Origin of the sequence: Algoriphagus yeomjeoni, assembly GCF_049821175.1 — a bacterium.
GTDB lineage: Bacteria > Bacteroidota > Bacteroidia > Cytophagales > Cyclobacteriaceae > Algoriphagus > Algoriphagus yeomjeoni_A.
The window spans coordinates 2,652,886-2,710,556 of record NZ_CP187512.1; the positions used below are offsets into that span (position 1 = coordinate 2,652,886).

The following is a 57,671-nucleotide window of genomic DNA, read 5'->3' on the forward strand; positions in this document are numbered from 1 at the left end:
CTGCATAAGTAGACTTGGTCAAGCTATTGGTAATCATCTCGTAATACCCCTGACCTGTTAAAATCTCAGTCAAGCGATATTGCAACTTATTCAAATCCTTCACAGGATGCTCAGCCAGATAGTCAGTCTTTAGATTTTCGGAAAGCTCCACATTGTGGAAACCGTAAATTCTCAAGATCTCCTCGATAATATCAGCTTCACGAGTTACGTCTACGCGGTATGGCTTGGCAGTAGCTGTAAAGCCTTCTGCAGTTTCATTTTCCACTTTGATCTCCAGACTTTCCAAAATAGACTTTACCTGAGAAGGTTCAATCTTTTTACCTATCAGGCGATTGATATGGCCATAATTCACTTCAATCACGAAATCCTGGATCGGCTCAGGGTATATATCAATCAGCTCAGAACTTACTTTTCCACCTGCGATTTCCTGAAGTAGTTTAACTGCCATTTTTAGCGCATAAACAGGCATATTTGGATCAGTTCCTCTTTCGAATCGGAAGGAAGCATCTGTTTTCAAGCCATGAAACTGACTTCCTTTTCTGACTATATCAGGGGAAAAATAAGCCGATTCCAAGAAAATAGAAGTCGTACTATCAGAAACTCCAGAATCTTCACCACCAAAAACTCCAGCGATGCACAACCCTCCTGTAGGATCCTTGATCATCAATTCTTCTCCAGAAAGTTTTCTTTCCTTCTCATCCAAAGTCTTGAAAATCGTGTCCTTAGGAAGCTTACCTACTATGATTTTTCCTTCGGAAATTTTAGCAGCATCAAACGCGTGCAATGGCTGACCCAAATCATGTAAAATGAAATTGGTGATATCCACGACGTTATTGATTGGCTCCAAATCCAGGGCTTTCAGGAAATTCTGAAGCCAAGCTGGAGAAGGTCCAACTTTCAAATCTGTAATTACCACACCTGCATAGCGCGGGCAGTCAGCACTATTTTCTACTTCTACCTGAATAGCAGGGCCGGCAGCCTCCACTTTAAATTCCGGAGCAGAATCAATTTCTAAATCCCTACCCAAAAGTGCCTTTAAGTCTCTAGCAACGCCCAAATGGGATGCTGCATCAGCACGGTTGGGAGTCAAACCTATTTCCAGGACCTGATCCTGCCCTATTTCAATGTATTCAGAAGCTGGAGTACCATTTGGCAAATCCGTGTCTAGGACCATAATTCCAGCATGGCTGGATCCAAGTCCAAGTTCATCCTCTGCGCAAATCATTCCTTCAGAAACTTCGCCTCTAATTTTAGCTTTTTTGATCTGGAAAGAACCTCCTTCAGAAGGAAAAAGTGTAGCCCCAACCGTTGCAACCAATACTTTTTGACCTTTGGCGACATTTGGCGCTCCGCAAACAATAGGAGAAATTCCAGTACCAATATCAACTGTAGTGATACTCAACTTATCAGCATTGGGATGCTTATCGCAGGTCAACACCTCTCCAATCACTATTCCTTCAAGACCTCCTTTGACGGAGACAAATTCTTCAAGTCCCTCTACTTCCAATCCAGATTGGGTCAGCAGGGCTCCGATTTCCTGAGCAGATTCAGTATGGGGAATATATTTTTTTAATCGATTTATAGAAATCTTCATCAGTAAAACTTAAAGTGCAAATCAAAATTGACCTGCGTGATAAACAAAAGGGGTTCGAAAACCCCGTTTTATTCAATTATGCATACAAATTTAAGAGATTTGAGCTAGGCAGAAAGGCTATTTCCCGTAATTTTTCTCGCCAACTGGAATTGGAATCTCCAGCAAATTTTCTTTGGGAGGAAGAGGACATCCAAAATCTGGATTATAAGCACAATAAGGGTTGTATGCCAGATTAAAATCAATAGTGATGCTGTTTTTCCCATCTTGGCGAGCATTGATATATCTACCTCCTCCATAAGTCTCCGCTGCACTGGTTTCATCTGCGAAGGCCAAAAAGAAGTTACGCTTATCCGGCTCATTTATCGCCTGCAGAAGCAAGAGCTTTTCTTGCTTCCCATTGAGCTCAAATTCAGCCCAGGAATGCTCAATGTATTTTTCTTTTGTGCCATCGGTGAGAGGAACTTCTCTTACTTTCCTGTCTTCTATGTTCACCATTCTCGCCTTTACCTTATAGCTTGGGTCAATGGGATAGAAATTCAATTCCTTAAATGAGGCCTTTTGCTCATCTGTCAAAGGTGACTCAAAGTTATAGCGGATGAATTTGAACTGTCTTTCGCGCTCAGCTTCGATTCTTTCAATGTAATCTTCTGGGCTTTCTGTGCCTGTTAAAGTATAAACAACAGCAGCCAAAACCACCACAGAAATAATGAGAAGTATAATCGTATTGTTTTTCATTAGCTTATTTACTATTCAAAGGAACATGGCTCAACGTAAATCAGAGTGTTCCGTCATCGGCGAAGCTAAAGTAGCCACTATCTGTAAAAATCACATGATCAAGTACGGTCAAATCCAATTCTCGACCGATATTAACCAAACGACGGGTGAGTCGCTTGTCTTGATCAGAGGGACTGATATTGCCACTGGGGTGATTATGTACCAAAATAATAGACTGCGCAAGATGTTCCAGAGCAATCTTGAAAACAACCTTGGGATCGACTACTGTCCCAGCAGTTCCGCCTTGGGAAATGAGCTGCTTTTTCATCACCTGATTACTTCGGGTGAGCAAGATTAGGTAAAAGTACTCCACTGGCGCATCAAGTAATTCCGGACGCATCAAATCATAAATATCCTGAGAACAGGTGATCTTGGGCTTTAGCACTGGTTCTGAATCTTTCCTTCTCCTCCCCAATTCCATAGCTGCAATAATCGATATGGCTTTAGCTTCGCCTATACCCTTAAACTTCTTCAAATCCTGAATCGACAGTCTTGCAAGTGCGCGAAGATCATAATTCACATCAGCTAAAATATGCTTCGAAAGATCCACAGCACTGACAGAGGGCGTACCTGAGCCAATCAGGATAGCAATAAGTTCTGCATCGGTTAAGGCTGATCTGCCTTTAAGTAGGAGTTTTTCCCGAGGTCGATCTTCTTCGGCAAGCTGGGAAATTTTGATAGAGGAGTAAGTATCCATAGCAATCCATTAAAAAGTGAGCTATGAATTTAGATACTTCAAGGCATAAAAAAAACCCTGGCCAGCAGGGTTTTAGAGAATTAAAATCTTATAGAATTAACCTAGTGCAGAAACGAACCTAGCCAATCTTGATTTTTTGTTACTTGCGTTGTTCTTGTGAATCACATTCTTCTTAGCCAACTTGTCCAACATAGAAGAAACTTTTTTGTAAAGCTCAGAAGCTTCTACTTTGTCAGTAGTTGCTTTCAATCTTTTGATAAAAGTTCTAGTTGTTTTAGCCTGATATCTGTTTCTCAAACGCTTAGCTTCGTTAGCACGAATTCTCTTCAGAGCTGATTTGTGATTTGCCATATCTTAATTATAATTGAATTTCTTTACGTGTCCCTATTCCGAATCGGAGTGCAAAGTTATTGTAATTTATTAAATCTGCCAAAGGAATTTTAAACATTCCCTTTGAAAGCAGTCAATTATAAACTCAATAAATTGGCAAAACCCTCGTTTACGGTGCAAATATACCGATTATCTATTCATATATCTGACAAAGATTTTGATTATTTTTAGGTATGAGAATTTTTCTAAGCTTGATATTTACCGCTTTTTTAATTTTTGGGACAGCTTTCACTTGGGGATTTTATGCACATTCTCTGATAAATAGGCTTGCAGTCTTTTCTCTACCTGAGGAAATGATCGGTTTTTACAAACCTCAGATCCAGTACATTACTGAGAATGCCGTAAATCCTGATCGCAGAAGATATGCTGTTGAGGGTGAAGCTGAAAAGCATTACATAGATTTGGATTATTACGGAGATTCAGCTTTGCAAATACTTCCAAAATATTGGAATGCAGCAGTAGAAAAATTTTCGGAAGATAGCCTGAGAGCTAATGGAATCGGACCTTGGTCTGCCTATTTCACTTTTCTAAATCTCACAAAAGCCTTCGAAACCAAAAACTCAGCAGCCATCTTAAGACTATCTGCAGACTTGGGCCATTACATAGGAGATTTAAATGTCCCACTTCACACGACCGTGAATTACAATGGACAGATAACCGATCAAGTCGGGATTCATGGTTTCTGGGAAAGCCGGGTACCAGAACTACAAGCCAAAGATTATCCACTTTGGGTTGGTCAGGCGGAGTATGTAGAAAAACCACAATTAGCGCTTTGGGACGCTGTCGCCTCTGCACATGCGCAAGTTGACAGTGTCTTGGCTATAGAAAGGGAACTGACGAAAAGCTTCTCTCCCGATCAAAAGTTTAGCTACGAAGAGCGAAACAATTTAACCGTCCGCGTTTATTCAAGAGAATTCACTGAAGCTTATGCACTTGCATTAGATAGTCAGATCGAGCGACAAATGAAAAAGTCCATCAAAATGATTGCTGATTTTTGGTTTACCGCCTGGGTTAATGCTGGGCAACCGGATTTGACTACTTTTTCAATGGAAGCAATTGAGGAAGAGGATATTGTTCCTGATGCAAGGATAAAAGTGAGAGATCATTGAAAATGTGAAAGTACCCTCCGAGGGCTTTAGACCCTCGGAGGGTTACCAATAATTATTCAGTTAAATAACTTTTACTATGCCAAGACCTACAACACCATTTGAACGAGGTGGATATTACCATGTATGGACTCATGCAAATGGAATAGAAAACATTTTTAGAGAGGACGAAAATTACTGTTTTTTCCTATCGAAGTATTCTTTCTATTTGTCCCCTGCAGTAAAGACTTTCGCTTATTGCCTCATGCCAAATCATTTCCACTTTTTAATTCAGGTAAATGAAGATCCAGCACTATCCACAAGCAAAGCATTTTCAAATCTTCTGAATTCATATTGTCAAGCTTACAATAAGAAATACCATAGAAAAGGGAGTTTATTCATGTCTAATTTGAAAAGGAAAAAGATAAATAATGACTCTTATTTCACAAGGTGCATCACCTATATCCATCAAAACCCTGCTCATCATGGATTTGTAAAAGACTTTACAAAGTGGAAACATAGCTCTTGGAAGGCTTTCTTCTCTGAGAAGCAAACTCTTCTAGAAAGAGAAAAAGTCTTAGAATGGTTTGGAGGAAAAGGGGCGATGATTTCTGCTCACAAAACATCAATTGAATTAAATTTTGATACGTCAGAAGAATAAATGGAAATTCTAGCCGCGAAACTCTCCGAGGGTTTTAGAACCCTCGGAGAGTTCATTTCACTACTTCAAATAACTCTCAATCGCTTTCCCCAGTCTCCTAAACGTATTTTTAAACACCTCTTCGTTTTCCTCCAAAAGCGTAACTCGGAAACCTCTTAAATCTGAGCAAAAAGATGATATAGGCACCACACAAATCTGCTCAGCCGCCAAAAGATTATAAACGAATCGCTTATCCATTGGCATATTTTTCTCTTCCAACCATGAGGCCAGCAAACTTTGTAATCTCTTGTCTTCAATTGGCAGAAACTGATCTTCCTTCAATACTCCTTCATCAAATACGATTGTATTGTAAAAGGCTCCTTGAGTTGGATTAAACTTGATCCCTGGGATATCTCCTAAGATCTCACGCATCCAATCGCTCCTCTTACCTATCTGTGCATTTGCCTCTTCTCTATACTTGAAGTAAGCCGGATGCTTCATAATTTTTGGAATGGCTAACTGAGGCAAAATGGTAGAGCAAACTTCTATCATCTTTGCATTTTCCAGTGTCTGGCAAAGTTTTGAGAATTCTTTGGAAGACTCACGATTATAAAACTCCATCCAGCCACAGCGTGATCCAGGCCAAGGGAATTCTTTGGAGATCCCTTTCAAGGATATTGCAGGTCGATCTCCGATAACTTCAGCGAGAGGAACAGCTGTGATTCCGTTGTAGGTAATATTTTGGTAAATCTCATCGGTGATCAAGAGCAGGTTAAACTCCTCTGCAATTTTCACAAAAGCCTCCAAAACCTCCCTTGGATACACCATTCCCGTTGGATTATCCGGATTGATAATCAAGATTCCGACAATGGAAGGATTATATCGAACCTTCAAGTACAGGTCTTCCATATCTGGAAGCCATTGGTTGTCTGGATCAAGTTTGTATGTAATTGGAGCAGCATTGGCATGAGCGGCCTCGGCAGAACTATGTGTGCTATACGCTGGCGAAGGGCCAATAATTCGTGCCGTCGGGATCAAAAACTGATACAGCTTTGCGATAGCATCCCCCAGCCCATTAAAGAACAAAATATCTTCTGCTGTGATCTGAGTTCCACCTCTTTCGTTATTCAGATCCGCAAGAAACTTACGCGTTTCCAACATCCCTTTGGAATCCGCATAACCATAAGTCTTGTCGTCTTTCATCAGGTCAGCGATGATTTCCTTCATCCAATCAGGCACATGATTGCTCTTTTGGATGGGATCACCGATATTTTCCCAAGTCATAGCATACCCCAAAGCTTCGACTTGACGGGCTTTTTTTACGATTCCACGGATCTCATACGTCAATTCTTCCGCTCCGGGTCTGAGGAGTAGCTGTCTCATAGGTTTGTTAGGCTGAATGCAAAATAATTCGGGCGTAAAGAAACGAAAAAGGGGAATGAAAATTGCCTAAATGGATAAAAGTTGAAATAGTTGATATCAAAAAAGAAATCCAACTGTCAGGATTTGTAAAACAGATCTAATGATGAAGATTGCAAATCTTCTGATCAGGCTTCGAGATTACAAATCCTGAAGAGCGAGAAAGCTCCACTTCTTTGATGGACAAAGTCTTTAGCCTATTTCAACCATCTAGGCATTTTTTTGCGTACAAGATTTATTCTATTTTGCTTTACCCTGTCAAGTCATCCTATTTCCTTATTTAAAAACCTTTATCTATTGGTTCGCATTGCAATCCTCCTAGTCATCGTATTCCTTATCGACTGGTATTCTTATCAGGCTTTCAAAACGGTATTTCCAGAGCAAAGCTGGATTAAAATAGGGTTCTGGATTTTTTCTATTTCACTGTACCTTTTTGTCGCCTATGGTTTTCTGACCTTCAGCAGAAGTAATCTGAGCCCCAACTTTGGAAGACTTATCTCCCTGCTGGTGTTATCGTTGATTCCTAAGCTCATTGTCCTAGGCTTTATGTTTGGGGAAGACATCTTACGCTTTTTAACCGGGATATTTTATTCGGTCGCTGGCCATCAGGAAGGGGATTTTCTAGCAGATAGAAGAAAATTTGTAAGCCAAACTGCATTGATAATTTCCGCCATTCCTTTTTTAGGAATATTGCATGGCGTATTAATAGGAAAATACCGTTATCGGGTAGTGAATCATACGCTGGAATTCGATGACTTGCCGGAAGAATTTAACGGATTTACTATCACCCAGATTTCAGATATACATTCCGGAAGTTTTGACAATAAAAAGAAACTGGAATATGGCATTGAGCTGATCAACCAGCAAGAATCGGATGTTATCCTTTTTACTGGCGACTTGGTCAATAACCAAGCGGAGGAAATGGAACCTTGGATCGACACATTCAAAAAGCTGAAAGCTCCCATGGGCAAGTATTCCATCTTAGGAAATCATGACTATGGGGATTATGTGTCTTGGCCGAGCAAGGCAGCCAAAGAAGCCAATATGCAGCGTCTGTACGAAATCCAAAAAGAATTGGGTTTCACACTTTTGCGCAATGAAAATATCAATCTTAAAAAAGGAGATGCAAGTGTAGATCTAATCGGTGTGGAGAACTGGGGAAAGGGATTTGGACAATACGGAGACCTAAAGAAAGCTGCAGCAAACCTGAGCGATAAAAGTTTTAAAATACTCATGAGCCACGATCCTTCTCACTTTGACGAGCAGGTGAAAAATTTCTCCCAATTTATCCATTTGACCTTAAGCGGTCATACCCATGGGATGCAGTTTGGGATCGAGATCCCTGGATGGATCAAATGGAGTCCGGCTTCCCTTCGCTATCCGAAGTGGGCTGGATTGTATGAGGAACTTGGCCGCTACTTGCATGTCAACCGTGGATTTGGATTTTTAGCCTTTCCGGGAAGAGTTGGGATTTGGCCGGAGATTACGGTGATTAAGTTAAAGAGGAAGTAAATTATTTGAAAAACTATTACTTTAAGGATTGAGCCCTTAGGAGGGGGGCAGGAAAAATGCTTGCAATTTTATCTGAGAATTATAAAGCTCCAACACAAGTCTATTTACACCCTACTCCACTTCCCTCAACTCATAGATATAATAGCACTGATAGTCTTTTTCATACTCATGGATTTCTGCCTGGTCTCCGTATTGTAAATATCGATTTTTGCCCACATTTAACTTCAGCGAACCCGGCAAATCCCATAAAATCGGACTACCTATTTGTCGCCCTTCTTTAATAAAATAATAATAGCGTTTTTTAGAAGCATCCATCATTTTCCGTTGATCAGCTGTCTGATTTTCAAATACCAAATTAGGGTCGGCACCAGTTCGGTAACCAACTAAAACCTCATCGCCATTTCCCATCATTTCATTAAAAGCAGCACCTAACATCACATTCTCAGCTCTATACTCTTTTACCGAGGTAAATGATGCTTCTTCCATTGGAATGTCTTTGATCAAGTCGGGTTGGATTCGAGTAAAGTTGATTTTGTTGACAACTTTGAAATTTTGATTTGGGTCCAATTGATACAAAGTCGAATCTCCGTACAAAATGGTGGAAATATAGCTGGACTGCTCATCCGAAAAATAAACCGGCTTATCCATAAATGGAAAAAATCTACCGGAACGGAATTTTCCATTTTCTTCCATCTTTCCTCCTTTTGAAACAGTACCTGTGCGAACTTCCAACAGATGAACCATATTTAGTGTATCATAATAATCCTCTGGATAAGGTTGCAAATAGCCATCATTTAGATTTGCTATCGCACTTAAATTGCCATTTGAGGATTTAAAGGTGCTAAGATTGTCCAAGGAAAAATGAACCAACTTCACTCTAGGGTTTTGTTCAAAAGGAAACTTCCTCAGTTGCTTCAGGTTTAGATCGTAGACAAAAGCCACTCCATCTGAGACAAACATAATTTCATCTCCCACAAATCCTGCTCTCAAGAGCACCATCCCAAATGCATCTGGGCCTTCGGATAGTTTATTTTCAGCCAGAATTTCGCCCTTTTTATCTATGACCATATAGTGACCTTCCATGCTGGCTTGCTTTACGATCAGGTACTGTTCTTTTTCCTTATGATAATCTAAAATATGTACTGTCTCCAAAATATCTAACACCAAAGAATCTACTTTCACAAATTCAAATTCTAGGCTTTTATTGGTTTCAGTAGTCTTTTGATTACAGGAAAATATCAAACAAATAAGACCAACTAAAAGGTGGTGAAATTTCATATACTTGTATTTTTAGCTAATCTATTAAATTTTCGTATCAGCACAAGCCTGCTTATCAAAATTGAACTAATGGAAGCGTTTTTTTTAGTAAAACTATTTCAGATTGTGTACTTGAGTCTATTTAAACATATTGCTACCAACTTCATTTTTCCGCTTTTACAATTTGCTCCTATAGATTTCAATAGGTCCCTCCTAAACTTATATCTACCCTTTTTTTTTAATACTATATCTTCAAAGCATTTCCAATTTGTTCTCCTATTGGCCAAACTGACAACTCTAAAAGCAAATCATTTGAGCTTTATCTGGAAATCCACGGTTTCCAAATAGATTTTATCCGAGAAATAAATGACGTGGGAGAATAGGAGATTAACACCTACACCAAGGAAATTTCTTGCCGCTTTATAAACAGTGTGAAACCGACTTTTAGACAATCCATAAGACAGCAAATCAAAAAAAGTTAACCTCTTTTCTATGTCAGTTGTGCTTGAAGTCTATTTTCCAGGTATGAAAATGATGCTGTTGGTTCTCATTTAATTTGAATACCCAGGCTTCACTTGACATGTCAAAAAAGTCACACCATTTTTAAATGACAAAATATTCTTTGGCGTTAAGAGATTTTCACATATATTTAATCATATTTCATATGCATCAATATGTATTTGAATTATTAATTGTTGGAATGATCGCCCTTGCTCATTTAATCAATTTATAACCAAATATCATTTTAAACGATGAAACACATGTACAAGAAAAGACTAATAGGACTAGTATTCCTTTTAGTCTTACCATTTTTTGCCTTTAGCCAAACAAGGGGAAGCACCTCGTCAGTCCAACAAAATCTCCGTTTTGAAGAACAGTTTAATGGGGTAAATTTAGACCCAAACCCCAATGTCGGCAGCGGATCAAGGGTAGAGTTTACACATCGCTTTCAGAACGGGACCAATCCAAATATTGGAGGAACTATTGCCCGAAATATTCTGGCTGATCAAGGGATAGATATTCCAGGTTGGCTGGTCGACTTGACTTCTGGTGCCAGTTTCTTTTGCTCTTCTATCCAGCCCACTTTCCAAGCAAACGCTTCTGTGGATGCGGGAGGGTATTACCAAATTCATAGCATTGGAACTTCGGATATAGGGATTGATTACCCCGTTTTAGTTCATGTAGAATACCCTGAAGCCAATACGTTTGCCTGCGGGGAAACTGTCAGAATTAACACATCATATGAGATCCTTGAGCCTAATCTCCAAAAACTTCAAGTAAGTCCTCCGTTTTTCAATCAAGAACTTGGCCCCTTGATAGATAATCTTTCTTTGAGTGCGGCAATCGGGATAAACGCAGAGGTAGGGTTTGGGGTCACTGTTTACTACCCATGTGCATCAGGAATTTGCTCTAGCGAAATCTGTTCAGATAAATTATATTTTAATGAAAGTGCTGATTTAAAATTAAGTCAATCTCTTCCATCACTGCCCTCGCTGGTAAATATTTGTGACCGAGCTTTTGGTCCAAACGCAACCCAAGCAGAGATACTAGCTTGCAAATGGTCGTCAGGACTTCCCCTATTCAATCTTGGAGAGCAAGCTCTCAATGCATACAATAACCAGGAAGGAACCAGTTATTCTTTAGCTACTTTCCCAGATCAAAACACCGTTTTAGTAACTCCTCCAGATCTTCCTCCTAATGGCCCCACTCTACCAGAGTTTGAGGCAACTTTTAAAAATTCCAGTAGCACAGAATTAAACTATGTGGCTCTAAACGGTGGTAGAACTTTAAAAGTCTCCGGAAATAAGTCCTCCATTACCAACATGAATTACGACTTGGTATCCCTACTTGACTATGCTGGGTACACGACTTCTTATAGCTTAGGCAACAACTTAGGAAGTATAGACGCAGGCGATATCTCTCCAACTTTGAACATTGATCAAAACATGAATTTCGAATTTGACCCTAAAGTCAATTTGACGATCAGTCTTGGTCAAGTGATGAATTACACGGTATTTAAAGAAGATGGAACGGTCTCGTATTCTTCTGCTGGCAATACGGTAAACTTATTGGCCGGTCAGTACATTGAAGCTCAATTTCCTCAGGCAGTTAGCACCCCTATTGCAGTGGGTGGGCAGTCCTATATCGACGGCGAATTTAAAAGCAATTCAAGCCAAAGCATTTTTGAAAGTACCCAATTAAGATTTGCGGAAATCAAGTTCCCTGGTGTTATAGACCTCACTTTAATCGACGAAGAGACTCCTCGTGAAAAAGTCGGTGAAAAAAAGATAATTGACCATGCCTTCAATCTCGAAGGAACCACCAGATTAGACCTTCCAAACTTTCTTTTAGACCCCGAAAACCCCATCATCGAGGTGACTGATGTCATCACAAAAGACATCCTGAATATAGGTGCCGGACAACGGCAGGTGGTGTATGAAATCGGGTTGAGAAATGGCGGAGATGTACTATTGAGCGATGTACAATCTACTTTTGACTTAGCCCAATCCTTTTCAAACGCTAATAATTTTACAGTAAACTGTATTAGTAGTGAAGGACTTATAGTCAACCCTGAATTTGACGGAAAAGGAGATAAAAATCTTCTGGCTGCTGAGAACCAAATAGGAATTGGCGAATCCTTTACCATTGAAGTTTTGGTAATTGTCACGCCTGAAATCTCCGCAATCTCAGAATCAGGTTGCTTCGAAACTGTAGAATACGATGTTTTTGCTAAAGCAACAGGAGTTAGTCCTATTGGAACCTTCGTAGAAAACAACTTCAACCAGTGTACTCAGGAAATCACTGGCCTCGATATTATTAACACAGTTGATTTAGGCGCTGCAGTTATAGATGAGTTAGCAGACTTTACGATCTATGGATTTGAAGAGCTATACTTTAGCAAAAACTTTGAAACATCTCAGGGTTCAATTGGCACCTCAGGAAATCTAATCTTTGAAAATGTCTCTTTGCAAGGAGCTCCACCAGTAACCATAGTAGGAGATATGTATGCCGGCAATGAATTGATTTTAAGAGGAGAGTCCAAAGTTATATTTGATTATCTACAACTGAGAAAGGATGTAAAAAGCCAGAAAAAATCTAGCTTATTGCCAACAGGGGCGATTAGCAATGACTCGGAATGTGTAGTTACTTTTGACCGACCTGAGCTCAATTTTCCACCTATCTCTTCCAAGGAGCGAATCCAACTGAAAAAAGGAGAATCACTTGATCTCGAGCCTGGTATTTATAATGCCGTAGATATGCTGGAAAACACCACCTTAAATTTAGTAAGTGGGGTTTACACCCTTGATAGCTGGAAAATCTCTGGTAAAAATGCACATGTCAACTTCGATGTAACTAATGGCCCAATTTTAATACAGGTCAATAAATGGCTACCACACGCAGATCAGCAATACTTAGCAGGAACGGATGGTGCACAAGCCTTGGTAACTATTCATTACTCTGGCAATCAACCTATTCGATTCAAAAACACCTTCTTCCAAGGTAATATACTGGCTCCTTTTGCCTCTGTAGACTTTGCTGAGAACGCTGTACTGGAAGGAACTCTGTACGCAAACAAGGTGCAATTTACAGATGGGTCCACTTTCAAAGGACCAAAATATTTAGTGCCACTGAATGCCAGTCCTGAGTGTCAGCCTAGTAATGAAGGTGCTAGAACACTCGAAGAAGAAAAGAAAGAAAAAATCCAGGAATTGGACAAGAAAACTGAGCAGATCCGGGTGTATCCAAACCCAACGTCAAACCTGTTGACCATTGATGGAATCCAACCTGAAATACTACCTGCACAAGTTTACATCTATGACACTAACTTCAGGCTAGTGAAATCACTGGTGGTCACAAGCACTGATATACAATTTGCTATACAGGACTTGAGTAATGGTCTATACTTCATTCGTGTAGGAAACTTTGGCAGCCTGCATCGAGTAATTAAAAACTAATACCTGATTAAACCTAAAACAACAAAGCCGGAAAATCCGGCTTTGTTTTTATATCCCTTTTCATGAGGAGAAAAGAATGCTTCTAATTGGAGATAAAAGCAATTCATTTTAATTATTCTAAAAGTCTAAAAACTGAAACAAACCTATTCCATAGCAACTTCTAGTTTCAATCAAGATCAATCTCCTCTTTGAAACGATAGATAAACAGCACGGGATTGTCATCTCGCTTAATATCCTTTTCCCTTAAAAAATCAAGGTATGAATTAGCCATGCCTTGAGAATTCTTCAGCACCTCATCCACAACAGCCGCAGGTATGATTCTCACATAAAACTCTGGCTTGGAAGATTCCTCACCAGCAAATGCATTGCCTGAAGGAAAACCTGTAAGATCATCATCAATTTCATTTACATAAATGCTTCTTCCGGTTTCCTTATTATAGATAGCCGTACGAACAGCAATGCCTTCAATCACAGGCAAAAACAATAAATCACCTCCCTCAAAAAGAGCATTCCCGAAATAAAACAGATTATCCCGTGATGCTATATTGTAAAAAGACCTATCCGTCCCGTTGTCGATATCACTATAATCCAACTCCCTACCTGAGAATCTGACATGATATGCTTTCTGTAACGTATCTCCGCCATACTCCAAAAAATAAGGAGACACCACATCTGAAAAATAAAAACCATTTCCGGAGGATTTGGGATATATAAAACTATACTTCGTTGATCTATAATGATATGCTTTATCCCTAGAAAGAAATTTTTCAGGAATTAGTATCTCTTTGAAATCCTGAAATCCTACATCAGAAACCAACAGTGACTCATTCTTACCATATGCATTCGCCCGTAGGAAATAAAATTTCCTGTCAAAGAACTTAAAGTCAAACAAACTAGTAATTGAATCAAGAAAAACATCTTTGGTCTTATCTGTATTTTGGTCGACGAAAAGCAACTTATGAGTCCCTGCGCTGTAAATCACTACCTCTTTCTCATCAATCAACTGTGCATCACTAGGCCACTTAAATTCACCGGGACCCTCTCCTCCATTAGCCAGAAACTTGATAAACTCACCCTGCCAATTGTACAAGTAAGCTTTCAGCATTTTCTTTTTATCCAAAACCAGAAGTTGCTCTTCATCAAAGTCCACCTCACTCACAACTCCGACTAATTCTCTATTATCTAAAGGAACAATAAAACAGGTATCAAAAAGCTGTGACATTTTCAAAGACTTGGGATCTCCTATGTCAATTTGGACATCTTGGATTTGGACATCATTGTTTTCTGAATCATTAGTATCGCAAGCGAAAAAAAACAGAAGAAAACCGAATGGCACTAAAAATAAAAATCGTCTCATCGAACTAAACTTATAAAAAAATAAAAACCTCTTCCAATCTTAGCTGTCAAGACTGAAAGAGGTTTTATAATATTTAACAAAACCTCCGAAGTCTTTCCTGCTCCGGAGGTTGCATTTTAGACTGCGTCACTGCCTCGCCCTCCTGCCGCCGGACAGGCAGTGACGCAGGATATGTAAACTGAAAACTGCGACTGAATACTGATCACTGCCACTGCCTACTTACTTCAAATTCTTATACCTAATCCGCTTCGGCTCCACATCACCTAGGCGCTTTTTCTTATTCTCTTCATAGTCGGAGAAGTTACCCTCGAACCAAACCACTTGAGAATCTCCTTCGAAAGCCAGGATATGCGTACAGATTCTATCCAGGAACCATCTATCGTGAGAAATTACCACGGCACAACCACCGAAGTTCTCCAAGGCTTCTTCCAGTGCTCGAAGCGTGTTCACATCCAAGTCGTTGGTAGGTTCATCGAGCAATAGTAAGTTTCCACCTTCTTTTAGCGTCAGTGCCAAGTGAACTCGGTTTCGTTCTCCACCTGAAAGTATTCCTACTTTCTTCTCCTGATCTCCTCCTCCGAAGTTGAATTTGGAAACATATGCTCTTGAATTCACTTCTTTATTTCCTAGTTTCATCAGTTCATTTCCTTCCGAAATCGTCTGATAAACTGTTTTATTTGGGTCCAAAATATCATGTCCCTGATCGACATAGGCCAGTTGAACCGTTTCTCCAACTTCAAAATTACCAGCATCCGGTTTTTCTTGTCCCGTAATCAATTTGAAAAGCGTGGATTTACCAGCACCATTTGGCCCGATCACGCCGACAATTCCACCTTGAGGCAAGGCAAAAGTCAAGTTTTCGAACAATAGTTTGTCTCCATAAGCTTTAGAAACGCCATTCACCTCAATAACCTTCGCTCCTAAGCGTGGTCCTGGAGGAATAAACAATTCAAGCTTCGCTTCTTTTTCTTTGGATTCCTCTCCAACTAACTTATCATAAGAATTTAGACGAGCTTTACCTTTTGCCTGACGGGCTTTAGGAGACATTCTAATCCACTCCAACTCCCTTTCTAAGGTCTTCTGACGCTTGGACTCTGTTTTTTCTTCCTGCTTCAAGCGGTTTTGTTTTTGATCCAGCCAAGAAGAATAATTTCCTTTCCATGGAATCCCTTCGCCACGATCCAATTCAAGAATCCATCCGGCTACATTATCCAAGAAATACCTATCGTGAGTTACCGCAATGACGGTTCCCTTATAATTCTGCAAGTGTTGCTCCAGCCAATGCACGGATTCCGCATCGAGGTGGTTGGTAGGCTCATCAAGAAGGAGAACATCTGGTTCCTGCAGAAGTAGACGGCAAAGTGCCACTCTACGCTTTTCCCCTCCAGATAGATTAGCCACGTTGGCATCACTAGGCGGCAGTCGAAGCGCGTCCATGGCTTTCTCCAACATCGTGTCCAATTCCCATGCGTTGGCAGCATCTAACTTCGTCTGCACTTCACCTTGCTTTTCGATCAAGTCATTCATCGCGTCTGGATCTTCCATCAAGGCCGGATCCATGAATTTCTCATTGATAGCCTCAAATTCTTTTAGCAAAGCCACCGTCTCAGAAACCGCTTCTTCAACTACTTCTTTCACTGTTTTGGTCGGATCAAGTTTTGGCTCCTGCTCCAGCATTCCTACTGTGTAGCCCGGAGACCAAACCACTTCGCCTTGGAATTCTTTATCCATTCCGGCGATGATTTTTAGTAGGGAGGATTTACCCGAACCGTTCAAACCTAGAACCCCGATTTTGGCTCCATAAAAAAATGAGAGATAGATATCTTTGAGGACTTTTTTCTGTGGCGGATAAATTTTTGAAACTCCTGCCATGGAAAAGATGATTTTTTCTGAACTCATGCGTTATATTTTTACTTAGAAATTGCACTTAAGAATCAAAGATGGCAAAAAAACCGCTTTCTTAGGATAAGTGCTTTTGAATTAATTAATTTGCGGAAATTCGAAAACCGCCACCTAACCTACTGTAGAGCAATGGAGCATCCGTATGGATATATCAAAAACGACAAAGTTTATTTGAAGGGTTTTTTGGGGCAGGAAGATAGGATAATCGGTGAAGTAAAAGAAGATGAAGCTTCTACGCTTAAGTATTTTGAGGATCGATTTGAGCAGCTCAAGGAAAAAGTAGAGAAGCTCAAAAATGACATTCAAGAAAACCAGAACAAAGGTTCTTTCTTGATGAAACTCATTCACCTTAGAGAATCGCTTATGCAATCTGATGCATTGGGGGATTTTGAACCACTGATCAAGGACCTAAGCCAACAAGAGGAGTACTTGAATGAAATCATACAGGTAAACCGTACCAAAAACCTTGAAGTAAAAAAAGGGCTAATTCTAGAAGCCGAGGAGAAAAAAGACGATACTGACTGGAAAGAAACTACCGAGTTTTACAAGGAACTAAAACTTCGCTGGATCAAGACTGGCCCTGTAGATAAAGAACATCAAGAAGAAATCGAAGGCACTTTCAATGATATTGTTCAGCATTTCTTCGAAAACAGAAGACATTTCTTTGAAGGCTTAGCCCTTCAGGCGGAGGAAAACATCAAAGTGTACGAGGCATTGGTCGTGCAGGCTCGAGAGGCACATGATTTTCCAGATGCTAAGATTGCCTTTGATATTTCCAAAAAAATCCAACGTCAATGGAAAGAGGCTGGAAAAGTGCCTGCAGAAAAACGTCAGCCTCTTTGGGATGAGTTTTCTAAACTGAATAACCGAATTTTCTCTCGCTATAAAAGAACGCTTCAAACTGGTCCTCAAATGAACCCTCGGGAACTAATGAGGAAAGTAGAAACCTTAACAGAGGAGATCAAGGCCCTTTCAGGAAAACCAACTTCTTATGAACTGATAGGTAGAGCCAAGGCTATACAGGAAGAGTGGAGAAAGTTACCTCCGCGCAAGCCGAGAGAAGCGAATTTGATCGTTAGATCATTCCAATTCTTCTCCGACATCGTATTTGAGAAAGCTTTCTTGGAAAAATTGGTTCATGGTAAATACCAAGACTTCGACGAAAAACCTGAAGCGGAACAAATTCAGATAAAAACGGCTTTACTAAAAGATTTATTGAAAAGAGATCAAACTGAGCTGGAAGCGGCACAAAACAATACGGAGAATTTCCGCGTTCAGTCAGCTGATTTTGACATCATGATGAAGAAAAAACTATTTGCTGTAAAGCGGAAGGTTGACGTTAAAAATTATATTTTAAAACAACTTTCTTTTAAATAGTAAATACACAATTGAATATTTCAAAAAAAGAATAATTTTGCAACCCTTAAACTCCGGAACTCCTTTAAAATAAACATTATGTACTGGACACTCGAATTAGCATCCTATCTAGAGGACGCCCCCTGGCCAGCCACCAAGGATGAATTAATTGATTATGCCATCCGATCCGGCGCACCAATGGAAGTAGTAGAAAACCTTCAAGAATTAGAAGATGATGGTGAACCTTATGAGACCATCGAAGAAATTTGGCCTGATTATCCGACCAAAGACGACTTCTTCTTCAACGAAGACGAATATTAAATTCAAACAGCCCTGAGTGATCGGGGCTGTTTCTTTTTACTGCACAGGCTACTATAGATCTTCATACTTGGGCCCACGATAATGAAGTCTAAATCTGGTTTAAGTCTATTGACTTGGACCTACAGCAATGAAGTCTCCTGACTTCCTATCCCAATTTCACAACTTAGCAGTCTGAAGACTGCATTAAGTAAGGCACAAGTCGTGAGACTTGCGCCAATCAAGCTGGATTTATCAACACCATCATTGCGAGGAGCGAAGTATGAGCGACAAAGCAATCTCACAAGTGGTGCATATTAATCAAAATAGATCGCTTAGTTGCTAGTCTCTCACTACTCGCAATGAGGCATGACCAACTAAACAAAAAGTACCGCAACTCTTCGGGAATCTCGTAAATCGTACCCCGATAGCTATCGGGGCGTAAGTCGTAAATAAAAACAGATTGCTTCGTCGTACCTCACTCCTTCCAATGACAGATTGGTTTAAGTGCACTATAAGCGCGTCAGTCCGAGCGGAGTCGAGGACCTTTCGACTTCGCTCAAGGTGACTAAGCTTAATGTTCCAAAACAAATTACTGTCATTCTCTTTTTGTAAGTTCAAAGAATATTTAAGACTACAATGACGAATACTGAACACTTAGACTGAACACTATATTTTTCAATCCGCCACGGCAGACAAGTTATTTCATTTTCAAATTTTTCAATCTAACTCTCAATTCCGTACCTTTGCAGCTTACCAGCCAAAGGACATGATTTTCTTCTTTGAATCCCCTCTAAAAACCGTTTACGCTGTACATTCTCCACAACCTTTCGCGCCCGAAGACTTAGAAAAGCTGACCTGGCTTTTCGGCGGAGCAACAGCAATCAATACACCAGCACTTTCCGGCAAATACTCAGGACCTCGCAAGGAAATGATTACTCCATGGTCAACCAACGCGGTGGAAATCACTGCAAACATGGGAATCCCTGGTGTAATCCGTATCGAGGAATTTTTCCCGCTAAACGAAGGAGATCAAATAGACCCCATGCTTCAGCATGCTTTTGACGGGTTGGATCAGGAGATTTTTGACATCCACTTGCAGCCGGAAGCAATCGTAGAGATCCACGATATCGCTGCATATAATACCGAGAACGGATTGGCACTAAGTCAGGTAGAAGTAGATTACCTGGACAATGTTTCCAAGCAATTGGAGCGTCCACTGACAGATTCTGAAGTTTTCGGATTTTCGCAAGTGAACTCAGAACATTGCCGTCACAAGATTTTCAACGGTACTTTTATCATAGACGGAGTAGAAAAGCCACAGACGCTTTTCCAACTCATCAAAGAAACTGCAAAAGCGCATCCTAACCGGATCGCTTCAGCTTACAAAGACAACGTAGCTTTTGTAGGTGGACCAAAAGCACAGCAATTTGCTCCGAAAACCGCACATCAGGCAGACTTCTTCGAAACCCGTGAGATCGAGACAGTTATTTCCCTAAAAGCTGAAACACACAACTTCCCAACTACGGTGGAGCCTTTCAACGGCGCGGCAACTGGAGCTGGAGGAGAAATCAGAGATCGTATGGCTGGCGGAACTGCCTCCATTCCTTTGGCAGGTACGGCAGTTTACATGACTTCGTATCCTCGTTCCGAGAAAGGAAGATCTTGGGAAAGCAAGCTTGCCGAGCGTCCCTGGCTATACCAAACGCCTATGGATATTCTGATCAAAGCTTCCAACGGAGCTTCTGATTTCGGAAATAAATTTGGTCAACCGCTTATCTCCGGATCCCTTTTGACTTTCGAGCATGAGGAGGACGGCAAGCACCACGGTTTTGACAAAGTAATCATGTTAGCTGGTGGCGTGGGCTTCACCAATGCTAACTACACTAAAAAAGACGCACCAAAAGCCGGTGATCAGATTGTGATCATGGGCGGCGACAACTATAGAATTGGAATGGGCGGTTCGGCGGTTTCTTCCCTGAATACAGGAGAACTTTCTAATGCAATCGAGCTAAATGCAATTCAGCGATCCAATCCTGAGATGCAAAAGCGTGTATCCAATGTGATCCGCGCCATGGCTGAGAGCGAAAACAACCCAATCATATCTATCCACGATCACGGAGCTGGCGGACATTTGAACTGCCTTTCTGAATTGGTGGAAGATGCCGGAGGAACTATCCACATCGATAAATTGCCGGTGGGTGACCCTACCCTTTCCGCTAAGGAAATCATCGGAAACGAATCTCAGGAGCGTATGGGATTGGTGATTGGCAAAAAAGACGTAGATACTTTACATCAGATCTCCGACCGTGAGCGCGCGCCATTCTATGTGGTGGGCGAGACAACTGGAGATATGCATTTCAAATTTGAAAATGGCAAAACCGGAGAGAAACCGGTGGACTGGAATCTGAGCTATATGTTCGGTTCTTCTCCTAAAACCATTTTGGAAGACGATACGACCAACGCAACTTTTGCGGAAGCAAACTACGAAGCTGACCTGATCCAAGCCTATGTACGCGAAGTACTTCAACTGGAAGCGGTGGCTTGTAAGGATTGGTTGACAAATAAAGTAGATAGGTCCGTGACGGGTCGTGTGGCGACGCAGCAGACCGTCGGTGAAATCCAACTTCCGCTGAATGACGTGGCTGTAATGGCACTTGATTTCACTGGAAACAAAGGTATCGCAACTTCCATCGGTCATGCGCCAGTGGCAGCTTTGGCAGATCCGGAAGCAGGTAGCCGATTGGCAATTGCTGAGGCGATGACCAATTTGATCTTCGCTCATATTCAGGACGGCTTGCAGGGAATTTCCCTTTCTGCCAACTGGATGTGGCCAGCCAAAAACAAAGGCGAAAACGATAGACTATATAGAGCTGTTGAGGCAGTTTCTGAATTTGCGATTGAGCTGGGTGTGAATATCCCTACTGGAAAAGACTCACTTTCCATGACTCAGAAATATCCTGACGGAAAAACGGTATACTCTCCGGGAACAGTGATTATATCCACTGTGGGTGAATGTAGCAACGTTCAGAAAACAGTGAAAACTGCGTTGAAGCCTATCAAAGGAAGTAGAATCCTGTACATAGATTTCGCTAAGGATGATTTCAAACTGGCTGGTTCCAGCTTCTATCAGGCGTTGAACAAGGTCGGAACAGAAACTCCAGACGTCAAAAACCCAAGGTATTTTGCGAAAGCATTTACTGCCATTCAGGATCTGATCGATCAGACTTGGATCCTTGCAGGACACGACATCTCTTCAGGTGGTTTGGTAACAGCCCTTTTGGAAATGTGTTTCCCTGTGCAGAATGTAGGCTTGAAAGTGAAACTGGATCGTCTGCATGAGCCGGATGTAGTGAAAGCCTTATTCGCTGAGAATCCTGGTATCCTGATTCAGGTAGCTGATGATCATGCGGTGGAAGCCTTATTGGTGGAAGCTGACATCGATTATGTGGAGCTCGCGAAAGTGACTGATTCCGGAAACATTGAATTTGCAGGAAAAGACCTGACACTGGATATCAAAGAACTACGTGATGTATGGTTCAGATCTTCTTATTTATTGGACAGAAAGCAAAGCGGAGCAGAGCTTGCGAAAGACCGCTTTGACAATTATAAAAATCAGCCGCTGGCATACGAGTTTGCAGAAGGCTGGAAAGGCAGTTTCGAAACTGCAGGACTCGATCCATTCAGAATTACGAAAGGCAAGGCTAAAGCAGCGATCATCCGAGAAAAAGGTGTGAATGGCGATCGTGAGATGGCTTACTCACTTTGGTTGGCAGGATTTGAAGTGAAGGACATTCATATGACCGATCTGATTGCAGGTCGTGAAAACCTGGAAGATGTACAGATGATCGTCTTCGTGGGTGGATTCTCCAACTCAGATGTACTGGGTTCGGCCAAAGGCTGGGCAGGTGCATTCCTCTACAATCCTAAGGCTAAGCAGGCGCTGGACAACTTCTACGCAAGACCTGACACCTTGAGTTTGGGCGTATGTAACGGTTGTCAACTGATGGTAGAACTTGGCTTGGTGACTCCTGATCATGCAGATAAACCAAAGATGCTCCACAATGCATCCCATAAGTTTGAATCTACTTTCGTGAATGTAACAATCCCACAAAACGAATCTGTGATGCTAGGCTCACTTAGCGGACAGAGACTAGGCGTATGGGTAGCACACGGAGAAGGTAAATTCGCACTTCCACAAGCAGCAAGCGACTACAACTTCGCGATGAAATACAGCTACGAAGCCTATCCAGGCAATCCAAACGGTTCCGATCACGCTACGGCAGGTATCGCCTCAGCAGACGGTCGTCACCTGGCTATTATGCCACATATCGAGCGAAGCTTGAAGCCTTGGAACTGGGCGCACTACCCAGCAGATCGCAAGGATGACTTTACTCCTTGGATGGAGGCTTTTGTGAATGCGAGGGTTTGGGTGGAAACTCATACTTCTTAAACTTCGATACCTGCCTGCCGTAGGTAGGTTCTTCATTCGACGTTCGACGTTCAGCATTCGATATTAAAAATTTGAGATTAGAAATTAGGAGAATAGAGATTGCGTGACCACAAGCGTTTCGGTTCTACTTCAATATTCAGAACCTCAAACAACAAAAAATCCCTTGGAGAAATCTGAGGGATTTTTTTATCTCTTGCCAAAGTTGGTATTTTAAGAGATTCGATATCTTGGAAAAAGAAAGAGAGCATTCAAAACACATTTAAACTTTTGAATCAGCAATAAACCTCTCTGTCATTCACAGGCCTTTAGCAGGACTCATTTATGACTGTTCCATTATAATTACTTCGTTTTCCGAACACAAAAGCATTTGTAAATAAAGTTTTCTTCTTTGATATGCTTCCCTTCATACGGTACATGTTCCCACTCCTGCTTTTCTTTTGGCAACATGGCATTACGTCGAAATAATCGGCACTCACAGACAGCATCTCCTACCCTCTCGCAACCATCGTCTTTTATCTCGCACCACACAAGCTCAATTGGATATCTCTTACCTGTTTTTGTTTCACAGTTTTTTTGCTGATAACATTTCTTCCAGCCCCCTTGAAATTTAAATTCATTGATATCGGCCTCAGCCACTTTTTCCCCTTCCATTTTATATTATTATTAAGTTGAAGAAATAAGACAAGTGTTCGGTAGAATAAAGATTATGACATCAGGATTTTACCGCTTTTCTGTTTTTAAAGAACTCCTCAGATTCGTTATATATTGAAAATCAATTAATTATAATCTAAACAAAGATATTTGAAAAGCAAAAGGAAATAAGAAAAATATCGTATAGTTAATACAGTCCCGCACCTTCGACTGGGGAGCGCAATCCAAAGCTGAGTTATCATTCACTTTAAGAGTAGTTAATAAAACGCTTAAACATCCTATTCAATTTGAAACTAATAAACAATAAAGAATTCTCAGCGGAATAGCAGATGGGAAGCAAATGAATAGCCCCCCCTCTCAGCGTAGTCTGATCACCCCGTCTGAGTGTAGTCAGATCCTCGGTCTAAGCGTAGTTTGTAACTACGCATTCATATTCTATTCAATTTGAAATTAATCATGATATTTGGGTGAAGTTGCAAATTCACCCAGTGACTGTCACTAGCCCCCTATTCCACAGGACATGTATCTAGATCAAAGAGTAGCAGAACGAAAGGAGAAGATTAAAAGGCGGGGCAGCAGAGTCATCATGTTTTCTCTTTTAGGGATCTTCATTTTTATCATGGTCCTATTTTTAACCGGAACTCCTCTCCAACGAGATACGCAAATTAAAGGAAGAGTCTTATTCAATATATATAATCACGGAGACTATTTGATCGTTTTGACGAATCAGATAATTTCGGCTTCATCTATGGGGGATGAACTCCAAGGGAACTTTATTATTGGGGATGAACTTCAAAAAAACTCCGGTTCTGACACTTTAACTGTTAACTGCAAAAAACATATTTTGCTGAACTTTCTAACATTGGAAAAATGAATAGCAATCCCGACCTAGGAGTAGAATGCTAGCCTAAGCGTTGTCTGCGACAATTGTCGCGAACTACATCCAGTCACCAAAATCTTGTGGCTAAATTAGGAGGAGGAATTACGGCCATCAGGGTTTGTTGATGAGATAAAAATCATAGCTCACCACAAAACCCTCAGTAATTCCAGGAATAGTAATAGCCTTACCTTGCCTTTCACTTTCTGTATAAATCACATAGTGGGTCCAATGATCATTTTCGACTGTTAAAATATACTTTTTACCTGATTCATTATCCTTCAAAACATTAACTTCTTCTACATCTCCTTCCCAAAGTACTTCGCCAGAATCTTTAAATGTCAGAATTAGTTCTCTATCTGCAAATTTTATCTCTATAGGGCTGATATCATTAATTTTTTTGTCCCATTCTTTACCTATTTGCAATTTGTAAAAGCTATCTGCGGTAAATTCAAATTCCTGAGCCTGACAGAAAAAAGTTGAGAAAACTAAGATGAATATTATCAATAGGTTTTTCATGATTTACGTTAGTTTTTTGAATAAAACGAAACGAATCGACACTCGATCTTTATTTACAATTTACAATATATATAGGTAACAGTCAATGATTCAGGATAGAATGCCCCGTCTGGGTGTAGTCAGATCGTTCGTCTAAGCGTAGTTTGTAACTACGCTTTCATATCAAATAAAATTTGTAGGTAATTCATAATCCTTTTAACTTACTGAAATACAAACCTATAGAAAACCATTAGGTTGAATTATTCTAATCTTCGAACTAACTTTTTCAAATATGGCTAATGTTTCAGAAATAGAAAGTCTACACGTTCCAGCTGGCAAAAGGACATACTTCCTGGATATCAAACAATCAAGAGAAGGTCTCAGATTTCTTAAAATCACTGAGAGTAAGCGTCTTGAAAACAGAGAATACGAAAGACACTCCATTATGATCTTTGAGGAGAATATTAACCAAATCGCCGAGGCTCTCCAAAAGTTATTACACCACTTCCCATCCTTAAACAAACTAGAGGATAAAAGTAAAATGGAGCAGACAAAAGCAAAGTTTGCAAATGCTTATAAAGCATGGTCAGATGAGGAAGATTTTAAATTAACCGAACTTTTTTGCTTAGGTAAAAAACCTGCTGAAATTTCAAAAATCCTTCAGCGGAACCCAGGAGCAATTACATCAAGAATAGATAAACTTGATTTAAAAGGAAAGTATGGGTAATAAATATCATTTAGACATACCTAGGGTGTAGTCCATTATCTAAGCGTAGCCCCGTCTCGCTGTAGTCAGATCGTTCGTCTAAGCGTAGCCGACTTTCGGTGTTGTCAGAACGCTCGCCTATGCGTACTTTGTAACTACCCTTTCATATTCAATAAAATTTATACTTCTCTATAGCTCAGAAAGGCCAATATTAATTAGCCTAAAAATTTTACTTACTCAGCAACTTCTCCAATCTTTCCATCATTTCATCCTTTTCTTTTAGCATCCGCTCGTACAGAGCGATTTTTTCATTGTGGATTTTAATGATTTGATCCACAGGATTAATAGAAGAGTTGTAGAAAATAGAGGCAGGTTGGTTACAATTTTCAAAGGAGTTAGAAATGATATTTATCGCCTTTTCTTCATCAAAACTCTTAATCGCTTCCGCCGGAACCTTTAAAATCTCAGCCACCTGACGTAATAGCTCCTCCTCCACTTCTTCCTTTTGCTCCAGCAGGCTGATTTTCTTCTGGGACCAGTCAGGCCCGAGTTCGAAGGCCAGTGACTCCTGCTTGATGCCCATCATCTCACGAAAACGCTTGATATTCCTGCCGTGGTGGATTTTTTCGTTCATAGTCTGAAGTATTAGAAAGGGAAATTAACAAAATCTACCCAAAATGTTTAGACTAATTTATTCATTAGGGAGGACACCAGCAAGGAAATCGAGGTATTGGATGATAAATCCAGACAAAATGTGTCGGGGATGGGTGGTTTATGATTGAACTTTCGGCTACCGATGGCGCAGGAATTACTAGATTGTTTGTTGTGGATTTTTAATATCGGCCATGCCTACGGCATTTTTAGACCCATGGGTTTATCATTTTACCAGCCATTAAAATGGCTGGCTAGAGAATCGGTCATGCCTACGGCATTGATTCTACAAATCACCAATTAATCAGTCCCAGCGGGACGACCGATTTTCTAGCCAGAGGTTTTAACCTCTGGAATATTTGAATGGTAATGAACCGTTCAAAAGCCCCATAGGGGCGAACGATATCTATTTGCCACCCTTCATGATTTTAATTACAGAATTTCAATTAATCTACAATTTGGTTCATAACACAATATCGGCCATGCCTACGGTATTTTTAGACCCATGGGTTTATCATTTTACCAGCCACCAGCCATTAAAATGGCTGGCTAGATAATCGGTCATGCCTACGGCATTGATTCTACAAATCACCAATTAATCAGTCCCACCGGGACGACCGATTTTCTAGCCAGAGGTTTTAACCTCTGGAATATTTGAATGGCAATGCACCGTTCAAAAGCCCCATAGGGGCGAACGATATCTATTTGCCACCCTTCATGATTTTAATTACAGAATTTCAATTAATCTACAATTTGGTTCATAACACAATATCGGCCATGCCTACGGCATTTTAAAAAACGTAGAACTACCATTTAACAGCCATTGAAATGGCTGGCTAGATAATCGGTCATGCCTGCGGCATTATTTGAGAAAAATTCCTTATCAGTCCCAGAGGGACGATCCATCTTATAGCCAGAGGTTTCAACCTCTGGATTATTTGAGAATCATGTGCTCTGGCAATGTCCCATAGGGACGGACGATATCTATTCCAATTCCCTAAAAAGGTATTCTGGCAAAAATTCTATTTTATGAGCCTTAAGCATCTCCAGATATTCCTCTCTAAAGGTCATCTTTTCATGATGCTTTTCCTGATTTTTCACATAATCAAAAATAGATGAGATCTCCCTTTCACTATAGGTAAAGGAACCAAAGGCAGCCTGCCATTCAAACCTATGCTCAAGAAGCTTTGATTCATTTAACCACTTGGAAGATTTTGCTTTAGCACTTTTCATGATTTCAGAGACTGCCTGCTTGGGATAGAACTGGAACAGGCAATGAACATGGTCAAAATGACCGTTAACAATTAGGGTCTTCGCACCAGTCTCATTGATCAGGTTTCCTATCACTCCGTATAGCTCGCTCTTAAAAACATCCTGAATGACTGCTTTCCTGTATTTGACCGCAAAAACTGCCTGACAATACATCTTTGAATAGGTGTTTGGCATAATAGATCATATTAATTACTCAAACTAATTTAATCAATATCGGCCATGCCTACGGCATTATCATGAAAACCGCATTCCTTTTTTTCCAGCCATTGAAATGGCTGGCTATAGAATCGGTCATGCCTACGGCATTCATCCCACAAAATCATTAATGAGTCCCATAGGGACGACCGATTTTCTTGCCAGAGGTTTCAACCTCTGGAATTTGAATGACAACATAGCCCGCAAAGTCCCAGAGGGACGGACGATATTATATCTCCCAATACAAATTCTATTGCTTCCCCAAGCTGAATAAAATATCCCTTCCAGAAATACCATATACCTGAACACTTATGCAATTTCATAACCTTACTAAACAAGCTCCTGATGAAAAAGAAAAAGACAAAAACCACCCTCATGGATTCCTATAAACAATATGCTGAAATAGGTGACATGTATACTTCCAGATGGCGCAAGTTGGATCTACTTATCCCAAGTAATTTCCGTATGCTCTGTGCTATCCTGAATGTAAAACCAGAACGAATATTGATAGATTTTATGTGGAAGCTAAGCTACTCGGTCATTCATGGAGCCACAGAAAAGCAGAGAAAAGCCGGAATGAAGTTCTTTATAGCATGCGATTTTGGACAGCCTGCATACGCAAAGGAAGACATTAAAAAGATGTTTAGCGAGCTGAAATCCATCCGAGAACTCACTGATACCACGCAAGATATGGAGGATGGAAATAAGGAGCTATTCTGGAAAAACAACCATATGTATGTAGAATTCTGGTATAAGCGCTGGTTTGAAAAAAATACTCGACAAGATGATCTGTCAGTGCTTGAAGAATATTAATGATCTGATCATTCCTATACTCTACATGCGCTTAACAAGCCAGATTCCCCGTTGATCTTACACACAAGTAATCAGGATTATAGTGGTATCATTACTTGTTAAACCATACCATGACCAATACAAAAACAATATAGAATCAATCATTAAACATCATATGATTGGTCTTTTAATAATCTTAAACTGCTTTTTATAAATTTTTACTACAATTTATTATGTAGTTTTCCCGCACTTAATCTATATTAATCTGTAAATCAAACGGTAAGCATATGGCAAGGATCACTAACTCAATACTAGAGGGGCTATCTGGAAGCGTGGGAGAATTGGTTTTCTACAAAGTGGGTGGGAAAACTTATTCCCGCAGGAAACCCGGAAAGCAAAGTAAAACTACCAAAGCGAAAACCTCTACAAGAAAGCGCAACTCCCAATCGGTGAGTACCCAGACCCAAAAATTCCTGAAAAACATCACACATATCTTACGCTTTGGCTATCAAAACCACGAGAATGGTGCAAGCAGACCTTACCATGCGGCGGTGTCTTATACCATGAAAAACTCCTTCAAATTCGAAGGCACTACTGCATCAAAAGTGCTGGATATCAGTTTGGTGAAAGTCAGTCGGGGAAGTCTTCTGGGACCTCAAGACCCTAAAGTAGAACGGGTTGCTGAAGGAATAAAATTCACTTGGAAAGACAATTCCTGGCAGTCAGCTGCAACTCCCTATGATAATGTCTTTGTCTTCCTGCTTTCGTCTGAAGGAAACGGCACAGAATGGGAGTTTTTGGGCAATACAAGAGACAAGGAAAATCACGTGCTTACCGTATCTCCTATACTAAAGGATACAAAATGGCATGCCTGGATTGCCTTCAGCCAGGAAAATCCTTGGAATAAAAAAAGGGCACTTTCCGATTCCGTATATCTGGGCGTAGTATAGTAGCGATGACGATGATTAGTCGCCTGAGCATAGGATAATCTTTGCCCCGTCTAGGCGTAATATAATCGCTCTTGAGACTGGGTGTAGTTTGTAACTAAACCCTAATACCCAAACCGATTTAAAATCGAAAACAAATTCATCCTAGCGTCCTGTGATGAAATCGAATTACAAATTCCTTTGGATAGGAAGGCAGGATTGAGCTAAAAAAAGCTTCAGTGAAGCTTTTTTTAGCGAAAGGTCAGCTTGCAGAGTGGGAAAACTACGTCTAGCGTCGGAAATATGAGGGATTTTTATTGTTCAGAATTTAGGAAATATTGAACTAGGATATCGGCCATGCCTACGGCATTATTTGAGAAAAATTCCTTATCAGTCCCAGAGGGACGATCCATCTTATAGCCAGAGGTTTTAACCTCTGGAATATTTGAGAATCATGTGCTCTGGCAAAGTCCCATAGGGACGGACGATATCTATTCCAATTCCCTAAAAAGGTATTCTGGCAAAAATTCTATTTTATGAGCCTTAAGCATCTCCAGATATTCCTCTCTAAAGGTCATCTTTTCATGATGCTTTTCCTGATTTTTCACATAATCAAAAATAGATGAGATCTCCCTTTCACTATAGGTAAAGGAACCAAAGGCAGCCTGCCATTCAAACCTATGCTCAAGAAGCTTTGATTCATTTAACCACTTGGAAGATTTTGCTTTAGCACTTTTCATGATTTCAGAGACTGCCTGCTTGGGATAGAACTGGAACAGGCAATGAATATGGTCAAAATGACCTTTAACAATTAGGGTCTTCGCTCCCGTCTCATTGATCAGGTTTCCTATCACTCCGTATAGCTCGCTCTTAAAATTATCCTGAATAACTGCTTTTCTGTATTTGACCGCAAAAACTGCCTGACAATACATTTTTGAATAGGTGTTTGGCATAGTAGATCATATTAATTATTCAAACTAATTTAATCAATATCGGCCATGCCTACGGCATTTTATGATCCCATTATCCATCTTAAATTCCAGCCATTGAAATGGCTGGCTAGTTGATCGGTCATGCCTACGGCATTGATTGGAATGGAAATCCTCATTATTATCTGATCATATTCACTCGGCTAACTAAATTATAGTCCATATCTAATTACAATATCACAAGATCTATTTCTTATCAGTCCCAGAGGAACGAACCATCTTATAGCCAGAGGTTTCAACCTCTGGGATTTGAATGAACACATAACCAAGCAAAGTCCCAGAGGGACGGACGATATGAATTAAACAATAAATTTGTTTTGAGGAAGTCAGTGGTCAATGCATTACCTGTTAAAGTGATCGTCAGCACCCACATTCACACAATTAAATTTTGATTAAGATATTAGCAAAAAATTAAACTCTTCAGCAAGTCCCACCCATGCACCTCGAACAAACCATACACCAACTTGGCGAGCTCTACGCACCTTTATCCAGAGCATGCCAGCAGGACCTTATTGCCAATTCCAAACTCAGCACATTTAAAAGAGGTGAGGTTGTAGTCCGGGAAGGGCAGTATTCTGAAAAAGCGTATTTGATCGTGGAAGGTTGCGCCAGAGCATATTATTTAAAAGAGGGAAAGGATATTTCAGATTGGTTTACTTTCGAAAACCAATTTATGGCTCCTATCGTCAGTTTTTTCAGTGCCAAACCTAGCCCGCATTATGTAGAGTTTGTGGAAGATTCAGTGGCTTATGAGTTCTCAAAAGCCACTTTTGACAGCCTTTCCCAGAAACATCATGACTTTGAGCACTTCGTGAGCAAAGTGGTCACAGAAACCATGCTGGGGCTATGCGAAAGGCTTTACACCATACAATTCAACAGAGCCGAGGATAGATTTAAACATCTGATCAGCATCTATCCGGATATCACCAATAGAATCCCGCTTACCCATATTGCCTCCTATTTGGGAATCACACTCGAGACCCTGAGTAGAATTAGAAACAAAAAATCCACCACTTGATCTAGATCAAATGATCACGCTTCCATTTAGCTAATCTTTGTCAAAAGGATCAAAAAATGGAAGAAAAGAAGCAACCCACATCGATTTGGGGGAAATATTGGGAGCCTGTCCGAAAGTGGTTTTATCCCGGCTGGCTCGCTTATGAAGTCACCGTTCGATTTTACGACTACTCGAAAGCTGTTTATCAATTTTTTACACAGCAGCATGATTTTATTGCAGTCTATATTGGCAAACTTGGCAGCCAAACCCTAGCTATTTTTAGTAGCCTAGCCACTTTTGCTATTTGTACTGCATACTTAACCATCCCGGCTTGTTTTGCCCTTTACCAATTTTTCAAAAAAGAAAATTTGACAGGAGCTGCCTTTGAAACAAAGTTTAAACCCTGGTTCTAATCACTATGCAAAAAATACTAATCATCAACGGCCACCCGGATGCGGAAAGCTACAATTATGCGGTTTCTGATGCCTATAAAAAAGGCGCTGCTAAAGCTGGGGCTGAAATCCAACAAATCAATATCAGAGAGTTGGATTTCAATCCAAACCTACAATTCGGATATAGGAAAAGGACTGAACTGGAACCGGATTTATTGGAAGCGCAAGAAAAATTGAAATGGGCTGAGCACCTCGTCTGGATTTATCCGGTTTGGTGGGGTTCTGTACCGGCGATGATGAAGGGCTTCCTGGATAGGGTCATGCTTCCTGGCTTTGCATTTCAAAAAAGAGAGAATTCCCTATGGTGGGACAAGTGCCTTACTGGCAAAACCGCACGAATCATCTGCACCTTAGACCAACCGGAATGGTATTACCGATTGGTTTACCGAAGCCCAAGCCATCATGCCATGAAAAGGGTGACCTTGAATTACATCGGGGTTAAAAAAGTACGGATAACAGCCATCGGCCCCATTCGGCTTTCCAAAAAGGAGCTTAAAGAAAAATGGCTGAAGAAAGTCGAAAAGCTGGGAGAAATGCTGAAGTAAACTGAGACTGTGGATTCTTAGAGTTATTAGGTGAAGTTCTGAAAAAGAAAACATCCAACCCTATTCGATAAAAATCCGTAATTATTGCAGCCTTTTTTGATGGCTTATGCACACATGGGGAAAATCACTAATATTGCAGCGTGATTCTTAGCTTAAGAAATAGCGCAGTTGCAAAACTTTTATGGGTACTGATGGGGCTGTATATTCTCAACCTCAGTGCTGATACTGCAGACCCGGCGTCTCCGCATATTGCTGAAGATCTCACAATAAATGACCAGGAAAGTATGGTCGAAGTACTAGTTGAAACTATTCTGGGTTTTGAAGACACTTTTGAGGAATTCGATGATCCTGACGGGGAAGATCAGAGTAATAACAGCTTCAAGAAGGTAGTTATGTCTCTTCATAACCCTGCTGAGCAAGAGCATCTTTTCAATTCATCTACTCCAGCTGATATCTATTTTTCAGATCCTAGAACTGCTCTGAGCCTAGGATATTATCGACTTGATTCCCCACCACCCAACCGTTGATTGATATTTCCAAAAATACCATTCAACTTCTATCCAGGGTAATTCTCCCTTGGCAATAATCTATTGCTTCAGCAGAAAGTGATTGCAAAAATTTTAGAGTGGTCCTGATAGTAAGACTAACTCCCAATAGCAATTTCACCTTTCTTTGAATTGACCGGTTTGTTATCCGGTAGGTAGTTGAATGATAAATTCTATATCAATCAATAAAATCGATCACGCTGTGAACATCAAATATATTCTAACCATCGTAATCCTGTGGGTTACTTTATGCAATTCCTTTGCGCAAACTACCAATACAGAAAAAGACAGTCTTTATATCCATCAGATAGAGGAATTAAAAGAACCTGACAAGGTACTCCATGCCGAGCCACTTTACATAGACTTGATCCGCGATCTGGGTGCACGGAAAGGGGAAAAAGAATGGAATGTAGGATTAGGACTGACTGACAACCTGAGTTTTGACTCTTATGAAGCTCTTGTAGAATATGAATGGGCGCCAATCAACAGACTTGGTCTGGAAGTGGAACTGCCATTTACATTCTATGCACCTATGAATGGTACAGAGAGAGATTCAGTGCCTTCCAATCAATTAAACAGTCTAAAGCTTGCTGCTCAATGGACTTTCTTTGTGAACGCTGCTCATGCTACTTCGATGGCTGTGGGATACATCAACGAGTTTGAACTTGCTGATTTCAGAAGCATTGGTAATCCTATCATCAAAGGAAATGTGTACAATCCGTTTCTGGTAGTCGCTAAGCGTTGGGGCAATAATTACCATTCGCTAATCTACACCGGTCCAATGTTTCATCAGGACTTTAACCATAAGCAAATGCACATGACCTATGACATCAATACTAGTTTTCACTATATGATTACTGGTACGAGAAACTTCCTTGGGGTTGAGTTTAATCAGACTATCCATAATAAAAACCTCAAAACGGTGATACGTCCCCAAATGAGGGTAGGTATAAGTGAAAGTCTAATGGTAGGAATTGTGGCCGGTATCCCAGTTCAAAAAGGCGATGAGCGTCTGAGTTCTTTTCTGAGGTTAATTTGGGAACCAAAACATAAATAGAAAAACAAGACGATTGACTTGATAACTAATCTGCTGAAATAGATTAGCTAGTTAAAGAAATTGAGGCCACCTGTCTTGGGCATAGTCGGATCGTTCATAGAAGCTAAGCTTTCTACTATACTCTCCACGTCTGGGTGTAGTCAGATCGCTGGTGTCACTGGGTGAAGTCTGTAACTACTTCATTGGAAATTGATACAACGAGAATAATCACCTTAGTCTACCCCTTATATTAAACCGATCTGCAATCAGAAACCAACTCAAACTACCCTCAGGCATTAAATAAAATCGCAAAGTCGACCGGGCAGGGTCCTTTAATCCCTAGAATTAATCATTCCCAACAAAATTAGCTCTTCCAAAAAATCTTCGATTCACGAAGTTATTGAGATTAGAACCAAAGCGGTAATTAAACCCAAATCTGGTATCGATGGTATAGGCTGAAGGTAGGTTCACCCTTCCGCTCAAAATATCCTGTTCGGTGTAGTCTCCTGCTGCCAGGTAAATCTGGTCTTTTACGTAGTTACCTTCTGCCCGCACAAAGAAAGAAAAATTCCCAGTGACACGGACTTCTGCACTAATATTCAAACCTGTGGACCAGGAGCTAAAATCATCTAGATAATTTCTCACACGGTATCCCACTTCCAGGTTACCCCAGCGTTGATTTAGACCCAGACTGACTCTCAAACTATGGAGCACTCTAGTTTCTCTAAAAACCCCGGAAATCGTCTCTTCGACATATCTATTATTTCTGACTTCAATCCCATAGTTCCCTCTTAGAAATCTGGAATTCTGCACCGATTCCGGAAAAAAATTATACTCTAAAGCTGGTCTAAAGCTGGTCTGAAACTGATAATTAAAGCGGGTATTCTGACGACCTGCCATATCATACCCATAAGACCATTGCGGTGAAATAGACTTTACAAGCTGGTGACTGAATCCAAATTCTGATACATCAAATTTATTCTCCACATCATCGATGATTTGGATACCGGATTCGTCAATAACCGGATTTCCATTGTTATCCACTCTTGGTACTTTTTGAATCGTTCGTCTCAGCCTTTCATCTATTCTACCGGATAGGGATATTTTCCATTTATCCGTGATTCGGTCAATATTGATTTCTCCCCCAAAATTGATTTCCCTGCTCAATTCCTCTAATTCAATGTTGGCGTCACTACCCACATTAAAAACCCAATAATCCCAAGGGTCAACGCTTTCCTGCACTGTATCTTCCAAATTGCCAGAGCCAGTCTTCATATTGATTTCGATACCCTCTCCAGCTTTGGTTTTTGCAACAAATGGAGCCAAACCTAACTTGATAAACCGGGTAAGTTTTTCCCGTACTTCAAAGTCGGTATCCGTCTGTATGGTATTTACATAGAGGGTATCTCTTCTTCCCGCATGAAGGTTTTGTTGGCCTATAAACAAAAGTTGATATTGCCTTCCACCACCACCCGATCTGTTATTGTTAATCAACAGAAAGACATCAGCCGTTTGATTATCTCTATAGAAGTCCACCGCAGTAATTTCCGTTCTGATAAAATCCATATCGCAGCCTCCATCCCTTCGATCACAACCATCGATAAATACTCTGAGCTTATTGGGTAGGTTGTTATCACCAACTAATGTTTGACTATTTGAAGGAGTAGTCAAGGAAAAGAAGGTGAGGATCAGTAGAAGTAGTATTTTGCTCATTTAATTCGGTTTAATTCGTGTTGATCGTCGCATTTCGATCGAAATTGATTTCCAGCTATCAACCTTGAAACGATATTTTTCTCATTAATATCTGAAAACGAGTAATCATTTTACACTAAAAAATTAAGAAAAACAAAATTATATTCTTCGCATTTCAATTTCTTAAATTAGGCGCTTAGCCTTCACTTTTTGGTAACAGAAATAAAAAAACTTTTGTGGCAAGCACGCCGTCTTCCGACTTTACGGAAATTCCAGATTAAACATCGGCAATCTATTCCCAACGGTGCAGTTGGCACTCCAAAGCTCAGCTTCAATCTAACTTACCCTGAATTTCCTTTCGATGTATTCAGGGCTGTTGATGCTTGTGACTTTGCTACAAAATTGAGGGCTTTTCAGAGCATCTTACCAAGGCAAGAGCTTTCAACCCCGGCGGAGCATAGTCAAATCGTTCATAGAAGCAGAGTTATTCTATCTGCTCCCTGCATTGCTTGTGCACTGTTCCAGGACTAAAAACTATAAAAATATCCGACCTTTGCCCATAAACGAGTTCGGAAACCTTCCTCAATAAATTTATCGGTGCGGTAATCTAAACCCCATTCGAGTTTTTGACTAGAAGTGATCAGTTTACCAATGGAGAATACCAAGCGATTTTCGATTTCGAACTCACCTCCCTGAAGACTGAAAATCGGTTCATTGGACAAAAGTAAATAATGCTCACCAGGGTCTAAGCTGCTCCCGGAGAGCGGTATTTCCGTTGCTATCCTGTACCGAAGTCTGATTTCTAAAGATTCACCTTTAGTGAAAGTTTGATCGGTCCTGAAACGATGCGCCAGTTTCAGTCCTCTCAGCCGGTTTACTGAAGCAAATTGCTGAATAATCCTATTGGCATTTGCCCCCTCTTGAATTCTGTGAAATACTCCAAAGGCGACACTTTTTGTAGGGCTCAACTTAAAATCATAAAAACCCATCAGGTCCGTCCTATAGTGGGTGAATTGTATTTCATCTCGTTGATCACCGGAATTATTATAGAAAATATCCTGATGCTCAATTTTGAAAAGTATCTTTTGATCATTCTTAAATTTCTTAGTTATCGCCACTTCGGGAAAAAATCCCGTAAAGAACTGACGGTCCTGCGCAAAAGAGGTAACCAAGCTAACAAGCAATAAGAAAATAGTCAGGTAATATTTTCTCATCTTAAAACACGAGGTTTTCACTGGGTACCAAGATTATTTTACGCTTCATGATAAGCTCGCCTGTTTCAGAAAACAAGCCCTCAAATAGCTCCAAGTCTCCAGTCGCATCAGGACCGATAAATTCTATTTCGAAACGGATTAAAATTCCTTCCAAACTATTTTGATCAAAAAAATCTTCCAGATTATCCGGTTTGCCAGAATATTGGATTTGAATCCGTTTTATATCTGAACTTTTATAATCCGCAGAAAGATGGCCCTCCAGTCCAGCTTGAACTTCCATTGGAAGCTCTTTAAAATCTATCTCAATTTCTACGTCTTGAATTAAACCCAGAGAGTCGAATTCTACACTATAAAATTTACCTTTCAACTTGAATTTGGCTTCATAAGAATACCCTGATTCGAAAATTTCCTGATACCATTTTGGCCTTTTTGTAGTTTCAAAAGCATCATAGAGCCAATCTCTTGCCTCTTTAGGAACTACTTTCTCCTCCACACGAAGCTCGCGCTCGATTTTGTCCTGAGCAAAAAGAGACCCAGAGATTATCCAGAAAAAGGCTAGAGTTGAAATATGTTTGAGCGTAGGTTTTATAGATTTCATGCTTGACCAAACGTAATTCAGTTAAATACGATCAACTTAAGTAAAAGCTTAAAATTTAGTGAATTTTTTTTGGCTTGATCCTCCGACTCTAGTTTATCTGATCGCTTTTACCTTTGGTTACTTCTGCGTGCCTTACTCCGAACAATTGTCGCGGAATGACCCAAGGCTAAAACAACCCACCAAAGTGAGGTGATTTTAAACGCCTTGTCCTAACCAAATATCCTAACCGATTTCTGTTTGCATCAACCATAACAATCACCATTTATCCACATCGACCTTCCCTTTGAATACTGAGCGCCTAAGTGATTCGGATTTACTTTACTCAAAAACAAACGATTCCGTAGTATTGGCAAAACTTAAGACCTCTCTTTGCTTTGCATTTGCTAAATTGTCTGTCAAGAACCCTAAATAATCCCTATGAAAATCGTATTGACCATTTTGCTTTCATTCTCCCTAATGGTATGCAAAGCACAAGAAACCAGACCAGGACCACAGCTACCGCCAGAAACAGGTGAGACTTTCAAGGTAGGAATCGCCGGCTATACCTTTGTGAAATTTGATCTAGACAAGACGCTCGAAACATTGAAAGCCTTGGATGTTCATTATCTCTGCATCAAGGATTTTCATTTGCCAATGACAAGTACTGATGATGAAATTGCTGCTTTTCATGAAAAACTGAAAGCCAATGATATCACAGGATATGCTGTTGGTCCGATCTACATGAAATCTGAAGAGGAAATCGATAGGGCATTTGATTATGCAAAAAGAGTAGGTGTAAAGCTAATCGTGGGCGTTCCCAATGTTGAGCTTCTGCCCTACGTGGATAAAAAAGTGAAAGAATATGATTTTAAATTCGCAATCCATTTGCACGGGCCAGATATTAAAATCTACCAAGATGCAGACGATGTCTGGAATCACACTAAAGATCTGGATCCTAGAATGGGAATGTGCCTGGATATTGGCCATGACACACGTAACGGTAAAGACCCGGTAGCCGACATGGAAAAATATCACACACGCGTGTTTGATATGCACATAAAAGACGTGACAGGTCCAACAAAATTGGGGTATTCACTCGAAGTAGGCCGTGGAATAATTGACTTTCCGGCGATGGTAAGAATGATCAGAAAAGTAGGTTACACTGGAGTGTGCAGTCTAGAGCACGAGAGAAATATGGACAATCCATTTATGGGAATTGCCGAATCCCTAGGTTATTTTCGCGGTGTAATTGAGACAACCAAAGAATAGAATTCGAATAATTTTTAAGTTTAAAAAGGCTGAATTCTAAGGAGTTCAGCCTTTTTTAATTTGCCCTCCAAAAATCAGTTTCAATACATTTTACCCTAAATTTAGCGTCGCTGTTTTCAGGGCTGTTACTGAATATGACTTTGGCACAAAAACGCTACTTTTTCAAAGCATCTTGCCAAAGGAAAGATCTGTAGAAGCCCAGAATGCAATGCTGGATTTTGGTGGCTAGTAACATTAGATTACTGTGCCAACGGCATGATCCATATAAACTTCGGCTTCAGAATTTATCTCAACCCATGATAAAAGAATCAAAAAAATCAGAAGCCTTTATTGCGCAACCAATTAATTGCATATATTTGAGCAACCAATTAGTTGCACATAAGAAAAGATGAAAACCAGAAGAGATGTATTTCAAGCCATTGCTGACCCTACCCGACGTGCAATCATATTGCTTTTGGCGGTAGGTGCAATGACTCCTAATGCCCTTGCCGATCATTTCAATTCGAGCAGGCAGGCTGTTTCCAAACACTTACAAATTCTCATGGAGTGTGAATTAGCACATCAAGAGCAACAAGGCCGCGAAATTAAATATCACTTAAATGCGGATAAAATGAGGGATATAGAAAAATGGCTGGAACAGTTTAAGCAACTACTCACTCAGCGTTTCGACCAACTTGATACTGTTTTAGAACAATTAAAATCCAAAAGAAAATGAAAAGCAATCTGAAATTTGACTTCATAGTCAACAAGGAAAACAACACGGTAAATGTCAACCGTGAATTTGCCGCCAACCTGGAGTTGGTCTGGGAAGCCTGGACAAATCCTGAAATTCTTGATCTATGGTGGGCTCCTAAGCCTTACCGCACCAAGACCAAATCAATGGATTTTAGAGAGGGTGGAATGTGGCTTTATGCCATGATTAGTCCACAAAACGAAATGCATTGGTGTAAAAACGAATACCACAAAATTGTTTATCAATTGATGTTTTCAGGTTTGGATGCTTTTTGTGATGAAAATGGGGTTGTAAGCAAAGAAATGCCGAGAACACATTGGACAAACACGTTCCTAGAGCAAGGCAAAAACACCCTGGTACAGATTACAGCCAAATACGATAGCCTAGCTGACTTGGAAAAAATCATACAAATGGGCTTCAAAGAAGGATTCACCATGGCGATGGAAAACCTCGACCAATACATCGAGGCTCGGTTCAAACTTCGCCAGCAAAATAAAACAAGCAACAAAGCGCGTGTTTCAAGCTATTTGAATTTTGACGGAAAAACAGAAGAGGCCTTTCTATTCTATAAGCAGGTGTTTGGAACAGCCTTTCTAGGAAAGGGTATCGAACGATTTGGTGATATTCCAGCAGAAGCCGGGAATCCACCGGTAGCAGAGGAAATTAAAAAAATGGTGTTACATGTAGAACTTCCAATTCTAGGTGGACACATATTAATGGGGACTGATGCTCCTAAGGAAATGGGCTTCACACTAGCCAAAGGAAATAACATGCATCTATGCCTTGAACCTGAAACAAGAGAGGAAGCCGATCGCCTTTTCAACGAACTCTCTGCAGGAGGGAATGTCACTATGCCAATGGCAGACATGTTTTTTGGGGCATACTTCGGAGAGTTTTCTGATAAGTATGAGATAAATTGGATGATAAATTATCAAAACCAGGTCTGATGAAAAAGAAAGGCCAATTTGAAATTCAAATAACCTCATCGAATCAATTGAAAATTAAGAGTTACCACACATGGGTATAGTCAGTTCGCTCGTAAAAGAGAAACTCTCCATATACTAGCAGGTAGTAGCTAAACCTAGTCCATTGCCACTAGTCAACGGCAGGGTAAAAATAAATTCACTTCCTTTTGCCACTTCACTTTGAACCCAAAGATGTCCATTAAGCCTTTTTATAAACTCTCTGCAAAGGACAAGTCCTAAACCTGATCCACCTTCATTTTCTGTACCTAGTGATGTCATTGTAGAAGATGGATCAAGGATCTTACGAATTGTCTCTTCATTCATCCCTACTCCATTATCACAAATAGAAATTTTCACCTCATGCTCATCAGCAGTTGCTAGGACGATAATATATCCTCCTTGATTGGTGAATTTTATCGCATTCGAAATCAGATTCCGTAAAATGGTATCCAATATATTTCTATCAGTATATAGTTCAATATCACTGGTTGGAGCGTAAGTCAAAGAAATGTGTTTTGCCTTTGCAAGTGATTCTTTCAGCCAAATAATTTCAGAAATAACTTTAGTCAGTTTTATTTTCGTGGGGGTAAAGCTTAATTCCCCGGTTTGTGATTTTGCCCAGTTCAACAGATTATCAAGCAAATTCAAGGTATTTTTCGCGGTAGAATTGATTAGATCAGCATATTCTATGGCTTGTTCTTTATCGGTATCACTTTCTTTAAGCAGTTCTGAAAGGCCTACGATGTTATTAAATGGGTTTCTCAAATCATGCGCAATGATGGAAAATAACTTGTTTTGGGTCTGATTTAATTCTTCTAGTTTTAGTTTACTCTGTTCAATTATTATATTTTTTTCAAGTATCGTTTTTTGATCTATTTCTTTCAGAAGCATGATAAAACCTATGCAAGATCCACTGATAACGAAGAGCGATATGATTAAAAACCAATTGCCAAGCGGTGAATTAGTCGTATAGATATAAGTTTGACCTAATTGGTAAATATTAAAAGCCCGGATGAGCTGGAATATCGAGTAAATAAGAAGTACGCCACTTATCAGTATGGCCGATTTATACTTATGCGTATTGGTAAAAAGGTAATAAGACCCAATCCCAAAGAAAATTGAAGAGGATGATATTCGAATAACATTAAGCATTGTGTTGTTTTCTTCGACAATTAAAGAGCCGAAAAAAACCAACACAGCAATGGCAATGAAAGCCCACAGGAGCTTTTTTCTAATGATACCATCGAAAGATAGAAGACCAAACGAAATTAGTGGAAAGCTGAAAATCAAAAGAAAATTACTAATTCGTATTGGAAGTAAAGGAGGAAAAGCCTCTCTAAAATTAAATAGAATTATAGCAAGTACCTGAAAGCCAATCCCTAATGCAACCAAAAGCAGGTACCATTGCTTGTGATGAAAAAAATACTGATAAATGTATAGGGCAATAATGAATAAATTATTCAGTGCTAAGAAAAACAAGATCGAAGGGTAATCTAATGTCATATACTTTTGCTATTCATTTGAACCTACTCAATATTACAATATCCGCTCATAAATCTTATTTTATAAATGCAATTCTTAAAAATAAAAAATGATACCTGCAAAAAGACTTCTTAGAATATCTAACTTTTTTTTATTTAGAAAGTACTCTGATTAGAGTTGGGTTAATTTGCTTGCCCTAATCTCTCCACCTTTACTCAAACTTCTCGTCTGAGAGTAGTCAGATCGTTCTTTGGACTGGGTTTGTTACTAAAGCCTAATATCCTATGCAATTTGAAATTGGCTCTACAAAACAATTTATCAAATATCCAACTCTATCATCCCCCCTTAGGTGTAATCAGATCGTTCTTCCTAGTGTAGGTTGTAATCACACTATAATTACCTTGCCCAAAAACAGGTCACTTCGCAGGATTGCACCCCTTTTTTTAAATGCAACTAATAAAACCTTTAGTGTTCAAAGAATTGTGAAAAATTGAATAAATAGGAACCCGAAACTTTTGGAAATAGAAATCAGTAGCAGAAATAAAAATTTATTTTTTACTACACTTCTGATTTTTCTATTTTTGATTATGCATGAACACTAAGCAACCCTACTTAAGAATCCTTAGCGAAATTGAACAGGCATTCACCTTTTCTAATGAAGCATTTCCTTTGGCTGTCGTATGCGCACTTCATTTAACTTCAGGACCAGACTCAGAATCGTTAAAAGACGCGTTGAATCAACTGCAAGCTCGACACTTATTACTTCGGTCTGGAATAGTAAAGAAAAAAGGTGCATTCTACTTCCAACCATTAATCGCTAGTTCACCAATAGAACTTTGTTTAATTAGTCGAACTGATAAGAATTCTTGGCGAAGTGTTACAGAAGATGCGTTGAACACAACCTTTGACTTAGCTGGGCCACTGATGAGATGCTGGTACCTTCCAAGTCCTGAAAAAACTGAATGTGAATTGATTGTTTGTTTTCATCATGCAATCATCGATGGCATTTCAGCACGATTGCTACTTCACGAATTACTTAGCCTTGCAGGAGGACAATCACTTCCGAGGCCATCGGAGCATAGCATAATTTCAACATTCCCTCCCTCTTTTCAAAAATGGAATTTGGTTACACGGCTAGTAGCTTTTTTGGGTAGGCAAATGAAAGAAGAATGGCACTATAAAAGTAAGGGAGTGACCGCACCGATTCCCTTAAAGTCAACCAATGCCATTTTAAGCTTCAGGTTGTCAGCGGAAGTATCCAGAAAATTAAGTGTCAGAATCGCACGAGAAGGTCTTAGCCTTAACAGTGTGCTTTTGGCAACCATTGCTCAAAAAGTATATCATCACCGGCATTCTGATAAAGGAAATCGTTTGGTTAGAATGATCAGTTTTGCAGACCTTCGTTCTTCGATGGATCCCCCTGTTTCTGATCAAGAATTGGGATGCTACATTTCGATGCTACGATTCAGTATACCTATTGCACCTAACCAGTCTGTCTTTCCATTGGCCAAAACTATTTTCAAAACAATTTTTAAGGCAAGTCGGCAAGGTGATGTATTTATGATGTCTAAAATGAGCAAATATGTGATCAAGATGGTTCTGAAGCTAAAAAATATGCGACTCGGGCTAGTGGCACTCAGCTTTATCGGCAAACTAGATTTAGAACCTCAATATGGATCGATTCACTTAAATAATGTAAATGCCTTTATTTCAAACAATCCTTTAGGGCCCGAATTTTCTGCCTTTGGGAAAATTTTATTTGGTTCTATCGGCCTAGATTTCAATTATTTGACTGCTGAAATGGATGCTCAACTAGCAGAAACAATTTTGAAAGAAATCAAAGAGACTCTTGAAGAGATTGCGAATGTTCCGTAAATTGAAGAAAACTAAAAAGGGATGAAAAAGATTGGGATTTTTATTACCGCCATCATTCTATCCAGTTTAGGTTGGATGGGATTTATTAGAGAGCCTCTTCCTCCTATACCTACCATAACTACTGAAATTAGTGAAGAAGTTGATTTCGACTTTTCCATAAATTCAATAGACTACTCAGGCCTGGAGTTGTCTCTTAATGACAAAGTAGAGGGAAAAGGCATGTACGTTGAGTTCAAGATGAATAATGCTTGGGAGACTGGACGACCAGGATTGGTGATCAACGGAATCAAGGCCGAAAGCAGCTTTGATAAAGGAATGTCGCCGAAAAAATATTTGGAAAATAAAAATCGACCAAAAAAAGGAAATAAAGATTTTGGTGATTTTATGGAAGATTCCAAAGGGAAATCTGTTTCGACCTATAAATTTAAACAAACCCTAGTCGAAGACGAAAATGGAAAAACATTCATGCGAATGTCTTATGATGGTTCAGAGATGGAGATGATACAAACCTTGGAAATACCCCGCCCTATTACACTTCCAGCACATATTTCGCGTAAGTTTAGTCCTAATGGTATTATTCAATTTCAACGTGGAGTGGTAACCTTTGACAATAAGATTAAAGGATTTTATATCCCTGTCTTAATTAGGTAATCACTAGAGTAAGTAATAAATAAACTATTCGGAATATCCTTTGAAATAATCTAAATGGACTATTTTCAATATTGAGTTTTTAATGGAATACTGAATGAGATATAATCATATACAATTATATACTCGCACCAATTGTATCAAAGATTTCGCATCTCATTTTTAGAGACAATTGAATTCGTACTAAACACCGAGTCAAAAGTTTCTTTTGGATTACCAAAAATCAACTTCAATCACGGGTACCTGCCCAACGTGGTTGGATTCCAAGCATAGAAATAAAGATGTACTTATAGCTTTTTTATAATTCCAGTCAAGGTAAAGATCCTTCGTTTTAAAAAGGATCCTTTACAGCGCACAAACAGAAATTGCCCTAATATTTATTCCTACTCAGCTCCAATACCAACTACCACCCTTGCAATCAATGATTTGAATTCTGATAGAAAGGCAGTAAATTTTATCAGCTATTATTTTTATACCTAATCCAATCCATATGATTAACCAATCCATCTTTTTTGCAATACATCCCGATGCTCCCAAAGACATGCGAATCTTTGGTGATAAGCTAAAGAAATCGGGAACACGAGGAGCTAGCCGTTCTGTGGGCTTCGAGACCAAAGAACTCCAACCAACACCCGGATTACAGATCCCCGAGTTAATCAGCTCATACAAAGGTGGTATTGACACCATTTTGTTTGCTTTTCCTTCTATTCCTTTCTCAGGAGATTCTGAAAGAACTCTTGCTTATCAATCCTTGATCAAGGAACTCCGGATAGGCACCAATTTCATTATCGTTCATTATAAAACTGACCGGGCGGTAATAGAAAAATGGTTTACTTCCATTGGCCATGATTCTCAGTCTATTTCTTGGGTTCCAATTCCTAACTATGTAGATTTTACAGATTGGGCTGAAGATGCCTATGTAGCACTGAAAGATGCTCATGACGATACATATTACCTGATGGAACCCTGGGAATTCCCTCGGTCTGGTGATCAATTGCTCGCCGATAGTATAGAAGAATATACTTCCCTTAATGCCAGCCAAGCACCATTGATTTTCCAGGGTGGAAATTGTCTGGTCGCAGACGATTTTTGGATTCTTGGAAAGGACTACTATCAAGAAACTATCAACCTAATTCAGGATCAAACCCTGCCCCTGAGGTCCAACCCCGGACAAAAACTGGAGGACTTGGTTCGCCAGAGTTTTTATGATTATGTAGATAAAAAGAGACCCATGTTTGTGGCTGGCACCAAGAAAAAAATCCCGCTAGCAACTTATGTAGGCACACAGGAAGCAGACAAATTTATTCTAGATATAGTTGGTGCAGGAACCGGCCCATACCAACCGATCTTTCACGTGGATATGTTTATCAGCTTGATTGGCAAAAATAAAAAAGGTCAATTTGAGCTTATGGTCGGATCACCAGAATTGGGAAATGAGTTGCTGGGCCTACCAAATCGCGCCCACAACTTACAAGAGGCATACGATGAAATCGCCAGATCCTTTGCTAAGCAAGGGGTAATTGTCCATAGAAATCCCCTGATTCACTACCCTGAGTATACCGGAAGGAGAATCGCGGTCAAGCATCTACAAAACCTAGCATTGCAGAACCCAGAAGATCAGGACGTCAATAGTCTGATGAAGGATTTACTCAATTTAGGCGCGCGGGAAAATGACGCTGTGCACGTCAGGAACTGGCATCATATCACTAGCAACAACTGCTTGGTGGAAAACAGCAAGACCTATGGCAAGCATGTGTATTTACCCACTTTTGGACATGGAGAATATGCCGAATTGAAAGTGCTGGATGATCATATGAAAGCAATGTGGGAAGGCTTTGACTTTATTGTTCATCAATTAGGGGATTTCAACAGCTTTGCCAAAAGGCAGGGCGTAGTTCATTGCATCTCGAAATACATAAAAAGAAGTGATTGAACCTATCCCTTAAACAATCCGAGTCTAGCCCGGCGTAGTTATTTCATTCACGAGGGATTTTCCAGTGCTTACGTTGTGATCAACTACGCTTGCTTTTATTTGTTAATTTGAAAATTAATTAAATCCTCCCATAGCGATTACAGTTGTCACCCATACAATGACACAGGAGATAAAAATCCCAATGGTATTTGCCAAAAAAGCCTTTTTCTTGCTCATTCCGAAAAGGTATCCTGCAATAGTACCGGCATAGACGCCTGTACCCGGAATTGGAAGCAATACAAAAAACATAAGACCCCAAAATCCGTATTTTTGGACATTTTTGCCAGCACCCGCTTTTGCTCTACGCCCTACAAAAATTGCCGCCTTTTTATAATGATACCATCTCAAGAAATAACGGTTGACTACGTCCAAAAAGAAGGACATAACGGGGAATACCAGCACATTAGCAACAAAGCAAAGCGCAAAAGCTAAATAGATATTTATATCATTTAGCAACGCGTAAGGGATACCTAGTTTCGCCTCTCCAAATGGAGAAATGCTCCAAAGCATGGCGATAATTATTTCCAAAAACATGTAGTGGTGATTAGGTGCTGCAAAACTAATGATTTTCCTATCTGCTACCGCTTGGTAAGCAATCAAATCATCGAAATCATAAAACGACCTTTCTGTTAAAAGGATTCCTTTTTTTTTCTAAAATATCAAAACACCCTATGAACTTCACCAGACCATGGGACTCTGATTCATTTCCTAGCAGATTAAACTAAAAAAAGCTGCTTCCAATTGAAAGCAGCTTTTCCAAAATTTACCTTAAACCCTTACATTTTATTCCTTCTCGAAAACTCTAACATAATCCACCGCAAATTGTTGGGGAAAGATGGTAGAATTATCTGGGCTTCCGGGCCAATTGCCTCCTACCGCCAAATTGATCAGAATGAAGAAAGGCTTTCTGAATTCGTCCATGGTAGAAGAAGAGATATCCATTCGATGAAACTCCTCATCATCAATCAGCCATGCAATACTTTTTTCATCCCAAATTATAGAATAGACATGGAAATTATCCGCATACTTCTTACCATCAGCAAGAGTCTTAGAGCCGCCTTGGTAGGCATAATCTCCATTGTTTTGCCAATGGAGCGTGCCATGAACCGTATTGTCTCTTCCGCTTGCCTCTCCTCCAATCATCTCCATGATATCGATCTCTCCGCTAGCTGGCCAACTAACTTCAGAAATATTGGCGCCTAACATCCATAGAGCAGGCCAAATCCCCTGGCCTTTTGGAACAGCTGCACGAATGTCAATTCTTCCAAAAAGAAATTCCTGTTTACCTTGAGTTTTGATTCTTGATGAGGTATAATTCTTGCCCCCAATCGCTTCCTGTCTAGCAGTAATTATCAATCGACCATCCTTCACTTCTGCATTTTCCCTGCGATAAAACTGCAATTCATTATTTCCCCAACCACATACACCCGGACATCCATCTCCCAAATCATAAACCCAATCTGAAGAAAGAGATGTACCATTAAACTCATCATTCCAAGTCAATGTATAACCGGCGTACTCCAATGGAGACTCAAAACCAGTTGTAGGCAATCCAATGCCAAGCACCTGATCTGTAATGAGTACTTTTTCTTCCTTTTTTATAAAATCATCCTCAGTGCTATGCGCTTGAACGGTGATCGTATATTCTCCTACGGCCGTGTAGCGATAGGACACTTGATTACCCGTCACAAGCTCTGGAAGCTGATTATTTACCCCAAATCCAACACGATAGAAATTAGCTTTATCTGCAGAAAAATTCACATTTACTATCCCATTATCGCCCATCTCAACAAGTACTTCCAAATTACTGGGAAGCAAAATCTGCTGATCAGCATCTTCCTGATTACAGGAAGATGCCGCCATAAGCATGAATAAATAAAAGAGTGTGTTATGAATTTTAGTTAGCATCAACATTTTTAATTAGTGTCAGGAGTTAGAACAAATGTCCAGTATACAGCACCTGTACCAGATACATCGATGGTAATGGTCAATTCCTCCACTCCTTCTTCGTTTGAATAACCTATGACATCATAAGTGACAGATTTATCCGCATCCGGCGGTCCGGCACTATATTCTCCACCATTGAAGGCTTTTGGCAGAACCAAAAAGGCCCCCGTCCCTGTTACAGTGATTTGCGCATTGGAAGAATCCGTGCCTTCTGTAAAGCTAAATGAGTGAGAACCAGCTCCCCAAGCAGCACCAGGCGTATCGGCTAGATTATCCACCGACTGGCAACCTTCAGCCTCTACCCCCATGTATAGTTCTGCGAAAATATCGCCTTGAGGATCGTAGGAATAGGTGCCATCTTGGTTGAAGATAAATAGGTCGTTAAACAAACATGCTCTATCACCTGAAATATCTGTCCCGTTAGGGAAAAACTCATCACTTCCGGCTCTTGGACCTACTCCAAAAGAGCCTGCCGCAGGTTTTAGCTTCCAGGCTTTTGTACCATCACCGATTAAATTATCAAGCGTAAAATCTCCTGATGGCTCTGGTTCTGGGTCTGGTGTCTCTTCATCCGGCACAAAACCTTCTGGAATCAAACGGACATACCATGCCAAACCGGTGTTAGCCTGATCCACAAACCTCAACAAGATCTCATTTTCTTCTATAGTTATGAGTTGATAGGTTCGGCCTCCAGCAAAATACCCCAAAAAGCCACCTTGAGAAATGGTCAATTCCGGATATCCTCCTTCTGGCTCTGATATACTCCACTTCAGTCCATCAGGAGCTTCATAAGGTGCAGAAAGATCACCAACACCAGGATCAAAAGCCCCAGGGAAATTAGAACCTTGGGCTGCATTTAAATACACAAAGCCGTTTGTTTCCATATTAAAGTTAAAACTGTCCAAGAAGAAAGTATAGCGGTCGGTATACATTCCAGAACCAGCCTTTTCATTTGGCTGCGCTTGGTACCACTCCGGGAAATCCCCAGCTGCGGAAGATGGGTTTGGCCCAACTCCAAAGTGTCCCACTCTGGTAGCATCTACTTGCCAAGTTTTACCTTCTACTGCATCTGCACCGCCGGTCAAGTTATTGAAAAGAGGGGTATCCAGTAAAAGCGGGTCCGTCTCAGCAATAACAATTTCTCTACTTGCACTGACACTCCCTCCTTTATTGAAGACTGTCAAGGTTACCGTGTAAGTTCCAGCGGTCGGGTAAGTCCCAGTTACAGTTTTACCAGTACCTGAACTTCCATTTCCTAAATCCCAATTCATGAGGAAAAAGTCATTATCCGCAGTAAATCTTAGGATGTTGTCACTTTGCTCAGTGGACTGAAAACTGAAGCCCGCCTCTTCTGCTGTTGGAGGAATATCATCTAATGTATACTCCTCCATGCATGCTGCCAAAGCGAACAATGGCAACACATACATGATATATCTTATATATTTTTTCATCTGTTTATAATTTGATTTTTTAAGGTCAGATGGAATCTCGCATGGTTATAATCATCCCAGTATGTGACGTTCCTACTCATGCTCGGTTTCATTTGAGTTTATGTTTAATATCCAGGATTTTGACTCCAATTCCCCCCAGCCAAGTCAATCTCAACCTGAGGAATAGGAAACAATTCATTCTTTCCTACCACAAAGCCACTGATATTATCTGCAGCTTGACCTGTTCTCACCAAATCAAAGAATCTGTAACCTTCACCAGAAAGCTCAAACCTTCTTTCTTCCAAAATCGCCTGATATAAAGCATCACCTGAGCTGTTAATTGCAGGCATATCCACCCTAGCTCTTACTTTATTCAATTCAGTTCTTGCTCTACCGTCGTTTCCGGATTGTTGAAAAGCCTCAGCTGCCATCAATAGCACATCTGCCCAGCGGATCACTCTGTAATTCAGAGGACTTGTCAAATCATCATCAGGGAGACCGATTTCACCTTGTCTTTTGATGTATTTGTTATTGAAAAAGCCTGTATGACCTCCAGCACCAATGCCGTAAGTAATTTCATCTGAATTTGGCTGAGCCGCGATAAATTCATCCAAGTTCAAAACGGTCGCGTCGCGTCTCAGATCTCCGTCTACAAAAGCATCATACAAATCCTGAGTAGGTAAGTTATAGGCGTTGCCATCAGCATAAAAAGGCCCTGTATATTGTCTGATACCCTGGAAGCCGACTGCAGCATTTCCGTTCAAACAAATCAAACAGCCATAATCACCACCCTGCAGGCCACTGAATTGTACAGTGAATACATCTTCAGAAACATTTTCATTAGCCGCATAAAACAACGTACTATAATCATCAAACAATGCATATCCACCAGGATTGTTATCGATCAGATTTCCAAGTACCGTGCTGGCTTCAGTATATTTCTGCTGATACAGCAACACTTTGCCAAGCAATGCCATGGCCGCACCAGTAGTCAATCTTCCCACTTCGCCAGCCGCGGCCGGAAGCACAGCTACCGCATCCTCCAAATCAGATTCGATTTGAGCATAGATCTCTGCTTTAGGAGTCCTAGGAGTATTAGGAATTTCATTAATTGAAACCCTTCTATCCACGATTAGAGGCATATCTCCAAAGTAAGTTACCAAGTTGAAGTAGAAATAAGCACGCATGAACTTGGCCTCAGCCAAAATCAATTCCTTGCCTTCAAAATCAATTTTATCCTGGTTTTCAAAGATATAGTTAGCTCGGGCAATGCCGGTGTAATTCACTCGCATTACGGCTCTTAGTTCCTCATTAACACCGCCATGAGTCATGTTTTCAATCTCATGTAGTCCTCTTGTATCATTGACACTTTCTCCTCCAGCAATGGAGTTGTCCGAAGCAATCTCACCAATCCAAATATTCAGATAAGCTGGCTGCATCATGTCATATACACCGATGATGGCCCTGTCAAAATCCTCTTTTGTATTGAAGAAGTTTTCTGCATCCTGAGTGAATTCAGGGTCAATATTTAATAAACTATCGCAAGCGGTACCCATCCACAAAGACATGAATAGAAACCATTTTGTTATGTTTTTCATACTTTCTAGAATTTAAAATTTAAACCAGCCATGAACGAACGTGCCTGTGGGTAGATGCCATTATCTACGCCTGCAAAAAGTGGATTTCCTGATCCCACGTCCGGGTCAAATCCTTGGTACCTGGTCAAAGTGACAAGGTTGTTGGCTGCTACGTAAAACCTGAAATGCTGAACCCCTATCCTCTTGGTGATGGCATTAGGAATGGTATAGCCCAATTGTACGTTTCTTAATCTCAGAAATGATCCGTCCTCTACATAAAAGTCCGAGAAAACATTATTTCTGGTTGCTCCGGTCGTTAATCTAGGAATCTCAGTGCTTGTCCCTGGACCAGTCCATCTGTCAATATTGTAAGACAATTGATTCGCATAGATCTGCTGTCTTTCATAGTTCCGGATGATATCCTGACCCAACGCCGCATAGATATTTGCTCCAAGGTCAAATCCTTTGAAATCAACATTCATGTTGAATCCCATGACCACCTTTGGTATTGGCGATCCAATCATTTCTCTGTCAGAATCATCACCGAAGTTGATTACTCCATCACCATTTTGATCTACAAATCTCAAATCACCTGGCTGAGCTCCTGGTTGGGAAACTGGGCTGTTAGCAATTTCCTCTTGAGTTTGGAAAATACCGTCAGTCTTGTAACCGATGAAGTATCCAATTGGATAACCCTTTTCAAATCGGGTAGCAATGTTACCGCCTACGCTGAAGCCTGCACCTGGAATAAATTCAAAGCCTTCCGGCACTGCAGTCACTTCATTTTTCACGAAAGTAACGTTGTAACCAACTCTGAAATTAGCTCCAGTTGTATTATTTGTCCCATAGCTCAATTCCAATTCAAGTCCACTGTTTCTCACATCGCCAGCATTGATCACTGGTGGTGATCCGCCTGGTCCATAGGAACCTAGGATAGCTGATACGTCTGGTTGGAAAAGTAAATCCTTTGTGTTTTTGACAAAGTAATTTGCCGTAAAATCAAAATTCTCGAACAGGGAGAAATCAAGACCAATATTTGTTTGATAGGTTGTTTCCCACTTTAGATCTGGATTACTGGTATTTCCAATAGCAGCACCATTAATTATAAAATCATTGAAAACGTAAGTAGCAGATCCATTCAGTAAGCCTCTGTATCGGAACAGACCAATCTGATCATTACCGGAGACACCGAAACTTGTTCTCAATTTCAAAAAGTCAATTGCGCTGGAATTGAAGAAGGATTCGTCAGAAATCAACCAAGCTCCTGAAATAGCCGGAAAATATCCGATTCGGTTATTTGGACCAAAGTTGGAAGATCCATCTCTTCTAAGAATCGCAGAAACAAAATAGCGCTGCTTGTAATCGTACTCACCTCTGACAAAGACTGAAGTTAAGCGCTGAGAACTTTGAAAAGAGCCTGTATTGTTCAAAAAGCCTCCAGTAGCCTGATTAGCAGAAATATCTGCAAAAGCCAGATCATTATTAGGAATGTTGAAACCCGTTCCATTCAACCCTTCACTTCTGTTTCCTACCAAGGAAAGTCCAAAAGTCCCTTTGACTCTGTGATTTTCACCGAAGCTTTGGTTGTAATTTAAGAAAGTCTCCAAGTTGTAATCCAAGAAGGTATTTCTGGATTCAAATACATTGGCACCTCTCTCGATTTCTACCCCTCCTACATCCACTAAAACCGGATCTAGATTCTCGTTGGCAGCAGAATTGGCAAATTTACCTTGGCCATACCATACTAGTGGGTTAAAGGCTTTGAAATCCACCATGGCGAAATTATAGCCTGCTCTACCTGTCCAGGTGAATCTATCATTGATCTTAAATTCAATCTCTTCTTTACCTACCAATTTATTGACCCATGAGTCATTATAGGTGTTTTCCATTTGAGCCAAAGGATTGATAATATCATTCACATTGTTCAAATAAGAGTATCTATCCCCAACACGAAGTGGCTCTGTTGGATAAGCATTAATTGTATTGTAAAGCACAGAGCCGATTCCTCCTTGAGGCAAACCGCTACTCATCTCTCTTGTAAAAAGGGTAACATTGGTGAACTTCAGTCTAGGAGCGATTTCTGTGATAAAGTTGATTCTGGCGTTTATTCTTTCAAGGTTAGCTTTAGGTCCACCAACTATACCTTCTTGGGAAAAATAAGACCCACCTATTGAATAAGAAGTCTTTTCCGAACCTCCAGTAAGCGTAAGGTTGTATTCCTGAATTGGTGCGTCCTGAAAAACTGCATCTTGCCAGTTAGTACCTTCACCTAATTCAACATTGTTGAAAGGCATTGCCTGACCGCCTGCCGCAAATGCCTCATTCTTCAAAATGGCATACTCACGCGCATTCAATAAGTCAAGCTTTCTTGCTGTCTGTTGCACACCGTAATAAGTGTCAAAATCAAGTCTTGGTTTAGAACCCAAATTTCCTTTTTTGGTTTCAATCAAGATTACACCATTTGCAGCTCTTACACCATAGATACCGGCAGTACCGTCTTTCAACACATTGACTGATTCGATGTCATTTGGGTTCAAAGAGTTCAGACCAGCTGCGTCATAGATTACTCCGTCCACCAAGATCAAAGGATCATTGTCTCCGAATGTGCCAATTCCTCGGATACGAATGTTTGAGGTTCCTCCCGGAGCTCCTGAGTTGGTAGTAATGTTTACCCCAGCGATCTGTCCCTGTAGCGCTTGATCCACTCTAGGCATGTTCATCTTTTGTACATCCTCTCCACCTACTTGGGAAGTCGCACCAGTCAGTTCGCGTTTAGTCGCGGAACCATAACCAATCACTACTACTTCATCTAGATTAGTCAGGTCGTCCTTTAATACAACATTGACCTCAGTAGAATTTCCTACCCGAATAGTTTGAGGTTGGAAACCCAAAAAGGAAAACCTCAACTCATCATCAGCACCTGCATTGATGGTGTAAAGTCCATCAAGGTCTGTGACTGTACCTACGGTGGAATTAACCTTTAAAATACTAACTCCAGGCAGCGGTTCCCCCGTTCCATCCACTACTTTGCCTGAAATCACAGTTGATTGTGCCCAAGCCATATAATGGGCAGCGAGCGCAAAGCACAGCAATAAAATTTTTTTCATTATTTTTTGGATTTATTACGTTAACAAGGTGAAAGAAAATTCACTACAGGCAAAACTATTGAGTACAACAATACTACATCATGCCTATTTTTTGACTTTCACAAAAACTCTACAAAAACAACAATAATAGGCCTTCAATTGTTTTTAAATGATAATACTGTTGCACAGAGAATCTCATGCTCCTTGAAAACACATTACATCAATTTGAAAAAACCTATATTGCTTTTCGCAACAAGCGATATGAGTCCATGAAATATATCTCAACCTGTCTGCTGCTTTTTCTATTGGCTAATTTTGCATCAGCACAATCAATAGGATTGCCATTTTCCAGGTACTATTCCAGCCAGGAATATCAAGGTGGTATTCAGAATTATGCTATCACGCAGAATGCAGCTGGGTTGCTTTATGTAGCAAACAACTATGGCCTGATAGAATATGATGGCACTACTTGGAGAAGGTATGCATTGCCCAGTGGAGCCAAAGTGAGACACGTGCAGGTGGATGCCAGTGGAGCCATCTATGTTTCCGGACAGGGTGATTTCGGAACCTTTCTTCCAACCGCCAGGGGACAACTTAATTTTGAGTCACTTAAAACCGAACTTCCGGATGAAATCAAAAATCTGGAAGAAGTCTGGAAAGTATATGTCACAGGAGAAAACTTATTTTTCTGCACCTACGAGCGAATCTTCGTATTTGATAAAAACCGGAAGTTTCAGTACAGCCTCGAAAGTGAGCGTAGTTTTGAAAGCTTTCATTTAAGTAACAATATCCTCTTGGTCAATGAAATCGGGGGAGGCCTTAAAAAGCTACAAGATGGAGCTCTTGTATCCTTAACCAATCAAGGATTCTTTGGGAATTTCCTGGTCACAGGGATATTACAGATGGGACTGAACAGCTACCTAGTCTTTACTCGCGATAATGGCCTTTTCACTATGAATGGAGGACTGGTTGAACCTTGGGAAAGCTTAGGTAATCTGACCATTAACGCTGCCTTGATGCTCCGAAATGGCACCATTGCTATCGCTACTCAATTGCAAGGTCTTTTGCTGGTGGATACCAATGGAAAAGTGCTCATGAAATTGAACAACGACAATGGATTGAACAACAACTCTATAGTTTCACTTTTTGAAGACCTGAGCGGCAACTTATGGTTGGGGCATAACAATGGGATTACCATGGTTCAACTTAGCCTCCCATTTACCAGAATCAATCAATTCTCCGGTTTGACTGGCACAGGATATCATGCCACTTTTTTTAACAATAAGTTCTATTATGGCACAAACAACGGGGTCTATGTACAGGAAAATGGAAATAATGGACTTTCTCAAATCTCTCTGATTAAGAATTCAACAGGACAAGCCTACCAGATTAAAGCCATTCAAAACCACCTCCTGATTGCTCATAACGATGGTGCTTTCATGATTGAAGGCAACTCCGCTAAAAGAATTGAAGGTCCAGGCGGGGTATGGAATTTTCAAACGCTCCGAGGTCGCCAGGATTTGATCCTGGTAGGTACTTATAATGGACTCCACCTTTTTCAAATCGATGGAGCTAACATTCGGTACTTAAGACAGATCAAAGGCTTCAATGAATCCAGCAGGATAATTGAACAAGATGACAAAGGCAATATCTGGGTTGCACATGGCTACAAAGGACTTTTCAGAATCGAACTCGATACCCAATTAGAATCAGCTACGGTAACCTATTTTGGGCAAGAATCCGGATTACCAACCAACATCCTGAACAATGTATGGCGGATTAATAATCGGCTTGTTTTCACTACACAGGCAGGGTTTTTCAGGTATAATGAGATTGAAAATAAGTTTGAACAGGATGATTTTTTTATTCCTTATTTTGATCCAGGATTTCTGGCCCATTACCTAGTAGAAGATCAAATGGGCAATATTTATTTTATAGGAGAGACAGAAACCGGGGTTTTGGAAAAGAAAGTGGACGGTAGTTATACCAAGCATTTTCAGGTCTTTAACAAACTTTTACCCATTCTAAATGATGACCTACAAAACATATCAACTATTCAGGGAAACGAGGTCCTTTTCGGAGCCAATGAGGGTTTTATCAGGTTTAGCCTCAATGAAAACACCTACCAGCCCTCAGCCTTCCCAACCCTGATTCGAGCAGTCTATTTAACTGGGGCTACTGATTCATTGATTTTTGGTGGAAATAAATACCCGATCAATACACGAAGCCAAAATGGCATTCTGAAGATCCCATACAAAAAAGCTAATATCCGTTTTGAAAGCAGCAACCCAGTTCCAAATAACGAGAAGGATTTGCGGTTTCAGTACTGGCTAGAGGGTTTGGAGCCGGGGTATGGGGATTGGATTGAAAAGCGGGAAAAAGCCTATACCAACCTAAGGGAAGGCAACTATACCTTCCATGCAAAAAGCAAAAATCTCTATGGAGAGATCAGTGAGGTAGCCATTTATTCCTTCGAAATTCTGCCCCCATGGTATCGCAGCAAAGTAGCTTACTTTGTGTATTTCCTGATACTTATTTTGGTCACCTATCTCATTTATAGAATTATTGAAAAGAGGTACCAAAAAAAGGAGCAATTAATCAAATCTGCCTCCACGAAGGTCATTCAGGAAAAAGACACTGAACTCAAGAATACCCAAGCCCAATTCGAAAAGCTAAAGACTGAAAAGTTAAAGCAGGAAATACAGCTGAAGGACAAGGAACTAGCTGCTGCAACCATGCATTTGATTACCAAAAATGGTTTTATAGATCATATGCGTAATAACCTCAATGCAATTACCAAAAAGAGCAAGAATCAAGATGTCAAAAATGAAATTCAGAAAGTAATTAAAAACATAGAACGAAATTTCTCCGGAGATCAGGACTGGGAGCAGTTTGAAATTCATTTTGATCAGGTGCACGGGGATTTCATGAGCAGGTTTAAGAAAGAGTATAGTAGCCTGAGTCCTCAAGAAATCAAATTGAGTGCTTACCTGAGGATGAATCTTTCTACTAAGGAAATTGCCTACCTAATGAACATTTCAATCCGTGGTGTTGAAATCGCCAGATATAGGCTTCGCAAAAAACTAAATCTTGAACGGTCTGATAATCTACAGGAATACATTCTGAAGTTTTAAGAGCTGTATTTCGGTGAAGTCACCAATACTTTTCAACGTCTATTGCTTGAAATCCTTCCTCATTAAGTCCAGCTTCCGGAGACAAAAGGACTAAAGGAACCAATGTCAAAAATGGGAGATTTTATTTGACGCACTATTTATATACTTTAGAAATAGGGAAGGTCAATCGAAAATAGAGTTTAAAAAAAGCTGCATGCAGGATCAAACTAGTGAAGCCTATTGTAAAAAATGTGAAACCAAGCTAAGCGG

At 40.3% G+C, this 57,671-nt stretch carries 45 protein-coding genes (2 of these 45 only partly in view); 23 read left to right on the forward strand and 22 right to left on the reverse strand.

The annotated features are described in order from the left end of the window. The 4 genes from pheT to rpsT form a co-directional block, all read right to left on the reverse strand. Window positions 1-1,594, reverse strand: the 5' portion of a protein-coding gene (gene pheT / locus ACPUEN_RS10460) for a phenylalanine--tRNA ligase subunit beta (RefSeq protein WP_425635831.1). 818 nt of this gene lie to the left of the window's left edge; only the first 1,594 of its 2,412 coding nucleotides appear in the window; the start codon lies at window positions 1,592-1,594; its stop codon lies off the left edge, out of view. A gap of 117 nt (window positions 1,595-1,711) precedes the next feature. After that, window positions 1,712-2,329: a DUF1684 domain-containing protein gene (locus ACPUEN_RS10465; protein WP_425635832.1), complete on the reverse strand. Its 618-nt coding sequence runs from the start codon at window positions 2,327-2,329 to the stop codon at window positions 1,712-1,714. Window positions 2,330-2,369: 40 nt separating this feature from the next. After that, complete coding sequence (gene radC, locus ACPUEN_RS10470; RefSeq protein WP_425635833.1) at window positions 2,370-3,065, reverse strand: RadC family protein; 696 nt, start codon at window positions 3,063-3,065, stop codon at window positions 2,370-2,372. 96 nt (window positions 3,066-3,161) lie between these two features. After that, a complete protein-coding gene (rpsT, locus tag ACPUEN_RS10475; RefSeq protein ID WP_111610852.1) occupies window positions 3,162-3,416 on the reverse strand; it encodes a 30S ribosomal protein S20 in 255 nt (84 codons plus the stop codon). Between the two features lie 212 nt (window positions 3,417-3,628). Here rpsT and ACPUEN_RS10480 point away from each other — a divergent pair, with 212 nt between their 5' ends. Beyond that, window positions 3,629-4,564 (forward strand): zinc dependent phospholipase C family protein, encoded by a 936-nt coding sequence (locus tag ACPUEN_RS10480; RefSeq protein ID WP_425635834.1) that lies wholly within the window; start codon window positions 3,629-3,631, stop codon window positions 4,562-4,564. Window positions 4,565-4,640: 76 nt separating this feature from the next. Beyond that, a complete protein-coding gene (locus ACPUEN_RS10485; RefSeq protein ID WP_425635835.1) occupies window positions 4,641-5,201 on the forward strand; it encodes a transposase in 561 nt (186 codons plus the stop codon). 60 nt (window positions 5,202-5,261) lie between these two features. On the opposite strand, the gene ACPUEN_RS10490 is transcribed toward ACPUEN_RS10485, so the two are convergent. Further along, complete coding sequence (locus tag ACPUEN_RS10490) at window positions 5,262-6,563, reverse strand: pyridoxal phosphate-dependent aminotransferase (protein WP_425635836.1); 1,302 nt, start codon at window positions 6,561-6,563, stop codon at window positions 5,262-5,264. Between the two features lie 333 nt (window positions 6,564-6,896). Here ACPUEN_RS10490 and ACPUEN_RS10495 point away from each other — a divergent pair, with 333 nt between their 5' ends. Beyond that, window positions 6,897-8,111, forward strand: a complete 1,215-nt coding sequence (locus ACPUEN_RS10495; protein ID WP_425635837.1) for a metallophosphoesterase — start codon at window positions 6,897-6,899, stop codon at window positions 8,109-8,111. Between the two features lie 111 nt (window positions 8,112-8,222). On the opposite strand, the gene ACPUEN_RS10500 is transcribed toward ACPUEN_RS10495, so the two are convergent. After that, on the reverse strand, window positions 8,223-9,389 hold the full coding sequence (locus ACPUEN_RS10500; protein WP_425635839.1) for a hypothetical protein: 1,167 nt from the start codon (window positions 9,387-9,389) through the stop codon (window positions 8,223-8,225). A 740-nt stretch (window positions 9,390-10,129) separates the two neighbouring features. On the opposite strand from ACPUEN_RS10500, the gene ACPUEN_RS10505 reads away from it, so the two are divergent. Beyond that, the gene (locus ACPUEN_RS10505) at window positions 10,130-13,324 is read left to right on the forward strand and encodes a T9SS type A sorting domain-containing protein (RefSeq protein ID WP_425635840.1); all 3,195 of its coding nucleotides are present in this window, start codon (window positions 10,130-10,132) and stop codon (window positions 13,322-13,324) included. A gap of 166 nt (window positions 13,325-13,490) precedes the next feature. Here the strand turns inward: ACPUEN_RS10505 and ACPUEN_RS10510 are convergent, their stop codons facing one another. Together ACPUEN_RS10510 and ettA are read right to left on the reverse strand one after the other, a co-directional pair. Next, window positions 13,491-14,681 carry a 6-bladed beta-propeller gene (locus tag ACPUEN_RS10510; protein WP_425635841.1) on the reverse strand — a complete coding sequence of 397 codons (1,191 nt, stop codon included), beginning with the start codon at window positions 14,679-14,681 and terminating at the stop codon, window positions 13,491-13,493. A 219-nt stretch (window positions 14,682-14,900) separates the two neighbouring features. Beyond that, complete coding sequence (gene ettA, locus ACPUEN_RS10515; RefSeq protein ID WP_425635842.1) at window positions 14,901-16,580, reverse strand: energy-dependent translational throttle protein EttA; 1,680 nt, start codon at window positions 16,578-16,580, stop codon at window positions 14,901-14,903. Between the two features lie 132 nt (window positions 16,581-16,712). Here ettA and ACPUEN_RS10520 point away from each other — a divergent pair, with 132 nt between their 5' ends. From ACPUEN_RS10520 to purL, 3 genes are all read left to right on the forward strand, one after another. Next, the gene (locus ACPUEN_RS10520) at window positions 16,713-17,960 is read left to right on the forward strand and encodes a DUF349 domain-containing protein (protein ID WP_425635843.1); all 1,248 of its coding nucleotides are present in this window, start codon (window positions 16,713-16,715) and stop codon (window positions 17,958-17,960) included. A 78-nt stretch (window positions 17,961-18,038) separates the two neighbouring features. Continuing rightward, a complete protein-coding gene (locus tag ACPUEN_RS10525; RefSeq protein ID WP_024284896.1) occupies window positions 18,039-18,260 on the forward strand; it encodes a DUF2795 domain-containing protein in 222 nt (73 codons plus the stop codon). 745 nt (window positions 18,261-19,005) lie between these two features. Continuing rightward, complete coding sequence (gene purL, locus ACPUEN_RS10530; protein ID WP_425635844.1) at window positions 19,006-22,689, forward strand: phosphoribosylformylglycinamidine synthase; 3,684 nt, start codon at window positions 19,006-19,008, stop codon at window positions 22,687-22,689. A 339-nt stretch (window positions 22,690-23,028) separates the two neighbouring features. Here the strand turns inward: purL and ACPUEN_RS10535 are convergent, their stop codons facing one another. Both ACPUEN_RS10535 and ACPUEN_RS10540 read right to left on the reverse strand, forming a co-directional pair. Beyond that, a complete protein-coding gene (locus tag ACPUEN_RS10535; RefSeq protein WP_425635845.1) occupies window positions 23,029-23,340 on the reverse strand; it encodes a hypothetical protein in 312 nt (103 codons plus the stop codon). 991 nt (window positions 23,341-24,331) lie between these two features. After that, the gene (locus tag ACPUEN_RS10540) at window positions 24,332-24,736 is read right to left on the reverse strand and encodes a hypothetical protein (protein WP_425635846.1); all 405 of its coding nucleotides are present in this window, start codon (window positions 24,734-24,736) and stop codon (window positions 24,332-24,334) included. A 271-nt stretch (window positions 24,737-25,007) separates the two neighbouring features. On the opposite strand from ACPUEN_RS10540, the gene ACPUEN_RS10545 reads away from it, so the two are divergent. Next, entirely contained in the window at window positions 25,008-25,442 is a 435-nt protein-coding gene (locus ACPUEN_RS10545) for a DUF3276 family protein (RefSeq protein ID WP_425635847.1), read from the forward strand. A gap of 208 nt (window positions 25,443-25,650) precedes the next feature. Here the strand turns inward: ACPUEN_RS10545 and ACPUEN_RS10550 are convergent, their stop codons facing one another. Then, entirely contained in the window at window positions 25,651-26,055 is a 405-nt protein-coding gene (locus ACPUEN_RS10550) for an XRE family transcriptional regulator (protein WP_425635848.1), read from the reverse strand. 1,001 nt (window positions 26,056-27,056) lie between these two features. Beyond that, complete coding sequence (gene tnpA / locus ACPUEN_RS10555) at window positions 27,057-27,518, reverse strand: IS200/IS605 family transposase (protein ID WP_425635849.1); 462 nt, start codon at window positions 27,516-27,518, stop codon at window positions 27,057-27,059. A gap of 366 nt (window positions 27,519-27,884) precedes the next feature. Between tnpA (ACPUEN_RS10555) and ACPUEN_RS10560 the strand changes: the two genes are divergently transcribed. Further along, window positions 27,885-28,352 carry a hypothetical protein gene (locus ACPUEN_RS10560; protein ID WP_425635850.1) on the forward strand — a complete coding sequence of 156 codons (468 nt, stop codon included), beginning with the start codon at window positions 27,885-27,887 and terminating at the stop codon, window positions 28,350-28,352. A gap of 266 nt (window positions 28,353-28,618) precedes the next feature. Next, window positions 28,619-29,281, forward strand: coding sequence for a DUF6266 family protein (locus ACPUEN_RS10565; protein WP_425635851.1), 663 nt, complete (start codon window positions 28,619-28,621; stop codon window positions 29,279-29,281). A gap of 467 nt (window positions 29,282-29,748) precedes the next feature. Here ACPUEN_RS10565 and tnpA (ACPUEN_RS10570) read toward each other — a convergent pair whose 3' ends face one another. Next, window positions 29,749-30,210 (reverse strand): IS200/IS605 family transposase, encoded by a 462-nt coding sequence (gene tnpA / locus ACPUEN_RS10570; protein ID WP_425635852.1) that lies wholly within the window; start codon window positions 30,208-30,210, stop codon window positions 29,749-29,751. Window positions 30,211-30,682: 472 nt separating this feature from the next. Here tnpA (ACPUEN_RS10570) and ACPUEN_RS10575 point away from each other — a divergent pair, with 472 nt between their 5' ends. The 5 genes from ACPUEN_RS10575 to ACPUEN_RS10595 all read left to right on the forward strand — a co-directional run bounded on the left by ACPUEN_RS10575 (window position 30,683) and on the right by ACPUEN_RS10595 (window position 33,842). After that, window positions 30,683-31,264, forward strand: a complete 582-nt coding sequence (locus tag ACPUEN_RS10575; RefSeq protein ID WP_425635853.1) for a Crp/Fnr family transcriptional regulator — start codon at window positions 30,683-30,685, stop codon at window positions 31,262-31,264. A gap of 56 nt (window positions 31,265-31,320) precedes the next feature. After that, window positions 31,321-31,656 (forward strand): hypothetical protein, encoded by a 336-nt coding sequence (locus ACPUEN_RS10580; protein ID WP_425635854.1) that lies wholly within the window; start codon window positions 31,321-31,323, stop codon window positions 31,654-31,656. A gap of 5 nt (window positions 31,657-31,661) precedes the next feature. Then, on the forward strand, window positions 31,662-32,240 hold the full coding sequence (locus tag ACPUEN_RS10585; RefSeq protein ID WP_425635855.1) for an NAD(P)H-dependent oxidoreductase: 579 nt from the start codon (window positions 31,662-31,664) through the stop codon (window positions 32,238-32,240). A gap of 191 nt (window positions 32,241-32,431) precedes the next feature. Next, window positions 32,432-32,767: a hypothetical protein gene (locus ACPUEN_RS10590; RefSeq protein WP_425635856.1), complete on the forward strand. Its 336-nt coding sequence runs from the start codon at window positions 32,432-32,434 to the stop codon at window positions 32,765-32,767. Window positions 32,768-32,987: 220 nt separating this feature from the next. Next, a complete protein-coding gene (locus ACPUEN_RS10595) occupies window positions 32,988-33,842 on the forward strand; it encodes an HAEPLYID family protein (protein ID WP_425635857.1) in 855 nt (284 codons plus the stop codon). Window positions 33,843-34,166: 324 nt separating this feature from the next. Here the strand turns inward: ACPUEN_RS10595 and ACPUEN_RS10600 are convergent, their stop codons facing one another. The 3 genes from ACPUEN_RS10600 to ACPUEN_RS10610 all read right to left on the reverse strand — a co-directional run bounded on the left by ACPUEN_RS10600 (window position 34,167) and on the right by ACPUEN_RS10610 (window position 37,325). Continuing rightward, on the reverse strand, window positions 34,167-35,534 hold the full coding sequence (locus tag ACPUEN_RS10600) for a hypothetical protein (protein WP_425635858.1): 1,368 nt from the start codon (window positions 35,532-35,534) through the stop codon (window positions 34,167-34,169). Between the two features lie 506 nt (window positions 35,535-36,040). Further along, window positions 36,041-36,727: a DUF2490 domain-containing protein gene (locus ACPUEN_RS10605; RefSeq protein WP_425635859.1), complete on the reverse strand. Its 687-nt coding sequence runs from the start codon at window positions 36,725-36,727 to the stop codon at window positions 36,041-36,043. A 1-nt stretch (window position 36,728) separates the two neighbouring features. Next, complete coding sequence (locus ACPUEN_RS10610) at window positions 36,729-37,325, reverse strand: hypothetical protein (RefSeq protein WP_425635860.1); 597 nt, start codon at window positions 37,323-37,325, stop codon at window positions 36,729-36,731. 456 nt (window positions 37,326-37,781) lie between these two features. On the opposite strand from ACPUEN_RS10610, the gene ACPUEN_RS10615 reads away from it, so the two are divergent. The 3 genes from ACPUEN_RS10615 to ACPUEN_RS10625 all read left to right on the forward strand — a co-directional run bounded on the left by ACPUEN_RS10615 (window position 37,782) and on the right by ACPUEN_RS10625 (window position 40,253). Continuing rightward, on the forward strand, window positions 37,782-38,573 hold the full coding sequence (locus tag ACPUEN_RS10615) for a sugar phosphate isomerase/epimerase family protein (protein ID WP_425640183.1): 792 nt from the start codon (window positions 37,782-37,784) through the stop codon (window positions 38,571-38,573). 388 nt (window positions 38,574-38,961) lie between these two features. Then, window positions 38,962-39,288 carry an ArsR/SmtB family transcription factor gene (locus tag ACPUEN_RS10620; RefSeq protein ID WP_425635861.1) on the forward strand — a complete coding sequence of 109 codons (327 nt, stop codon included), beginning with the start codon at window positions 38,962-38,964 and terminating at the stop codon, window positions 39,286-39,288. Continuing rightward, a complete protein-coding gene (locus tag ACPUEN_RS10625; RefSeq protein WP_425635862.1) occupies window positions 39,285-40,253 on the forward strand; it encodes an SRPBCC domain-containing protein in 969 nt (322 codons plus the stop codon). The genes ACPUEN_RS10620 and ACPUEN_RS10625 overlap by 4 nt, the downstream gene beginning before the upstream one ends. A 114-nt stretch (window positions 40,254-40,367) precedes the next feature. Here the strand turns inward: ACPUEN_RS10625 and ACPUEN_RS10630 are convergent, their stop codons facing one another. Continuing rightward, complete coding sequence (locus ACPUEN_RS10630; protein WP_425635863.1) at window positions 40,368-41,663, reverse strand: sensor histidine kinase; 1,296 nt, start codon at window positions 41,661-41,663, stop codon at window positions 40,368-40,370. 681 nt (window positions 41,664-42,344) lie between these two features. Between ACPUEN_RS10630 and ACPUEN_RS10635 the strand changes: the two genes are divergently transcribed. The 3 genes from ACPUEN_RS10635 to ACPUEN_RS10645 all read left to right on the forward strand — a co-directional run bounded on the left by ACPUEN_RS10635 (window position 42,345) and on the right by ACPUEN_RS10645 (window position 46,209). Further along, on the forward strand, window positions 42,345-43,628 hold the full coding sequence (locus ACPUEN_RS10635) for a condensation domain-containing protein (RefSeq protein ID WP_425635864.1): 1,284 nt from the start codon (window positions 42,345-42,347) through the stop codon (window positions 43,626-43,628). A gap of 21 nt (window positions 43,629-43,649) precedes the next feature. Beyond that, window positions 43,650-44,279, forward strand: coding sequence for a hypothetical protein (locus ACPUEN_RS10640; RefSeq protein WP_425635865.1), 630 nt, complete (start codon window positions 43,650-43,652; stop codon window positions 44,277-44,279). Between the two features lie 487 nt (window positions 44,280-44,766). Continuing rightward, window positions 44,767-46,209, forward strand: coding sequence for a hypothetical protein (locus ACPUEN_RS10645; RefSeq protein ID WP_425635867.1), 1,443 nt, complete (start codon window positions 44,767-44,769; stop codon window positions 46,207-46,209). Between the two features lie 114 nt (window positions 46,210-46,323). Here ACPUEN_RS10645 and ACPUEN_RS10650 read toward each other — a convergent pair whose 3' ends face one another. The 5 genes from ACPUEN_RS10650 to ACPUEN_RS10670 all read right to left on the reverse strand — a co-directional run bounded on the left by ACPUEN_RS10650 (window position 46,324) and on the right by ACPUEN_RS10670 (window position 54,309). Beyond that, window positions 46,324-46,782, reverse strand: a complete 459-nt coding sequence (locus tag ACPUEN_RS10650; protein WP_425635868.1) for a COG2426 family protein — start codon at window positions 46,780-46,782, stop codon at window positions 46,324-46,326. A gap of 249 nt (window positions 46,783-47,031) precedes the next feature. Continuing rightward, complete coding sequence (locus ACPUEN_RS10655) at window positions 47,032-48,156, reverse strand: glycoside hydrolase family 16 protein (RefSeq protein WP_425635869.1); 1,125 nt, start codon at window positions 48,154-48,156, stop codon at window positions 47,032-47,034. Window positions 48,157-48,164: 8 nt separating this feature from the next. Further along, window positions 48,165-49,646, reverse strand: coding sequence for a PKD domain-containing protein (locus tag ACPUEN_RS10660; protein WP_425635870.1), 1,482 nt, complete (start codon window positions 49,644-49,646; stop codon window positions 48,165-48,167). 104 nt (window positions 49,647-49,750) lie between these two features. Further along, window positions 49,751-51,223 (reverse strand): RagB/SusD family nutrient uptake outer membrane protein, encoded by a 1,473-nt coding sequence (locus tag ACPUEN_RS10665; RefSeq protein WP_425635871.1) that lies wholly within the window; start codon window positions 51,221-51,223, stop codon window positions 49,751-49,753. A gap of 5 nt (window positions 51,224-51,228) precedes the next feature. Then, entirely contained in the window at window positions 51,229-54,309 is a 3,081-nt protein-coding gene (locus ACPUEN_RS10670) for a SusC/RagA family TonB-linked outer membrane protein (protein ID WP_425635872.1), read from the reverse strand. 248 nt (window positions 54,310-54,557) lie between these two features. Between ACPUEN_RS10670 and ACPUEN_RS10675 the strand changes: the two genes are divergently transcribed. Both ACPUEN_RS10675 and ACPUEN_RS10680 read left to right on the forward strand, forming a co-directional pair. After that, window positions 54,558-57,422 (forward strand): triple tyrosine motif-containing protein, encoded by a 2,865-nt coding sequence (locus ACPUEN_RS10675; protein ID WP_425635873.1) that lies wholly within the window; start codon window positions 54,558-54,560, stop codon window positions 57,420-57,422. 193 nt (window positions 57,423-57,615) lie between these two features. Beyond that, on the forward strand, window positions 57,616-57,671 hold the start of the coding sequence (locus tag ACPUEN_RS10680) for a DUF3667 domain-containing protein (RefSeq protein WP_425635874.1). The gene runs 676 nt beyond the window's last position; the window shows 56 of its 732 coding nt (coding positions 1-56); the start codon lies at window positions 57,616-57,618; its stop codon lies beyond the right edge, outside the window.

Coding starts and splice junctions, on each gene's coding strand:
- ACPUEN_RS10465 (WP_425635832.1), bottom strand. CDS start 2,329: ATGAAAAACAATACGATTATACTTCTCATTATTTCTGTGGTGGTTTTG.
- radC (WP_425635833.1), bottom strand. CDS start 3,065: ATGGATACTTACTCCTCTATCAAAATTTCCCAGCTTGCCGAAGAAGAT.
- rpsT (WP_111610852.1), bottom strand. CDS start 3,416: ATGGCAAATCACAAATCAGCTCTGAAGAGAATTCGTGCTAACGAAGCT.
- ACPUEN_RS10480 (WP_425635834.1), top strand. CDS start 3,629: ATGAGAATTTTTCTAAGCTTGATATTTACCGCTTTTTTAATTTTTGGG.
- ACPUEN_RS10485 (WP_425635835.1), top strand. CDS start 4,641: ATGCCAAGACCTACAACACCATTTGAACGAGGTGGATATTACCATGTA.
- ACPUEN_RS10490 (WP_425635836.1), bottom strand. CDS start 6,563: ATGAGACAGCTACTCCTCAGACCCGGAGCGGAAGAATTGACGTATGAG.
- ACPUEN_RS10500 (WP_425635839.1), bottom strand. CDS start 9,389: ATGAAATTTCACCACCTTTTAGTTGGTCTTATTTGTTTGATATTTTCC.
- ACPUEN_RS10505 (WP_425635840.1), top strand. CDS start 10,130: ATGTACAAGAAAAGACTAATAGGACTAGTATTCCTTTTAGTCTTACCA.
- ACPUEN_RS10510 (WP_425635841.1), bottom strand. CDS start 14,681: ATGAGACGATTTTTATTTTTAGTGCCATTCGGTTTTCTTCTGTTTTTT.
- ettA (WP_425635842.1), bottom strand. CDS start 16,580: ATGAGTTCAGAAAAAATCATCTTTTCCATGGCAGGAGTTTCAAAAATT.
- ACPUEN_RS10520 (WP_425635843.1), top strand. CDS start 16,713: ATGGAGCATCCGTATGGATATATCAAAAACGACAAAGTTTATTTGAAG.
- ACPUEN_RS10525 (WP_024284896.1), top strand. CDS start 18,039: ATGTACTGGACACTCGAATTAGCATCCTATCTAGAGGACGCCCCCTGG.
- purL (WP_425635844.1), top strand. CDS start 19,006: ATGATTTTCTTCTTTGAATCCCCTCTAAAAACCGTTTACGCTGTACAT.
- ACPUEN_RS10535 (WP_425635845.1), bottom strand. CDS start 23,340: ATGGAAGGGGAAAAAGTGGCTGAGGCCGATATCAATGAATTTAAATTT.
- ACPUEN_RS10540 (WP_425635846.1), bottom strand. CDS start 24,736: ATGAAAAACCTATTGATAATATTCATCTTAGTTTTCTCAACTTTTTTC.
- ACPUEN_RS10545 (WP_425635847.1), top strand. CDS start 25,008: ATGGCTAATGTTTCAGAAATAGAAAGTCTACACGTTCCAGCTGGCAAA.
- ACPUEN_RS10550 (WP_425635848.1), bottom strand. CDS start 26,055: ATGAACGAAAAAATCCACCACGGCAGGAATATCAAGCGTTTTCGTGAG.
- tnpA (WP_425635849.1), bottom strand. CDS start 27,518: ATGCCAAACACCTATTCAAAGATGTATTGTCAGGCAGTTTTTGCGGTC.
- ACPUEN_RS10560 (WP_425635850.1), top strand. CDS start 27,885: ATGAAAAAGAAAAAGACAAAAACCACCCTCATGGATTCCTATAAACAA.
- ACPUEN_RS10565 (WP_425635851.1), top strand. CDS start 28,619: ATGGCAAGGATCACTAACTCAATACTAGAGGGGCTATCTGGAAGCGTG.
- tnpA (WP_425635852.1), bottom strand. CDS start 30,210: ATGCCAAACACCTATTCAAAAATGTATTGTCAGGCAGTTTTTGCGGTC.
- ACPUEN_RS10575 (WP_425635853.1), top strand. CDS start 30,683: ATGCACCTCGAACAAACCATACACCAACTTGGCGAGCTCTACGCACCT.
- ACPUEN_RS10580 (WP_425635854.1), top strand. CDS start 31,321: ATGGAAGAAAAGAAGCAACCCACATCGATTTGGGGGAAATATTGGGAG.
- ACPUEN_RS10585 (WP_425635855.1), top strand. CDS start 31,662: ATGCAAAAAATACTAATCATCAACGGCCACCCGGATGCGGAAAGCTAC.
- ACPUEN_RS10590 (WP_425635856.1), top strand. CDS start 32,432: ATGGGGCTGTATATTCTCAACCTCAGTGCTGATACTGCAGACCCGGCG.
- ACPUEN_RS10600 (WP_425635858.1), bottom strand. CDS start 35,534: ATGAGCAAAATACTACTTCTACTGATCCTCACCTTCTTTTCCTTGACT.
- ACPUEN_RS10605 (WP_425635859.1), bottom strand. CDS start 36,727: ATGAGAAAATATTACCTGACTATTTTCTTATTGCTTGTTAGCTTGGTT.
- ACPUEN_RS10610 (WP_425635860.1), bottom strand. CDS start 37,325: ATGAAATCTATAAAACCTACGCTCAAACATATTTCAACTCTAGCCTTT.
- ACPUEN_RS10615 (WP_425640183.1), top strand. CDS start 37,782: ATGGTATGCAAAGCACAAGAAACCAGACCAGGACCACAGCTACCGCCA.
- ACPUEN_RS10620 (WP_425635861.1), top strand. CDS start 38,962: ATGAAAACCAGAAGAGATGTATTTCAAGCCATTGCTGACCCTACCCGA.
- ACPUEN_RS10625 (WP_425635862.1), top strand. CDS start 39,285: ATGAAAAGCAATCTGAAATTTGACTTCATAGTCAACAAGGAAAACAAC.
- ACPUEN_RS10635 (WP_425635864.1), top strand. CDS start 42,345: ATGAACACTAAGCAACCCTACTTAAGAATCCTTAGCGAAATTGAACAG.
- ACPUEN_RS10640 (WP_425635865.1), top strand. CDS start 43,650: ATGAAAAAGATTGGGATTTTTATTACCGCCATCATTCTATCCAGTTTA.
- ACPUEN_RS10645 (WP_425635867.1), top strand. CDS start 44,767: ATGATTAACCAATCCATCTTTTTTGCAATACATCCCGATGCTCCCAAA.
- ACPUEN_RS10650 (WP_425635868.1), bottom strand. CDS start 46,782: ATGTTTTTGGAAATAATTATCGCCATGCTTTGGAGCATTTCTCCATTT.
- ACPUEN_RS10655 (WP_425635869.1), bottom strand. CDS start 48,156: ATGCTAACTAAAATTCATAACACACTCTTTTATTTATTCATGCTTATG.
- ACPUEN_RS10660 (WP_425635870.1), bottom strand. CDS start 49,646: ATGAAAAAATATATAAGATATATCATGTATGTGTTGCCATTGTTCGCT.
- ACPUEN_RS10665 (WP_425635871.1), bottom strand. CDS start 51,223: ATGAAAAACATAACAAAATGGTTTCTATTCATGTCTTTGTGGATGGGT.
- ACPUEN_RS10670 (WP_425635872.1), bottom strand. CDS start 54,309: ATGAAAAAAATTTTATTGCTGTGCTTTGCGCTCGCTGCCCATTATATG.
- ACPUEN_RS10675 (WP_425635873.1), top strand. CDS start 54,558: ATGAAATATATCTCAACCTGTCTGCTGCTTTTTCTATTGGCTAATTTT.